The organism is Billgrantia montanilacus, from assembly GCF_003336675.1.
Taxonomy (GTDB): Bacteria; Pseudomonadota; Gammaproteobacteria; order Pseudomonadales; family Halomonadaceae; genus Halomonas; species Halomonas montanilacus.
The window spans coordinates 223930-280528 of record NZ_QPII01000004.1 but is presented as its reverse complement, the minus strand read 5'-3'; the positions used below and the strand labels follow the sequence as shown (position 1 = coordinate 280528).

The window sequence follows — 56599 nt, the reverse complement described above, 5'->3', positions numbered from 1 at the left end:
TCCTGCGGCATCTGGCGCACATCCGGGCTCATGATGATCTGAACCATTCCACGGCCACGCTCGGATACGGTCATGTAGCTGATCAGGAAGTCGTGCTGCTGCGGATTCTGCTCGAGCAGCTCGCGGCGCTCCTCCACGGTGAAATCGGCTTCGAGCTGGTGATTGAGTTCGGCCCAGACCCGATCGATATCCAGCGGTATCTGAACGACCCATTCCCCATCGCTGCGCTGCTCCAGGCTCAGGCGATCCTCTTCGGCGATCTGCTGGCCGGCCAGGGAGGCGGCACTGGCCGTGGCGCTACGCGCACTGAAGTGCTGCTCCAGGGCGTCCAGGCAGGCAGCCACCGGGCGGCCCGACTGGTCACAGCGCACCTCGCTGTCACCCGCTCGCAGCCCCTGGCGAACGCTCAAGCGCCCCTGGTCGGTCTCCAGTATTCCCCGTGCATCGTCACTACCCTGGACCTGCAGGCCGCGGGCACGGGCGAAATCCTGAAGCTGAGGCCAGACCACACCGGGGTCTGCGCCTATCACCAGCCAGCGGTCGCTGCCGATCTCGCGGCGCTCGACGTAATCCCGTTCCACCGTACTGCCGGAAACCATGCGCTCGGGGCTAGGCGCGTCAAAGCGATCGCTGGGGCGCAGCGTGCCGCTGGCCTCCGGCACCGGCATGGCGTCCCGATAGCGCTGTACGTTACGGCCTTCCGGCAAGGCCAGGGGCGCACTGCGCCGGGCCTCCACATAGTCGATGTTACGGTCATCATAGAAGCCATCGCGTGCGCAGCCAGCGGTTGCCAGGGCGATAACCGCCACCAGCGGCATCCATTTCAGCGCAGAATTCATGCGGTCCACCTTGCATCGTGTTAATCGGGGCGTCGGGTATCGGGTCCAGGCGCAAACTCAGTCGTCTGTCACCCCGGCCAGTTGCAGGGCCTCACCCACGGTCGAGTGGTACTTCTCGGAAAGCCAGGTCAACGGCAGTCGAATACCCGGCTCCATCAGCCCCATGCGGTGCAGGGCCCACTTGACGGGGATCGGGTTGGATTCGATGCCCAGATTGGTATGTAGCGGCATCAGTCGTGTGTTGATCTGGTGTGCCTTGTCGGCATCGCCAGACACGGCGGCGGAACAGAGCTCGTGCATGGCCCTGGGCGCGACATTGGCGGTCACCGAGATATCGCCATTGCCACCCATCAGCATGAAGTCGCAGGCAGTGGCATCGTCACCGGAATAGAGCATGAACCCGCTGCCCTTGAGACGACCGATCAGGTCCTCGGCGCGCTCCAGGTTCCCGGTGGCGTCCTTCAGGCCAATGATATTGTCGACTTCGGCCAGGCGCAGCACGGTCTCGTTGTAGAGATCCGAACAGGTGCGACCCGGCACGTTGTAGAGAATGACCGGCAGCTGGCTGCCTTCGGCCACCGCCTTGAAGTGCTGATAAAGCCCTTCCTGGGTCGGCTTGTTGTAGTAGGGGCACACCGACAGGCAGTAGTCGGCTCCAACCTCGCTGGCATAGCGCGACAGTTCCACGGCCTCCGAGGTGGCATTGGCTCCAGTACCGGCGATGACCGGAATACGGCCATTGACCTCTTCCACCACGGTGCGTATCACGTCGAAATGTTCGGCAAACGACATGGTAGTAGGCTCACCCGTGGTGCCGGCCGCGACAATGCCATCGGTGCCATTGTCGAGGTGGAAGTTCACCAAGCGGCGCAGCGCCTCCCAGTCGATGTCGCCATTGACCTTCATCGGCGTCGCCAGGGCGACGATACTGCCAGTGATCATCCTCTCGTTCCTCTCCGATCATGCCGCTCTCGGGTGCCGATTGTCAGCAGGCCCCTCGATGCAAAGGGTAAATGGTACTCAGGCGGTCGAAGGCTGTACAGCAGCACGCGCCGGAGACTTTGACAGACGGGACGGGGTTGCGTGTAATCAGGACCTTACCAAAACCAAGGATCCCCGTCATGACGCTTGCCCTCGGCCAACCCGCACCGGACTTCACCGCCACTGCCACCGGCGATACGACCGTCACATTATGCGACCTCAAGGGTCGACAAGTGGTCCTCTTTTTCTATCCCAAGGCCAGCACGCCCGGCTGTACCACCGAGGGCGGCGACTTTCGCGACCGCATGAGCGACTTCGAGGCCGCCAACACGGTCATCCTCGGCGTCTCCCGCGACGGCATTCGCGCTCAGGAGAACTTCAAGGCCAAGCAGGCCTTCAACTTCGACCTGATATCCGACAAGGATGAAACCGTCTGCCGGCTGTTCGATGTGATCAAGCTCAAGAAACTCTATGGCAAGGAGCACATGGGCATCGAGCGGAGCACCTTCCTGATCGATGCCGAGGGCAAGCTGGCCCAGGAGTGGCGCGGCGTCAAGGTCGCGGGCCATGTCGATGAGGTACTCCAGGCCGCCCAGGCCCTGCATGCCACCGGTTGAACGGCAGCGTCCGCCCGGCGTGCCGGGCGGTACCGCTCTTCTCTCACCTCTCATCTCACTCCTCGACCCACTCCTCAACGCCTTTTCCTTCTGCTTGATAGTGCTGGATGCCACGCGGCCAGGCATACACCAGCGCCTTGAGCAGGGTGGCGAGCGGAATGGCAAAGAAGATGCCCCAGAAACCCCAGATGCCGCCGAAGAAGAGTACCGCCACGATGATCGACACCGGATGCAGGTTGACCGCCTCTGAGAACAGGATCGGCACCAGTACATTGCCATCCAGTGCCTGGATGATGCCATAGGCAATCACAACATAGAGGAACTGATCGCTGAGTCCGAAATGAAAACCGGCCACCGCCGCCACAGGCAGCGTCGCCACAGCCGCGCCGATATAGGGCACCAGCACCGAGAACCCCACCAGCACCGCCAGCAGTGCCGAGTAAGGCAGACCGAAGAAGGCGAAGGTGAAGAACGCCACGGTTCCGACGATGATGATCTCGATGAACTTGCCGCGTACGTAATTGGCGATTTGGGCGTCCATCTCATGCCAGATACGCGTCATCAGATGACGCTTACGTGGCAGCAGCGAGAGTGAAAAAGCGACCAGTTGATCGCGATCCTTGAGCAGGAAGAATACCAGGATGGGTACCAGAACCAGGTAAATGATCAACGACAGGACATTGCCCAGCGAGGCCAACGACAGTGTCAGCATCCGCTGACCAAACTGCGTCATCTCACGCCCGGCGACGCCGATCCACTCCTGAACCTGATCCGGCGTAACCAGGTTGGGATAACGCTCCTGCAGCTCGCCAAGCCAGAGCTGGCTGCTGGCGAACATCCGTGGCGTCTCCTGGACCAGGCTCACCAGCTGATTCCATATCAGCGGCATCAGGATGAAGGCCAATGCCAGCAGTATGCCGATGAAACCCAGGAACACCACGATCACCGCCAGCAGATGCGGCACGCCTCTCCGCGTCATGGCATTGACGCCGCCCTGCAGCAGAAAGGCAATGACCAGGGCGGTGAGAAAAGGCGCCAGCATGCGACCGAACAAAATCACCACCGCGAAGCCAAGTATCAGCACCACCAGCAGGATCACTGCCTCCTCATCGGAGAAATAGTGGTCAATCCAGCCCTTGAAAACCTGCCGCAGGGTCATGAAACAGGCTCCTCGCCCTTGCGAATCCAGTAGTGAAACACCTCGCCCCGCTCTTCACGTTCCACCAGCTCGTGGATACTCTGATCGGCGAAGGTCTCGAAGTCGCGCCAGGACCCGGCATCGGTGGCGATGACCTCGAGCAGTTGTCCGGCCTCGAGCCTGGCCAGGGCCTGCTTTGCCTTCAGCAGCGGCAGCGGACACGGCAGGCCGCAGGCATCTAGCACGTCATCTGGTTGCACAGCCATGGTAACTCCCGGGAGAATACTGGTTGACGCAAAATGGGTAACGCTCTTGCAGCGAACGTCAAAACCCTTGAGATTTAAAGGCACTTTACAGGTCGAATCAATGTCGGATAGGCATTCGACTGCCCATTATGACGAGGTTGGCCATGCCGCGTAACATCCGTACCTTCCTGACCGGCAGCGCCTTGGTGCTGGCACTGGCCCTGACCGGTCCTGCTAGCGCCACGGATGACTATGGCCTTCCCAGCCTGACGACCGGCAGCCAGGCCGTGAGCGGTGAAGAGTATCGCCTGGGCCGTGCCTGGCTACGCCAGTTCCGCGCCCGCGCGCCTCAGTGGCAGGATCCCATCGCCCAGCATTATGTGGAGTCACTGCTGGCACGCCTGGTTCCCCACAGCGGTGTCGATGGCCCCCGCACGGTGGTGACCCTGGTGGATAGTCGCACCCTCAATGCCTTTGCCGTGCCGGGCGGCGTCATCGGCCTGAATGCCGGCCTGTTCGCCTTCGCCGACGAAGAGGACGCGGTTGCCTCGGTGCTGGCCCACGAGCTCGGCCACCTCTCTCAACGCCACTATGCGCGCGGCCAGGCCCGCGCCGACCAGACCCAGATTCCCGCCATGGCGGCCATGCTGGCCGGCATGCTGATCGCCGCCAGCGGCGGTGGCGATGCGGGCATCGCCGCTGCCATGGGCTCGCAGGCTGCCTTTATCCAGGATCAGTTGACCTATTCCCGGCGCTTCGAGCAGGAGGCCGACCGCATCGGCCTGCAAGCCATGTCAGAGGCCGGATTCGACCCCCAGGCCATGGTGCGCATGTTCCGCGCCATGCAACGTCAGGCCAGCCTCCAGGGCGGCAACCCACCGGAGTTCCTGCTCACCCATCCGCTGACCGAATCGCGCATCAGCGACGCCGAATCGCGGGCCGCGCAGTTGGAGGCGGCCGACCCACGCAATGAGGGGCCAACGTATCACCTGATTCGCGCCCGTGCCCTGCTGACGATCCATCAGCGCGATCCACAACAGGCCGTCACTCGACTGGCACAGGACCGCGCCCCGGATACGGCCAGACGCTACATCGACGCCCTGCTCGAAGCCCAGCGGGGCAATACCGACAGCGCGCTCACCGCCTTGGATGGACTGTCCCGCGAGCTTCCCGACCTCGCCATGATTCCCGCCAGCGCCGCGGAGGTCGCCTTCGATGCCGGACGCTACGATGATGCCATCGAACGGAGCCGACGCCAGCTGAGACTAATGCCTGGCTACATGCCTACCACCCGCATCATGGGCGAAGCGCTGCTGCAACGGGACCCCAACGAGGCGTATCGCGTCCTGCGCGACCTGGCCGAAGGGCGCCCAGAGGATCCCCAAGTCTTCACCCTGCTCGCCGAAGCCGCCGGGCGCAGCAATCGCGAGGCCTGGGGACATCTCGCCCGGGCCGAGCATATGCAGCTGACCGGCAGCATCGACCAGGCCATTCGTCAACTCGACGTAGCCAAGCAGGTTGCCGAGCGAAGCGACGATCGCAACGCCGCGGCGCGCATCGCACAGCGGCGCGAGGACTTCGTGGGCTATCGCGAGACGATGGAGAAGTTCTGACCTCCGCTTTGGCCTGTCCCCGGCACCGCAGGCTCAGAGGCAGCTGCAAGACCGTACTGGCAGCTGCAAGACCGTACTGGGAATGGGAACCCCTACTTCTGAAAGTTCAGCATGCGCTCCAGCGGCTTGAGGGCGGCGTGGCGCAGGGCGTCGTCGACGAAGATCTCGCCGCTGCCCTCGCGCAGGGCGCCAGCCAGGTTGTCCAGCGCATTCATCGCCATCCAGGGGCAGTGGGCGCAGCTCTTGCAGGTTGCACCGTTGCCGGCGGTGGGCGCCTCGAACAAAGTCTTTTCGGGAACCATCTGCTGCATCTTGAAGAAGATGCCGCGGTCGGTGGCCACGATCAGCTTGTCGTGGGGCAGCTCCTTGGCCGCCTTGATCAGCTGCGACGTCGAGCCCGCCACGTCGGCAAGCTCGACCACCGCGGCCGGCGACTCGGGGTGCACCAGAACTGCCGCTTCCGGATAGAGCGCTTTCAGGTCCTCGATCCCCTTGGCCTTGAACTCCTCGTGGACGATGCAGGCGCCGTCCCACAGCAGCATGTCGGCGCCGGTCTTCTGCTGGATATAGCCGCCCAGGTGTTTGTCAGGCGCCCACAGGATCTTCTCGCCGCGGGCCTGCAGATGCTCGATGACATCCACCGCGATGGAAGAGGTCACCACCCAGTCGGCGCGCGCCTTCACCGCCGCCGAGGTGTTGGCATAGACCACCACGGTTCGGTCGGGATGTTGGTCGCAGAAGGCACTGAACTCATCGGCTGGGCAGCCGATATCGAGCGAACAAGTCGCTTCCAGCGTCGGCATCAACACCCGTTTCTCGGGAGAAAGGATCTTGGCCGTCTCGCCCATGAAGCGCACCCCAGCCACCACCAGGGTGTCGGCCTCGTGGCGAGCGCCGAAGCGAGCCATCTCCAGGGAATCGGCGACGCAACCACCGGTCTCTTCGGCCAGCTGCTGAATGGCGTCGTCGGTGTAATAGTGGGCTACCAGCACCGCGTTGTGCAGCTCGAGCAGACGCTTGATCTCGTCGATACGAGCCTCGTCTTGAGCCGGAATGCGGGTCGGGCAGTAGGCGCGGGCGAGGTGTTCACGCACCTCGATTCGGGATGTCATGATCGTCATCGTGTCTACCACTGTGACTGGCAGGGGCTCCCCCTGCATGTATCGGGTGCATCGCGAATTGCACGATCCGTGCATACGATGCGCCTGGGGTCCAGATTGCGTCTCTCGCGACCTCGACCCATTCGCTTATTCTAGACCAGAACGGTGGGGTATTGACCAGTCCGGTCAGATAATGAGGCTTATGAGTACAATGGGGGCTACCCCCGACAAGATCAAGGGTACTCGCGGCACTTGCACGACTGCATTCAAGACAATCACGCGCCAGTTCGTCCTCAGGCAATAGCGCCAGCAGCTGGCTCCCCGGGCCACACTGTGGTGCTGACACTCAAGCCCCTTGTTCTCCAGCGGCGGGAGACTATGTGCGCCACCAAACGGATGACACTCTCGTTCTGCCTTATGTTGAGGATAGCGGTCCGTCGTAGCCGCGCCGCTCCCCAGGTAACTCCCGCTGCGAGCAAGACCTCTTAACCCGAGTGACACCATCATGAAACACATCAAACATCTCATTCTTGGCACTGCCTTTTCCTTGGCATTGCTGTCACTCGCCGCCTGCTCCGGCATGTCGACACAGGACAAGGGCACCGTAGCGGGTGCAGGCGTGGGGGCCGTTGGCGGCTCAGTGCTCACGGGCGGCTCCGCTATCGGCACCGTGGGAGGCGCGGCGGTGGGCGGCGTGATAGGCCACGAGATCAGTAAACCGTGATCTTTCGCCAGTCACTCCATCGGCGCACGAGGAGCACCGCTGGCGACAGTGCCCGACGCACCCTCATGATTCTTCGGCTGACGCGTCCTCAACGGGCGCGCCAGCCGATTTCATCGGAGTGCCTCCTACGGTAGTGACGCGATGGTAGGCCTTCGACACACAACAGGCCCCGATCAGTCACGCCAGCGGTTACGGACCGAGCCCGCCAAGCCGGACTTCAATTGTGCCATTAATCGTTCATTTATTTGACTTCTTGATGCCACTCTTGATATCGCCGTACTCTGCTTCAGCCTTGCCGCCCTGCTTTTCGGCTTTGCCCTTGTACTCCGTGCTTTTGTTACCCGTCACCTTGCCAGCAACCTCCTTGGCCTTTCCCTTCGCCTCTTTCGCATGACCCTTGACCTGATTCTTGTTCATGAGCTGACCTCCAGATGATCGCTACACTTGGGCTCTCCCTCTCACCATGGACTCATGGCGATGCAGGGTGAGGCTCTTAATATAGTTACAGCCCCAGGCATAGTCCGTGCGGCACCCAACTTAAGCGAGGTGATTTTATTCAGAAAAATCTCGGCAACAAACACCTCGGCACATCGGCACCGGGCTGAATTTTCCCCTGTTTTCAAAGCTGCGATCTAATGGGTACCAGAATTTTTTCGGAAACCTTTTCACGCCACGGACGACTCTTCCAGTCGGCAAGCGAATACGGTTCAGCCGACAACAAATCGGCCTCGAACACCTCGGTCATCTGAGTGGCGAAGTTGTTGCTGTAGATATTCAGGCTGGCTTCGTCATTGAGCCGAATCGAACGCATGTCGAAATTGGTTGAACCCACTGAAACAAACTCGGCGTCGATGACCAGCAGCTTGATGTGCAACATGGTCGGCTGATAGACGTGGATCTCGGCACCGGCGCCAAGCAGCGCGCCCCAATCCGACTTGGAAGCAATCTTTACCGTCACCGCATCGATGTGCGGTCCAGGCAACAGAATGCGAACGCGAACGTCACGTCCGAGTGCAGCGATCAGGGCGTCAATTAACATGCTGTCGGGCACAAAGTAGGCTGCCGCCAGGTCGATAGTCTCCTCGGCCGCCGCGATCGCAAGAAGATACATCAGGTGCATGCTCTCGCTCCCGCCTGATGGCGAAGCAACAAATACGTGCGCGTCCATCTCGCCCTCTTCCGTAAGGGCTGGAAAGTAGCTTGGTCCGTTCAGCACTTGGCCAGTGGTCTGGATCCAATTGTCGTTGAAGGCCGCTTGCAACTGCGCCACCACGGGCCCTTCAATCCGGAAGTGAGTGTCTCGCCAGTGATCGGGATCGCCCCCGTCGCCAGTCCACTGATCCGCGATGCCAACCCCTCCGGTGAACCCGATGCGGCCATCGACTACCAGCAGCTTGCGATGGGTGCGATTGTTCATCCTGCCTATGTTGTACCAGTTCAACGGCCGATAGCGATGCAACTGCACTCCCGCGGCCTGCATGGAGTCCAGCAGCGACTGCTCCATCTTGTTGGTGCCGACCCAGTCCATGGTGACGCTAACCGCCACGCCCGCGCGGGCACGTTCAGAAAGCGCTTGCGAGAACGCTTCACCAATGTCCCCTGACCAGTAAATGAAGGTCTCGAACGTGATCGACGTCTGTGCCGAGCGAATGGCCTGCAACATCGCTGGAAAAATCTCGTCGCCATTTTGCAGCGCTGTCACTTGATTGCCGCCCACTATCGCCGGGCCCAGCAGAACAGACATCTCGCGCCGAAACTGCAAATCGGAAACCGCGTAGCGATGCTCGACCTTGCGCTCCAGAGACTTCTCAGGTGTCTTGAAGTTCTGTAATAGCAACAATACCAGGCCGGTGGCCAGCACAGTGGCCCCGATAACCCAGAGCATAGATTTTCGACCCCTAGTCAATGGCGTTCCAACCGTGCGAAGGAGAACAGCGCAGTCAATGGGTGCCGGCGGCGCTCGATTTGCGCGCGCAGCAATTCGGCACCGAGCATGCTGTAAGTGATGCCGTTCCCACCATACGCCAGCGCAAACAGAACACGCGTACCGTATTGTGGGTGGCCACCAAACAGCGGCAGCCCGTCGCTGGTTTCAGCGAACGTACCTGCCCAGGCAAACGCCGGCTGTGCATGAAGGTGGGGAAGCAAACGGGAGACCTTGCGCCGCAGCGTCGCTGCCTTGCGGTCGACCGATCGATCACGCCGAGCCGGGATATCGCGGTCATCGTCTTCGCCGCCGACCAACAGCCGTCCATCGCCGGTGCTACGCAGATACAGATACGGTCGCGCGGACTCCCACAGCATCGTGTTTGCCAACCAGCCCAGCTCGGCAGAATCGATGGGGTCGCTGATGTAAGCGTAGCTACTGAGGTTCGTCGCGACGCGCTGACGCAACCAGCATTGCGCTTCGTAACCGCTGGCAATCACGGCGTGCTTCGCCCTGATCGACACGCCACTGGCGGTAGTGAGCTGAACCGAACGTGTCGTCGCTGTGATCGCTTTCACCTTCGTGCGATCGAACACGCGCGTGCCCTGCCGCTGCATTCTGCGCAGCAGTCGTGAGGCTAGCCGGTAGGGATCAACCCTAGCGGCTACCGAGCTGAGAATGGCAGATGGCGCCGTCAGTCCAAACTCATCCTTGAGCGCAGCACGGCTCAGCCAGCGAACCGGAAATCCGTGCTGCTTCCGCCAGGCAAATTCGTCAGCCAAGCGTGGATGATCGGCGCGATTGCTGGCGTAGTAGAGGCTTTCTGACTTGGCGAAATCGACATCGCCGACCGCACGCGCGACTGCTTCGATCATGCTGATCGCACGCAAACTGGACTGATATGCGAGCAGCGCTGAGGCTTGGTCGAAGCGCCGGGCGAGATCTATCGCATGGGTATCGATTTCATACTGCAGCAAGGCGGTGCTGGCCGATGTGCTGCCCCAGCAAACGTCGCGCTGATCGAGCACGACGACATCGTGACCATGGCCAGCAAGTTCATCAGCGATCAGCGCGCCGGTGATGCCAGCGCCCACCACCGCCACGTCGCAGCTCAGATCGGCATCAAGCTGCGGAAAGGCATACATCAGGCCATTCTTGACCGCCCAGAACGGATAGCCGCTTTTCAAGTCCACCGGCAACTCCTGCCGCTTTATTTCTGGAGTGTAGATCAGTTAGTGTCAGCCGGGACGATAGCCGCGTCGGTGCGCTGCCACACTGGGAGCAAATAGCAGAACCGGACGATTGCGTCAGCGCTAGCCCGCCTGATCGACTCAACGCAATCGTCCCAAATCGGTGTCCGCCGTAAGAACGGTTTATTCCATCCGTGCCGACTCGCGAACCTCGCCGTACTTCCTTGCGGCTTTGAACTTCGCGGCACCGACGCTGCAATCTCTCGCTTCGCGGGTGTCTTCATCAACTTGCTGTTTCGGTGACCCGTTACCGGCGGGGTCGGGCATGCTGCTCGCGCTGCAACGATTGGGACCTGGATTCGATGGTGTCATCACACACTCCTCAGCATTCAGTCGAATGCTCGCTCTCTGATGGATTTCCAATTCCCACTTGCACAGAAGGTGCACACAGGAAGCACACCATGCCCGCAGGGATGCGCAAGAGAGGGGGTGCGACGCATATGCCGCATCGTAATCAAGGTGCTTCCAACCTGAGTTTTGCCAGGTTTCGGCATAGTGTCTGTGCGCTACCAGACGCAACAGCGGCATTCCCTGCCGCGGGCATTCAGATCACGTAGCACCCAGATTTGCAGCAAGCCGTGGGAAGGCGTACATCAGGCGATTCTTGACCACCCGGAACGAATATCCGCTATGTGCGCAACTGCACCGACGCGCCAGCGCCTCTTACCTATCATTGGAATTACAGCTGGCCGGCAAAGGTTGAAACCGCGATCGGCGCCGCACGAGCGGAGAACCAGCGCGACAAGATGCTGAAGTCAAAGCACTGACGAATGCCGTGCGGTGGAGTCCAAATAGCATCCCGTCTCACTCAGGAGCGCAGCCAATGGACCTGTTACGCATTATCGTCGCGATCGTCTTGCCACCGCTAGGCGTCTTCCTGCAGGAAGGTCTCGGCAAGCATTTCTGGATCAACATTCTGCTCACGCTGCTCGGCTACATTCCCGGCATCGTTCACGCCGTGTGGATCATCGCCAAGCGATGAACGCGGCGATGCTGCCAGCTGACGCACCGCAGCGCCGGTCCGCGGACGCGCGCAAGCGCGTGCACCGGCTCGCGCGCCTGATGGACAGTTCGATCCGACTGCCCGGCGGTTACCGCATCGGCGTCGACGGGCTCATCGGGCTGGTACCGGTGGCCGGCGATTTCGCGGCGGCAGGGGTGTCCTTCTACATCATCGCGCAGACGGCGCGCGCAGGTGTACCCACCAGGGTGCTCAGGCGGATGGTGTTGAATGTCATGCTGGATACCCTGGTCGGCGTCATTCCAGTGTTCGGGGATATGTTCGACTTCGCGTTTAAGGCCAATCTGCGCAACGCCAGGCTGATGGATGCCTATCTGGCGCGAAGCGCACCGCATTGATCGAGTTCGCCAGATAGACGGCCTTTACGCTGGGCAAGTAGCACAACACCTGAAAAGGCAATCTTCGCTATTCGAAAGAATAAAACTCGAACCCACCATTTCCTCGTTCGCCAATACGTGAACCCCCGTACTTTCAAGTAACAGGAAATAGTGCACATCTGGAAGGGGAGCATCTTTTTTCTTGATCCAAGTGTCGAAATAGAGTTTCCGAAAACCCGCAATGAACTGATTTCACTAACCACGTATAACCAGTACGATCACGCTCTCACTGCCAATCGTTTAATTGCCTCGAAAAAATAAGGGAATCCTGGAAACACCTGAAATGTGCATTTTTATCCCAGCCGCGATAAGCTACAATGAAAACTGTATCCGGCGAGTAAGCTTTGGAGCCTCGTATGCCATCACATATTAATGAACCCAATGTCTATATACAGCTGCGAGACAAGGCTGAAGCGCAGCTGCAGGCAGGCACGGCATCGGCGGCGAGTCACTGGTCTGTGGGCGTTGACGCCCTGCGCCTGCTCCACCGGCTGTCCAGTAATCCCGACAACGCGGAAGATGCACTCAAGCTGCTCCATGAATTGCAGGTTCACCAGGTGGAGCTCGACTTGCAGAACGAGGAGATTGCCGCCAATGAACAGGCACTTGTCGAGGATTTGAGCCTTTACCGGGCCCTTTTCGACTCCGCACCCCTTGGCTACTTTCTCGTCGACATCGAGGGCAACGTTATTCAGGCTAATTTTGCCGCCGCGGAGCTTTTTGGCATTGAGCGAGACGAACTTGAGGGGCACCCCATCGAGACATTCCTGCTCGCCCAGAGCCGACCACAACTGCTTGGCCTGCTACAGCAGGTCACACAGAGCGGCGCCAGGGGTTCCTGCCTAGCCGAGACGGCGGGGAGCACACAGGGTTCCCGTTACCTGCAGTTGCTTGCATCACTCTCACCAGAGCGCAAGCATATTCTGTTGGTCTGCCGCGAGTGCGCCAATGCAGGGTAACCCCGATCTACCGTACTTCGCCATGGACGCTGCGGCACCTGACCAGCCACCGGCAACGCTACGATGACCACGCGCATTCTGGGTATTGGCGCCTCCGCCGGTGGCCTGGCCCCGCTGGAACAGTTTCTTGCCGGGGTGCCTCCCCACAGCCATATGGCCTATGTGGTGGTTCAGCATCTCGATCCTACCCATAAGGCGCTGCTCCCGGAATTACTCCAGCGCGTCACCCCGATGCCCGTACGGGAAGCCACCCAAGGCATGCCCATCGAGCCTGACTGCGTGTATGTGATCCCACCGAATGCAGAGCTCAGCGTTGTCCACGGCTCACTGAAGCTCGCAACGCCCATGGAACCCAGGGGACTGCGCCTGCCCATCAACGTACTGTTCTCATCCCTGGCCATCGCCCAGGGGGAGTTAGCCATCGGCGTGGTACTGTCCGGCATGGGTTCTGACGGTACCCTGGGCTTACAGGCGATCAAGGCCGTGGGTGGTATCACGGCAGCGCAACAGCTCGACACGGCTCAGTTCGATGCCATGCCCAAAAGCGCCATCGCCGTAAACTGTGCCGATATCATTGCCCCGCCCGGCGACTTGCCCACTCGGATCCTGGCCTGTGTTGCCCAGGCCTCCAACTCGGGCACCTCCAGCGTGGAGGCGGTGGAACCTGAGCTTGAATCAACGCCCTTGAAGCGCATTCTCCGCCTGCTTCAACAGCGAACCCGCCACGACTTCTCCCTCTACAAGCCGAGCACCCTGCACCGACGCATGGAACGGCGCATGGCGATCCATGAAATCGCCACCTTGGCGCTTTATGCGGACTATCTCCAGCACAACCCCCAGGAGATCGACCTGCTGTTCAAGGAAGTGCTCATCGGGGTAACCCGTTTTTTCCGCGATGCCCCGGTCTGGCAGCACCTGGCGGAGACCACCCTGCCAGAGTTGCTGACGCGACAGCCCAGGGAGCCCCACCTGCGTGCCTGGGTGGCCGGCTGCTCAACCGGCGAAGAAGCCTACACCCTGGCCATGATCTTTACTGAGGTGCTGGAGAAGCTGCCAGAAGCCCATGACGTTACCCTGCAGATCTTCGCCTCCGACCTGAGCCCGGACGCCATTGCCACCGCACGCCGCGGACACTACACCGCGGATATCGAAACCAGCGTATCGGCGGAACGTCTGGCGCGTTTTTTCAGCGCCCATGAGAACGGCTACCGGATCAATAGCGATATCCGCGACCTGGTGCTGTTCGCCCAGCAGGATGTTGTGCTTGACCCCCCCTTCACCCGCCTCGACCTCATTTCCTGCCGCAACCTGCTGATCTACTTCGATCAGAGCCTGCAACGCAAACTCATTCCCCTGTTTCACTACAGCTTGCGCGCCGGAGGTGTACTGTTACTGGGGAGCTCGGAGACGGTCGGGCGCAACTCTCAGCTTTTTACTCCCATTCAATCCAAGCTGCGGCTTTATCGGCGCCAGGATGATGTCCAGAGCGGCGACAGCCGGTTGCCGGTAAAGACGTTTCCCCCCCTGTCCTGGATAGCCAAGGAGCTTCCCGTGCCCGCCAATCCCTCATCCTTCGAGCCAAAGGATAACCTGCAAGCAGCGGCCGACCAGGTGTTGCTACAGGTCTACGCCCCCGCCGCGGTGGTGGTCAACGATGAGGGTGATATCGTCTATATCAGCGGGCGCACAGGAAAATACCTGGAGCCTGCCGCCGGCAAGGCCAACTGGAATTTTCACGCCATGGTGCGGGAAGGCCTGCGGACGCCTATCCGCAGCGCCCTGCGCCAGGCTGCGGACCAGAGCGAGCCGCTGCAATTGCAAGGCCTCCAGGTGCAACTGCCCGGCGGCGGCATGCAGAGCGTCGACATCACTGTGCAGGCGCTGCGAGAACCCACCGCCCTGCGCGGCATGAAGATGATCGTGTTCCGCGACATCGCCCAGACTCATGCCGGCCCCGCCAACAAAAGCAAGTCGACAACAGCCACGCATCGGGCCCATGCCGCCGAGCTGCAACAGTGCCAGGATGAAATCCAGACCTTGCGTGAGGAAAACCGGGCTTCCCGGGAGGAGTTGCAGTCAGCCAACGAGGAATTGCAATCGACCAATGAGGAATTGCAGTCCACCAACGAAGAGCTGACCACCTCGAAGGAGGAGATGCAGTCCATGAATGAGGAGCTGCAAACCATCAACGCGGAGATGCAGACCAAACTCGACGATCTCGCCCTCGCTCAGAGCGATATGAAGAACCTGCTCAACAGCATTGAGATAGCCATTCTGTTTCTCGACAAGAACTTGAACCTCCGCCGCTTCACCGACCGGGCATCGAAGATCATCAGCATTCGCGAAAGCGACATCGGCCGCCCCCTGAGCGATCTCACCACCACCCTGCAGTACCCGGAACTTAACGACGACGCCGTTAACACCTTGAGCACCCTGGCTTTCTCCGAGAAGCAGATCACTACCACCGACGACCGCTGGTTTACGGTACGAATCATGCCCTATCGCCGGCTGGACAATGTCATCGACGGCGTGGTGATCACCCTTTTGGATATCACCGGGACCAAGGAGTTGGAACAGTCCCTGCGCAAGGATTTGCAATCGTGATCTACACTACAGCCACCGGGGGCACATCGCCCCCAGGTGACTGAATACCACGATCTGGCCTGATGGAATCGACCGGCAGATATCAGAGAAACCATTGGCGACGATAAGCGTCATACCTGACAGGTCATCTTCACCCGTCTACACAGTGACAAGGAGAGTACGATCATGGCGATGAAAGAAAGCGGACACGAGACCATCGATCAGGTTGCGAGCAAGGCTCATGAAGCGGTGGACAGGGCCGCCGACACCGCTGGCAAGGCTGAGGAATACACTCGGGAGCAGGCATCCCGCGCCGAAGAGCGCGTTCGCGAGGTGGCCGTCCATGGGCGCCAACGGGCCGATGATGTACTCGAGCGCGTGAGTACCCACGTCCGCGAGAACCCGCTAATGTCCATTGGCATGGCCTTTGTCGCTGGCGCGCTGTACTCGTCACTGAGGCGACGCCGGTAATCCTCGGCTTGCAGGATGCCAAAACCGGTGGCGACGAAACTGCCTGGCATGCCGCCGAAGGCGACAATCGGGGCTAGGCCTGAAACTAAATGCTATCGTCACCTCATGATTTTTCGGCTGACGCCTCCCCAGAGCGCGCCAGCCGATCTCGTGCTTTGCCACCTCCGTTGATGACCCGACAGTAGAGGCTGCGATCGGAGGCATAGCAGCCGCAGGAAGCCTCGATCAGACCCGTTCGGTCCAGCACCACGATGTCTCCTCGCTGATAGCGAATCAGTCGGCGCGACTGAAGTGCCATGGCAGCCAGGGTGATGCCGGCGCGACGCACACCCAGCATCATGGCCAGGAACTCGTGGGTAAGATGCAGCTCATCCGAGTGCGCACGATCCTGGGTCATCAACAGCCAGCGCGCCAGACGGGCCTCGACCTGATGGAAGTGGGTACATGCCGCCACCCGGGAAAGCTGGTGCATGACCACATAGAGATAGCGCTTGAGTAGCGACTGAAGCGTGGGGCTCTGCGCAAGGTGGCGACCAAAGACAACCGCCGGCATGCGCAGCGCCGGGCCGGCACCCTGTACCAGTGCGAGCCAGGGTGATTCATCGACCCCCAGAATCAGGGGCGCTCCCAACATCCCTTCACTCCCGACCATCGCCACTTCCAGTTGCTCCCGGTCACTACTCAGGTTGGCAATCTGGGAGATGAAGCTGTCGAGGGGAAAATGGACATGCGAAATCCGCCCACCGTGCTCGGTAATCACTTCTCCGAACACCAGGTCGATGGCCTGGCAATCGGCAAGGAAAGATGCTCTCTCTTGTTGCGGCAACTTGTCGATAAGGTGATTGGTCATCGGGCTTGGGGGTGAAGGCTTCATGGGCGCGCTCCCGGTTGAAAACATCGGCATGGGCACATGGCAAGCAATCACTGGGCTCCGATCTCGACGGCAGCCAGCGAGGGGGGATCAGGGAATTACCAATAGTCCGACAAGAGAACACTGGCATGTCCTTCACCATGCCGTCGGTGCGCCAGGATACATACGCGGGCCGGGCACGGCGCGAGAACCCGCCCGGCCCGATAAGGAAAGGGGCCCTCATCCGCGGCGATGATGGCTCAGCAGGCGGTCATACTCCTTCTTGACGACCGTGTAGCACTCACAGACACGTTCTTCCAGGCCAGGCCTGTCCAGAATGCTGATGTGACCGCGGCGGTAGGAAATCAGTCCGGCCCGCTGCAGCTTGCCGGCTGCCTCGGTGACCCCTTCTCGGCGGACGCCAAGCATGTTGGCGATCAGCTCCTGGGTCATGACCAGCTCGTTGACCGGCAAGCGATCCAGGCTCAACAACAGCCAGCGACACAGCTGTTGATCCAGGCTGTGGTGTCGGTTGCATACCGCTGTCTGGGCCATCTGGGTGATCAGCGCCTGGGTGTAACGCAATAACAGATACTGTAACGTTGATGCACGGTCAAACTCGTCCTTCAGCAGTTGCCCATCGAGACGGTAGGCGCTGCCGGCACTCTGCACGATGGCACGGCTCGGCGTGGACTCTCCTCCCATGAAAAGCGCGATGCCGACAATACCCTCGCCAGCGACGACGGCAATTTCCGTCGAGTCACCATCATCCATGACGCATAGCAGCGATACGATGCAATCCACCGGGAAATAGACATGGCGCATCACCTTTCCCGACTCGGCCAGCGATTCCCCCAGCGTCAATTCGACCCGCTTGAGGTGGGGCGCCAGGCGCTGGTATTCATCCGTCGGCAGGGCCGCCAGCAAGTGATTCTGGCGCGGGTCTTGTCGCAGGGCCATGACTGACACTCCTGTATCGGGAAAGCTCCCCGAGCGCGGGAGAAATAGTGGTCCTGACGCATACGTTATAGCGAACAACAAGCAATTGCTATGTACGCTAGCGCACGGAGTGAAACGGGATGCACGGCTAGCCTCCCAGATATCCGTTCCAACCTGCCGGCTGGTTATCAGCTACGGGTGTTCCACTGACGTAGCACTGACGGAGTAAGTCATGGACCGACTTATGACAGCAAGTCCAGCGCCCAAACACGTGCATTACGAGCTAGACTCGCAGCTCTACGCCATAAGTGACGCACTGCCTATTGGAACCTTGATCACCGACAGACAGGGCAACGGCCGACACGGCAATGCTGCATACATCAGCATTATCGGCACAGCGGCTGCCTCGCTGCAGGGTAGCCACTGGGTGGATGCGCTACATCCTGACGATCGCACGCGAGCCAAGCGTGAGTGGCAGCAAGCCTTCGACAGCGGCACACCCTGTCATATCGAGGCGCGCATTCTGCGTCCCGACAGCAGTATTGCATGGCTCAGCATCAATGCTGCACACCTGCCCGGAGACCAAGGCCACATCCTGACCGTGGAAGACATTACCGTGCGAAAGCATGATGACGGTATGCTGCACGCTGCGGAGGAGGCCCTGTATCACGAGAAGGAGCGAGCTCAGGTCACGCTGAACTCGATCGGTGATGCCGTCATCTCTACCGATATTGAATGCCGAGTGACCTACCTGAACCGGGTAGCCGAGGAGATGACCGGCTGGACGCAGGAAAGCGCCCTGGGCCTGCCCATTTCCGATGTCTTTCGTATCATAGAGCACAAGTCACGCCAATCTGCCAGCGACCCTGCCCGGCGAGCCATCGATGAGAACCGTATTGTCGGCCTGGCAATGGGCACGATCCTGGTTGGGCGCGATCACAGCGAACTGGCGATCGAGGATTCCGCCGCTCCGATTCGCGACCGCAACGGTCAGGTCACTGGAGCGGTGATCATATTTCACCACGTCAGCAAGTCCTTCGCCATCTCCAGTCGCATGGCGCATCTGGCTCAGCACGATTCCCTGACCGATCTACCCAACCGAGTGCTGTTGGATGAGCGCCTGGAGCGCGCTATCGGCCTGGCCCGGCGACATCGTCAGCATGTGGCCCTGCTGTTCATCGACCTCGATGCCTTCAAGGCCATCAATGACCGCCTGGGCCACGCTGCCGGCGATACCCTCCTGCAGTCCGTTGCCAGACGACTGAAAGGCTGCGTGCGCGATACCGACACGGTCTGCCGCCTTGGCGGTGACGAGTTCGTGATTCTGTTGACCGAGCTGCATGACATCAATGATGCCCGCAGGGTAACCGAGGCCATCTTCGAGGCCTTGCTGCCGCCACACCCCATTGGCGAAGAAGCGGTCCACATTACGGTCAGCCTGGGCATCAGCCTGTATCCGGACAACGGTACCACCCCAGAGGAACTGATCCATTGCGCTGACACCGCGATGTACCGTATCAAGCGCGAGGGTCGCAACAACTACCGGTTTTATAACGGTGACATGCTGCTCGACCATTAGCGCCGTCCGCTCGGTAGCGCAAAGTCTAATTGATCCGTTGACGGGCCATGTGTTCGCCACCGCACAGACCGAGGTCCGCTTAAGACATATCCTTGGTGTGAGCGAGGCAAGGAACAGCCGGTACAGGGAGTTACGCTACGCGTCGCAAGGACTGCGACGCCATCAGAACACGAACCATCCCGCAGCATCCTGAAACAGGAACATGCGCCGCAGAGGTACACTTCATGAACAACATCGTTTATATCGTCGGCGCCGTCGTCATCGTGCTGGTGATTCTGTCCGTACTCGGCCTTCGTTGAGACAAGCCAGAACAAAGTGGAATGGCAAGGCAGCACGGTGAGACCCGGCGACTGCAGGTCGCAGACCCCATTCACTGGAGGCCCCCCGTGATCATCAAAGCAAGCCTGCTCCTACTCCTGCTGGTCGGCCACATCGCGCTGGCCAGTGCCGATGAGCGCTACACCGAGGCCCTGCAGACCTACGAGCGGCAGGATTACCGCCAGGCGTTGCAGATGTTCGACCGGCTTGCCACCAGCGGCGACCCCGAAGCCCAGTACATGCTGGGGCAAATGCACGAGGCCGGCCATGGGACGCTTCAGGACTTCGTGGAAGCGCACAAATGGTACAACCTCGCGGCGGCTCGCGGGCACCGCCGTGCCGCCGACGCGCGGGATGCAGTAGCGGCACGGATGACCGCGCAGCAGATCAGCGAGGCTCAACAGACAGCCCGCGCCTGGCAGCCGGAAGAGGCACCTTCCTCACAGGCGACACCCCCATCGCGGCCCGACATCGAGACCTTGTCGGGTCGGCAAGGCGTGGCCGAAATACAGCGCGAGCTCAATCGACTCGGCTATGACGCCGGCCCGGCGGATGGCGTCATGGGGCGCCGGACCCGCAACGCGATACACGAGTACCAGGCCGACATGGACATGGCGCAGGATGGCCACGCCACGGCTGACCTGCTGAGACGGCTACGCCAGACGGAGAGGACAGCGGTGACGGCAACTGCACCGCCGCCACCCACGGCCTCACCTCGTATCGCCCTGGACGACGACTTCAGCGACGGCGACTACCGTCGCAACCCTGCCTGGACGGTGCTCAGCGGTGAGTTCAGCATCGATCGCAACGGCTTGCGCAGCGTGGTCGGGATTCCGGAAGAGGGCGCCTCGACGGGACCGAGCCTGCACTCCGACCGGCCCGAGGACATCGGCCTTGCCATGTTGAAACTGTTCCTCGAACAGACGGGCAACGTTCGACCCGAAGAGGCGCCGGCAGCCGCAGAAACCGCCAGGATCTTCGTTTCCTCGCCGATCCGTAACGCCTTCGAAATGGAGCTGGAGCTGGCATCCCGCCAAAATATGGGCAGTCTCGAGATGGGGGTCTTTCAGGGCGACCGTCCAGGCGGCGGTTACCGGCTTGTCTATCGCCCCGGTTCGCGCCCCGGGCTGAGCCTGATAAGGGTCACCAGCGACGGAAGCGACGTGATCGCCAGCAGCGATGGGGCAATCAACCTCGAGGACGACAGTTTTCATATCCTGACCTGGGCCCGCGACGAGGACGGTGAAATGCGAATCAGCGTCGACGGGCGTCGTGTCATCCAGGCACGGGACACCCGTTTTCGCGAGCGCTTCCAGGGCTTCGTACTTGCCAATCATGGCGGCGACTATAGCCTTGGCCGGATACGAGTGGAGGATTGAGGAGAGCGCAGCACAGCCGTCAGCAAACAAACGTCAGCAAACAAGAAAGGGCCCATCAGGGCCCTTTCTTGTTGGGTTTCAGTGAATCACTGGAACCGATGTCTGGTGGGTCGTGTAGGATTCGAACCTACGACCAATTGGTTAAAAGCCAACTGCTCTACCAACTGAGCTAACGACCCGGTGCTCGCGTGCAAGCATACAGGTCCGGATGGTGGGTCGTGTAGGATTCGAACCTACGACCAATTGGTTAAAAGCCAACTGCTCTACCAACTGAGCTAACGACCCGTCCGAACGGGGGCAGATATTACCCATCCAGCCCACTGAAAGCAAGGGGTTTTTGGCAACCTATCCGCCGACTTCCCCCCGACCGGCTCAGCGGCTGCGAGGACTCTTCGGCTTGCGCATCGCCTGTACCGGCCGGCGCTTGTTCTTGTCGCGACTCCAGCGGTTCTTTTCGTCGGGCGTCAGCTCCGGCACCTTGCGCGAGGCCAGGCCCGCACTCTCGGCCAGGTCGTCGATCTCGGCCTGGGTGAGCTCCACCCACTCACCGGCCTTGGCCCGCTTGTCGAGGAAGATATTGCCGTAGCGCACACGCTTCAGACGGCTCACCGTCAGCCCCTGGGACTCCCAAAGACGCCGCACTTCCCGATTGCGGCCTTCGGTGATCACCACATGGAACCAGGTGTTGATACCTTCGCCGCCGAACTCCTGCACATCGGTGAAGCGTGCCGGGCCATCCTCGAGCATGACGCCCTGGACCATGGCCACGACCTGCTCCTTCTTCACCTCGCCCATGACCCGCACGGCGTACTCACGCTCCACCTGCGTGGAAGGGTGCATGAGGCGATTGGCCAGCTCACCGTCGGTGGTGAACAGCAACAAGCCGCTGGTGTTGATGTCCAGGCGCCCTATGGCGACCCAGCGCTCGCCTTTCAGGCGCGGCAGGCGCTCGAACACGGTACGCCGCCCTTCCGGGTCCTTGCGGGTGCACAGCTCGCCTTCCGGCTTGTTGTACATGATCACCCGTCGGGGAGTCTCCTCGACGCCACGCAGGGTGACGGGGCGGTCGTCGAAGCTGACCCGGTCGCGCATCTCGATGCGGTCACCCAGGGTGGCCAGCTTGCCATTGATCTTGACGCGACCCGCCGCGATGGCGGTTTCCATTTCGCGACGCGAGCCCAGCCCGGCGCGGGCCAGTACCTTCTGCAGTTTTTCCGTGGTGGTCGTCATGGTTCGTCAGATGTCTCATCAGGTGTGGATTCCGCCCCCGCTCCGCCGTCATCATCGACGCTGGTGCGGGCACGTTCGGCCAGGCGGGCTTCCAGATCGGCAAAGCTCAGCCCGGGCCTGTCGGACGCCTTCCCGGCGTGTGTCGCGTCGGCCATCCCGGCCGTCGTGTCGTGATTCTCGCCACTTTCTCGCGTGGCCGCCAGCGCTGTCTTCTCCCGGCTGTCGGGCGCTTCGTCGCTCACCTCGCCAGCACCTGCCTCGTCTCCGGCGCCCGGACGCTCCTCTGTCTCCTCAGCCGGCTCTTCGACCGGCTCGTCCGCCTGGGCCAGAATGGGGCTGGGCGGAGGCGGCGCCTCGTCCTCGAAGAAGGGCTCCGCCACCCCTTTCAATTCGTGCATGGGGGGCAGCTCGTCCAGGGTCTTGAGTCCGAAATCGTCGAGGAACGAACGGGTAGTGGCATAGACCGCCGGTCGGCCCGGTACATCCCGGTGGCCGACCACGCGAATCCAGCCCCGTTCGGCCAGCGTGCGCATGATCGAGCTGCTCACCGCCACGCCCCGCACCTCCTCGATATCGCCGCGGGTCACCGGTTGCCGATAGGCGATCAGCGCCAGGGTCTCGAGCAGCGCCCGCGAATAGCGCTGGGGCCGCTCGTCCCACAGGCGGGAGACCCAGGGTGAGAGACGCGGCCGGATACGCAGCTGGTAGCCGGAGGCGGTCTCGATCAGCTCCATGGCTCCCGTCTCGTGGCGCCCCTCGACGCGCACCAGCGCTTCACGCAGGGCACGCCGCGGCGGTCGCTCGTTATCGTCGAACAGGCTTTCGAGACGCTCCAGCGACAGCGGTTCCGCTGCCGCCAGCAGGGCCGCCTCGAGGATCTCGTCGAGGCTGTCCGGCAGCTCCATGGCGCTCATGCCTCTCCCTCCTGGGGCATGTCGATCTCCTCTTCGAAGGGGCTCTCGACATCATAGGGGCCTTCGCCATCGGCGCCCTCATCGTCGAAAGCCGCCTCACCCGCCTCCTCTCGCGGCGCTCGCGCGCGCACATGGATCGGCGAGAGCGGCGCATTCTGAACGATCTCGATCATGGCTTCCTTGGCCAGCTCCAGGATCGCCATGAAGGTGACGATCACCCCGGCCCTGCCCTCCTCCAGCGTGAACAGCGCTTCGAAGGGCGTGTAGTGCTCGTGGGTCAGCCGCTCCATGATCGCCAGCATCCGCTCCCGGGTGGAGAGCGTCTCGCGACCGATATGGTGCGCCTGGTTGAGTTCGGCACGCCGCAGGATGCCGGCCAGGGCACCGAGAAGCTCATCGAGCTCAACATCGGGATGAAGCACCCGGGCCTGCAGCGGCGGCAACGCGGCGCGGGCCGGGAACCAGTCGCGCCCCACCCGCGGCAGCTCGGCCAGCGCCTCGGCGGCACTCTTGAGCTGCTCGTACTCCTGCAGGCGACGGATCAGCTCGGCCCGCGGGTCGTCCTCCTCGTCATCGCCGTTCGCCTTGGCCGGGCGCGGCAACAGGGTGCGCGACTTGATCTCGGCCAGCATCGCTGCCATCAGCAGGTACTCCCCGGCCAGCTCGATCTCCATGGCCTTCATCAGCTCCACGTACTCGATGTACTGATGGGTGATGGCGGCCACATTGATGGCCAGGATATCCAGGTTCTGGCGGCGGATCAGGTAGAGCAGCAGGTCCAGCGGGCCTTCGAAGGCCTCGAGGAATATCCGCAGCGCCTCCGGCGGAATATAGAGATCGTCCGGCAGCTCGGTGATCGGCTCGTCGAACAACCGCGCCAGGGCCTCCGCTGGAACGGCGGCATCCGGCATGTCACGCTGTTCAGGCGCGTCCGTCTGGGGCGTCTCGCTCACGCGGGGCTGGCCTCTCGGGGGAAGAGTCGATCAACGGGGCAGTCTAGCAAGATGGCGGTACGAGAAACAGCGCCTCCTCTTCAGCCTGCCCCCGGCGCCCCTGGCGTCAATGTAGAGGCTCCCCTCTATTCCGCCGACTCAGCCTTGCGATAGCGCCCAGTGTAGTCGAACAGCTTTTCACGCACCTGCCAGTGGCGGCCCATCTTGCGCCCCACCACGAAGTCCGGTGCCCGCAGGCGACGCTGCTCGGCCACCACCTCATCCGGGGACGTCGGACGCCAGGGCACCCCCGGGGCGCGCAGGTGATCGCGCAGGAACACGGCGCCGAAGGCGGCACGCTGAGCAAGCGTCTCCAGGGCAAACCATTCACTCAGGCTCGCCCCGTCCTCGTCGTGGTAGGTCACCTTGAGCCGCGGCAGGCCACGGCCGTTCACGGTCGCCTCGAGCTGCATCCCGCTAACGCGAAGCACCCGGGCGTCCTTCAGGCGAAGCGCCTCCTTCAGCTTGTCGTCGGCGTCCACCAGCAGGGTGCCACAGCCATGGCAGCGCCGGGCCGCGATATCGTTCTCCGCGCCGCAGTCGCCACACACCTTGAAGCGAAAGCGAAAGTCACACTGATACTGTTTGCAGGCGCCCGCGCCTTGCTCTTTATTGGCGCCCGAAGTCGCGCCACGACCCACGTCTTCCGCTGTCGATGTTGTTGTTTCGCTGTTCGCGCGGCTTCGAGCGCTATCAATAAGCCCCTGGCAGCGGCGGCCGAAGTGCTCGATGACCAGCTCGCCGTCGCGCCGCCCCCAGTAGAGGTTGGCGTGGCCGCAGGCGGGGCATTCGACCTGTACCGGTTCGGTATCCGAGGCCGGGCGGGGGCTCCCCACCTCGGGTGCATAGAGGTCCCAGGGATTGCCGGCATAGTCGAGAATGAGACAGTCGCGCTTGCCCGGCGAAGGACGCAGGCCGCGACCGACGATCTGCTGGTAAAGGCTCACCGACTCAGTGGGCCGCAGAATGGCGATCAGGTCGACGTGGGGGGCATCGAAACCGGTGGTCAGCACCGCGACGTTGACCAGGAACTTGAGTCGGCGGGCCTTGAACGCGGCGATGATCGCCTCGCGCTGCTGCGATGCCGTCTCGCCGGTAATCAGCGCCGCCTCACCGGCCGGCAGGTAGCCGAGAATCTCCTCGGCGTGGGCCACCGTGGCGGCGAACAGCATCACGCCTTGCCGGCCCCGGGCACGCTCGATGACCTCGGCGACGATGCCCGGGGTCGCGCGGCTGGCCGCCACCACTCGATTCAGCTCATCTTCCCGATACAGCCCGCCGTCGGCAGGCCGAAGCGCCGAGAAATCATAACGCTCCACCGCAGCATCGATGCGTGTCGGTGGAGCCAGATAGCCCTGCTTGACCATCAGCCGCAGGGGTTGCTCGAAGACGCAATCGCGAAAGAAACAGTGCTCGTCACCACGCACCATGCCGTGATGGTGACGGTGGTAGATGAATCCCTGTCCCAGCCGGTAGGGCGTCGCCGTGAGGCCCAGGATCTTGAGGCGCGGATTGTGCTGGCGCAGCCGGTCTATCACCCGGCGGTAGCTCGAATCCTCGTCCGCGGAGACACGATGACACTCGTCGATCACCAGCAGGGTGAAGGCGCCACGGGGGTGATCACCGGCGGCGAAACGGTCGAGGTTGCGCACCACCGACTGCACCGAGCCGAACACCACCTGGCGGGCGCTCTCCTTGAGTCCGAGGCCCGCGCTGAAGATATCGGCTTCGAGCCCGTAGTCCAGGTACTTGGCATGGTTCTGCTCGACGAGTTCGCGCACGTGAGCGAGCACCAGCACCCGCCCCCGGGCCAGCCTCGCCAGCTCGGCGATCACCAGCGACTTGCCGCTGCCGGTGGGCAGCACCACCACGGCCGGCTCGTGGCCGGCACGAAAGTGCTCGACGACCCGCTTCACCGCCTCCTGCTGGTAGGGGCGCAACGCAGGTTGACGGGCAGGCAGCGAATCAGTGGGGGACAACGTCATTGGCAGATCAGACATGGGCAAATCAGGCATGGCGGCACGAAGCCGCCATCTTACCCGGTCAACGCAGCCATCGTCAGGCTTGACGGGGTCTCAGGGGAAATGGGGCTCCCTGCGTCCCATGCGGGCGGCCACGGCCTCCACCTGCTCCTCGCCGCCCAGCAGGCCACCCTGCAGGCGCGCCTCCAGGGCCAGCCGCTCGCGTTGAGACAGTTCCGGGGCCAGCGTGAAAAGCTCGCGGGCGGCAGCCACCGCCCTCGGCGAGCGCGCCGCAATCGATGCCGCAATAGTCCGGGCGGTTTCCTGCGGGTCGTCGGCCAATCGGGTCACGATGCCGAGCGACAGGCTCTCAGCCCCATCCAGCTTGCGCCCCGTCCAGGCCAGCTCACGCAGGACATCATGGCGGATGTCACTCGCCGTCACACTGATAGCCATGTCCGGAATAATGCCCCAGACGATTTCCAACAGCGCCAGGCTGGCGTCGGGGTGCGTCACCCGGATGTCCGCCCCCAGCGCAATCTGCAGGCCACCGCCGTAGACATGGCCATGCAGGGCGGCGATGACTGGCACCCCTGCATCACGCCAGCCCAGCGCCAGGCGCTGAACCGGATTGATCCCCCGCTCATCGGCTGTCAGTAGCGAAGGCAATCGCTGCGGCTGCGTCATGATGGCCGCCATATCGAGTCCGGCGCAGAAGCTCTTGCCCTCTCCAGCCAGCACCACGGCACGTAGGCCGTCGAGTTCGGTCAGGCGCTGCTGCGCCGCCAGCAGGCCATCGATCATCGCCCAGTCGAGCCCATTGTGCTCTCTCGGGCGCGTCAGGGTCACCTCGGCCACGTGCTTCGCTAAAGTGAGCGACACTCTGTCACAAAAAATTTCCTTTTCCATACCGCCTTCCCATTCAAGCGCTTTTTTGCAGTTTGGCGTCTTTCAGGCCGATATTCAAACGGATGTTTTATTTCTCGACAGGCGACTTGCACACTGCTCGTCTATAGTGATCATTCAGAGCCGTATCAGACGAAAGCCGTAATCCATATATCGGGCATTTGGGGATCGGGTTAATGGTTTTTGTCATACCCAGCGAATGGAATCGTTGCCACAACGCCTAAAAGCGTCGTGATACTTGATGAAGATCATGTAAAACGGGTGATGAGTCCGCCAGCCTCCTTCTCTGGGGGAGGTTTTCGCTTCGACCCCGTTTAGAGGACACTGCCATGCCTGAAACTAAAACAAAGATCGCCAGGCTCGTGTTGGTGCTGGACGAACTGTTGACGCTGGCCGAGGCTCATGAAAAGACCGAGCTAGCCCGTTACCGTCAGCTTGCCTTCAGCTTCCTGACCTTCGATACGTCAGTGAGCCGACTGATGGCATCGCTGGGCATCCAGTGCGAGATGCGCATCGAGGTGCTACAGCGTGTTTTCCGCCAGCTAGGACTGACCGACCTCCCCACCAGCAGCGAGAAGACCGAGGCCGCCCAGCCCTATTTCATCTGTAGCCCGGAAATGGCGAATGACGTACTGGCCCAGGCCATTACCGATGCCGAGTACTCGCTTCGATTCCACCAGCACCTGCGTGAGGCCAGCATCATACCGGCGCTCTATCCCGCCCTTTCGGTCATCATCAAGCAGAAGCAGGCGGAGCACACCGTTCTCGAGGGGTTCATGACGTCCCTCAGCTGTCTGGACCTGACTAAGCAGGCGTCCTAGCAGGCAAGCGCCGATATCTTGCCACTCAAGCGACGCTACCCAAGCCCAGCTACGTAGGCCCAGCCACGCGAAATGAATGAGGCGACCTTGGGGTCGCCTCGTTGCGTTCAGGAATGAGGCTTCTCAGCCAAGCCAGACCCGAGCATTGCGGAACAGCCGCATCCAGGCCCCATCGTGCCCCCACTCCGGCGGACGCCAGGAGTTGGTGAGGGCCCGCACCACCCGCTCCGGATGCGGCATCATGATCGTTACCCGGCCATCCGGCGTCGTCAGCCCGGTAATGCCGGAGGGTGAGCCGTTGGGGTTGGCCGGATAGTGGCTGGTCACCTGGCCGTAGTTGTCCACGTAGCGCATCGCCACCTGGGCACTGACCTGCATGCTGCGCAGGTGCGCGCTGTCGCGGAATTCGGCACGACCCTCGCCGTGAGCCACGGCGATCGGCAGGCGTGAGCCCTCCATGCCGGCCAACAGGATTGAGGGGCTATTCTCCACCTGAACCATGGCCACGCGCGCCTCGAACTGCTCGGATTCGTTGCGCACGAAGCGCGGCCAGTTCTCGGTGCCAGGAATCAGCTCCCGCAGCTGGGCGAACATCTGGCAGCCGTTGCAGACGCCCAGGCCGAAGCTGTCGTCCCGGGCGAAGAAGCCGGCAAACTGCTCCCGTGCCAGTTCGTTGAACAGGACCGACTTGGCCCAGCCACCACCGGCGCCCAGCACGTCGCCATAGGAGAAACCGCCGCAAGCGACCAGGCCCTTGAACGACTCGAGGCCGACGCGCCCTTCGAGGATATCGCTCATATGCACGTCAACGGCCTCGAAGCCGGCACGGTCGAAGGCCCAGGCCATCTCCAGTTGGCCGTTCACGCCCTGTTCGCGCAAGACTGCCACCGCCGGCCGAGCCGTGTTGACATACGGCGCGGCGATATCCTCGTCCACGTCGAAGGTGGTGCTGGCGGAAAGGCCAGGGTCGCGGCTGTCGAGCAGGCCATCGAACTCGCTCTTGGCGCACTCCGGGTTGTCACGCAGCGCCTGCAGCCGGTAGCTGGTCTCGGCCCAGGTGCGCTGGGTCAGTAGCCGCGTGGTCTCCAGCAGCGGCTCCTCGAAGAGGGTCACGCGGACCTGATCGTCGTAGCGAGGGCGGGCAATGACGCCGCAGGTCTCTATGCCCGCGCCGGCGAACTGGGCCAGCACTTCCTCGGTGTGCTGACGATTGACCTGGATCACCGCACCAAGCTCCTCGGCGAAGAGCGCATCCACGGCGTCGGCCGGCTCGTCGATCAGCCAGTCAAGCTTGATCTCGAGACCCGCGTGGGCGGCAAAGGCCATCTCCAGCAGGGTTACCAGAAGCCCGCCGTCGCTGCGGTCGTGATAGGCCAGTAGCTTGCCGTCGCGGTTGAGGCCCTGGATCACCGCAAAGAACGCCTTGAGATCCTCCGGGTCGTCCAGATCGGGGCAAGCGTCACCCACCTGGCCATAGACCTGGGCCAGAGCCGAGCCGCCCAGGCGGTTCTTGCCCGCTCCCAGGTCGATCAGGATCAGGTCGGATTCGTCCTGTTCCAGGTTGATCTGTGGTGTCAGGGTGGCCATGGCATCGGTGACCGGGGCAAAGCCGGTAACGACCAGTGAGAGCGGCGAGGTGACGCTTCTCTCTTCCGGTTCGCCCTTGTCGCCCTGCGTCGTCCAGGCAGTACGCATCGACATGGAGTCCTTTCCCACCGGAATCGCAATGCCCAGCGCCGGGCAGAGCTCCATACCCACGGCATGGACAGCGTCGTACAACGCCTGGTTTTCGCCGACGTGGTCGGCGGCGCTCATCCAGTTGGCGGAAAGCTTGATATCCCCCAACTTGGCGATGGGCGCCGCCGCCAGGTTGGTGATCGCCTCGGCGACCGCCAGTCGTGCGCTGGCGGCGGGGTCGATCAACGCCACCGGCGGCCGCTCGCCCATGGCCATGGCCTCACCGGCATGGGTATCGTAGCTGGCGGTGGTCACCGCCACGTCGGCCACGGGCACCTGCCAGGGGCCAACCATCTGGTCGCGGGCCACCATACCGGTGATAGTGCGGTCGCCGATGGTAATCAGGAAGCCCTTGGAAGCGACAGTGGGCAAGCGCAAGACGCGCTCCATCGCCTCGCGCAGGTCCAGGTTGTCGAGCATCACACCCGACAGATCCCGGCTTTCCCGCTCGAATTCGCGCTGCATCTTCGGTGGCTTGCCGAACAGCACGCTCATGGGCAGGTCGACCGGCTGGCTTTCGAAATGGCCGTCGCGCACTTCCAGGTGATGGGCCTCGATGGCCTCGCCGACCACGGCATAGGGGCAGCGCTCCCGGGCACAGAGCGCATCGAAGGTCTCAAGATCCTCCGGCGCCACCGCCAGCACATAGCGTTCCTGTGCCTCGTTGCACCAGATCTCCAGCGGGCTCATGCCCGGCTCGGCATTGGGTACGGCACGCAGATCGAAGCGACCGCCACGGTTGCCGTCCTTGACCAGCTCCGGCAAGGCATTGGAGAGGCCGCCTGCGCCCACGTCGTGGAAGAAGCAAATGGGATTGGCCTCGCCCAGGGCCCAGCAGCGATCGATCACCTCCTGGGCGCGACGCTCGATCTCGGGATTCTCGCGCTGTACCGAGGCGAAGTCGAGATCGGCACTCGACGTGCCGGAGGCCATGGAGGAAGCGGCGCCGCCGCCCAGGCCGATCAGCATGGCCGGGCCACCCATGACGATGAGCTTGCCACCCACGGGAATCTCGCCCTTCTGGACATGGCCATCGCGAATGTTGCCGTAGCCGCCGGCGATCATGATCGGCTTGTGGTAGCCACGCCGCTCGATGCCCCCGGCGCCCATGGCATCCTGCTCGAACGTGCGGAAGTAGCCGGTCAGGTTGGGGCGCCCGAATTCGTTGTTGAAGGAAGCGCCGCCGATGGGGCCCTCGAGCATGATCGAGAGCGCCGACTGCATCCGGTCCGGCTTGCCGTAATCGAAGGCTTCCCAGGGCTGCACGAACTCGGGGATGCGCAGGTTGGAAACGGTGAAGCCGGTGAGGCCCGCCTTGGGCTTGCCGCCGATGCCGGTAGCGCCTTCGTCACGGATCTCGCCACCGGCACCGGTAGCGGCCCCGGGATAGGGCGCGATGGCCGTGGGATGGTTGTGCGTTTCCACCTTCATCAGGATATGGATCGGCTCGTGCTGCGCACCGTAGACAGCACGCTCGTCGGCCTTACCGGTCAGCGGCGCCGGAAAGAACCGCCCCGCCTCGCTACCCCGGATCACGGCGGCATTGTCACTGTAGGCTGAAAGGATATCGTCCGGCGAGGCATTGAAGGTATTCTTGATCATCTTGAACAGCGAGTGCGACTGGGCCTCGCCGCCCACCACCCAGTCGGCATTGAATATCTTGTGGCGGCAGTGTTCCGAGTTCGCCTGGGCAAACATCATCAGTTCGACGTCGGTGGGATTGCGAGCCAGCTCCTGGAAAGCGGCCAGCAGGTAGTCGATCTCGTCGTCGGCCAGGGCCAGGCCCAGCTCGCCATTGGCCGCTTCCAGGGCGCCACGCCCGCCCTCGAGGATATTCACCTGGCCCAGCGGTGCCGGCTCATGATGGGCAAATAGCTTGGCGGCATCGGATGCATCGGCCAGCACGTTCTCGGTCATGCGGTCGTGCAGAGTCTCCACGATGGCGGTAAAGGCGGTCTCGGACATCAGCGCCTTGAGCACGACACGGTAGGCGATGCCCCGCTCCAGGCGCCGGATCTTGGTGAGGCCACAGTTATGCACGATATCGGTGGCCTTGGAGGACCAGGGCGACTGGGTGCCGATTCTCGGCACCACCAGAAACAGCTGCCCCTCGGCGCCAAGATCACTCGCGCCCTCACTCTGGATGCCATAGTCGAGCAAGCGGTCGAGCACCTGTCGCTCATCGTCGGACAGCTCACCGTCATGATCGACGAAATGCACGTAGGTAGCGTGCAGGGACTCGACCTCGGGAACCCGCGCGCGCAGGGCAGCCAGCAGCTTGTCGTGACGGAAAGCGGAAAGGGCAGGCGCGCCTCGAAGTTCGAGCATGTCTTTGGAGCCTCTGAAGCAAGCGTAGGAAGGGGTCGCATACACGACGTAGAAAGGCGACATGATACTGGAAAGCGGGGGCGGGACGAAATGCGGCGGATGACACATGCCCCTTGTAACGTTATCGTAAAGCCCTCATCGCCGATCGTGGCCTAAATGCCTGCACCCATGAGTCGACTCGCGCAGCGCCGTCTGCGCCTTTCCGCCCTGCTGCTGCTGGGGGTCGTGCTGTCCCTGCTTCCCTACCGGCATTTCACCCCGCCAGCCGACCTTCTCAAGGCAGTGCGCGAGCGTGACTTTCTCAGCGTGCACACGCGTAACACGCCCACCACCTACTATGAAGGGCGCCATGGTCCAACCGGCTTCGAGTATGAGCTGATGTGGCGCTTCGCTGACCACCTCGGCGTCAGCCTGACCCTGGACGCCAGCCACCACGTCATGAGCGTGGTCGAAGCCGTGCGCCGGGAGGGGGACCTGGGCGCCGCCACTCTGCCCCTGGACCCGGGACAGGAAGGCCTGATCTTCAGCCGGGCAATTTTCGATCTGCAGCCGGTATTGGTCTATCGGCGCGGCTTGCCGCCGATCAACGACCCCACGGGGCTAGCCGGCCTGGAGGTCGGCACCATCCGCGGCTCGGGCGCCGACCAGGCCCTGCGCGGGCTGCAGGCCGACTATCCCGAGCTTGGCTGGCGCGAGTCGCCCGAGGTCGAGGTCCCCGAACTGCTCAGCCGGGTGGAGAGCGGCAATCTCGATGCGGCAGTGGTGTATGACCACCAATTCCGAACCAACCGGATCTTCTTTCCCGGCGTAGAGCGCGGCTTCGCCATTGGCCAGCCGCTCTCCCTGGCCTGGGCCTTTCCCGCCCAGGGCGGCCTGCGCCTGCAACAGGAGGCCAACCGTTTTCTCCAGCAGTTGCAACACGAAGGCGCTCTGACGGATCTGGTCAACCGCCACTTCGGTCACGACGACTATCTTGAATACGTGGGCGCCCGGGTCTTCATCGCGCATCTGCATGAGCGTCTGCACGACTACACGGCATTGTTTCGCGAGGCCGCCCGCAGCACCGGCTTCGACTGGAAGTTACTGGCGGCGCTGGGCTACCAGGAGTCGCACTGGGACCCTGAGGCCACCTCCCCCACCGGCGTGCGTGGACTGATGATGCTGACCCTGCCCACCGCTGGCGAGATGGGCGTCGATGACCGTCTGGATCCGGTCCAGAGCATCGATGGCGGCGCCCGCTACCTGCGACACATCAAGGATCGCCTGCCCGACTCGATCCAGGGCGATGACCGGTTGTTCATGGCCATGGCCGCCTACAATGTCGGTCTGGGCCACCTCTACGATGCCCGCCGGATTGTCGAGCAGCTCGATGGAGACCCCGACAGCTGGGAAGATGTCCGCGACGCCCTGCCGCTGCTGCAAAAACGTGAATGGCACAGCCAGACCCGTCACGGCTATGCCCGTGGTGGCGAACCGGTCATCTATGTGCGCAATATTCGTCGCTACTACGAGATACTCTCCTACGTCGATCGCAGCCAGCAGCAGTATCTCCAGCTCAACGAGTCGAATGGTGAAGAGGCCGACGACGGCCCGCTGTTCGAGATCGTGCCGCCAATCCTATGAGAGCCTCCCCACTCCCCGCCTGCCTGATGACCGGCATGGCGCTGGCGCTGACCGCTCTGGTTGGAGGCCTGCATGTGATCGGTGGAACAGGCCCCGTCTACGCTGTCAGCGAACGGGTATTGATCGGGATGGTTGCCTTGGCGCAGCTGATGATGCTGGCGGGATGGCGGCAATCGGCCCGAGTCGTCCTGTCAATGGCACTGATACCGCTCACGGTAACGCTGCTCAGCTATATACTGCCGGAGTACTGGGTCTCGCTGGCCGCCTGGGACCGCTGGAGCCGGCGACTCACCCAGGGCCTCGAGTTAGATGCATGGCGGCCATCCTTGCTGCTGGCGCTCTCCCTGACGCTCCTTGCCACGGCCTGCGCCACTCGAGCGAGGATTCAACTGGGCGGCCCCCTGCTGATGGGCATCACGGTGCTGCTCTTGCTGAGCCAGCTGAGGTTCGGCGTGGCAAGCACCTCAACACCCCATGTGTTGCGCTATGCCGCCGGTCCATTGGAACAACTTGCCCTCTGGGGCTTGCTGGGAGGTCAGATTCTCGCCGCCCTGCCTGGCTGGAAGGCAAGGGCCACCATCGTACATCGCGCCCTGTGGCCGTCACTGATCCTGGTGCTTCTTGCCCTGCTGCTCTGGCATCAGCAGAAGAACTTCACAGAGCGGGAACTCAATGCCCAAGTCAGGTCAGAGGCGCAACGGTTGGCGGATCGCCTGACATCGGAAATCAATGAACATCAGGCCGCCATGAGTCGCTTTGCCAACGTCTGGTCCCTCTTCGACCAGGTTCCCAGCCAGGAGGCCTGGTCCCGGCAGGCAGCGCTCTATCATGACGACTTCCGCTATTTCCTCAACATCGCCTTCATCGACCGTGACAGTCACATCGTGCACGTCCATCCACAGAGCAACGTCAACCGCGGGGTAATCGGCACACGCCTGTTCGATGCACAGCCCGCCGGGCGCGACGCGGTACGCCAGGCGCTGCTGGAACAACAGGTTGGTCGCACCGATGTCATCGAGTTACTGCAAGGCGTGCCCGGCATCATCCACTATCTACCGATACCACGCGATGCCACACATACGCTTGGCGCCGTGGCAATGGTGGTCAGCCTGCCGATCCTGGCAGAGACGCTGTTCAACGAGGTCGACACGAGACGCACGGCTCTGGTCCTTGCCGAGGGGGAGCAGGTTCTTGCCAGCCAGGTGCCAACCACACCGCTGGGCCCCTGGCGGTTCGATACCCTGCTGGACGTGGCAGGCCAGCCACTCAGACTCGGTGTTCAGCCCGACCGTGCCAGCCTGCTGGAACGTCATGATCGCTATCCCATAGCCAGTCTCTCCATCGGCATTGCACTCGCCTACCTGCTGTACCTGGTGCTCTATGCCTATGGCAGCCTGGCCAGGCAACACCGGACGCTGCATGCCTCCAATGCCGAACTTCATCGCGAAATACGAACCCGAACCGAGCTACAGCAAGAAATTGAGTGGCTGGCACGCCATGACGAACTGACCCAGCTACCCAACAGGCGACTGTTCCTGGAAACGCTGAAGGCGAAAGGGGAAGCGCGGCCGCTGAGCATCCTGATCTGCGACATCGATCATTTCAAGCGCATCAATGACCACTATGGTCACCTGGTGGGTGATCGATACCTCAACCAGCTGGGGGAGCTCGGGCGTGGCGTGACCGAAGCCCATGGCGGGCTCTTCGCCCGTTACGGCGGCGAGGAATTCGTGGCCTACCTGCCGGAAACGACTGCCGACCAAGCCTTCCTCATCGCCGAAACCATACGCCTGCGGGTAAAGGATGCCGATCTTCACCACCATGATGGCAGCGTGCTGACAGTGAGTATCGGAACGGTCACGCTGGTGACAGGCCCTCTCGAGCTTGATGCGCTCATGCAGGCCGCCGACGATGCGCTCTATCGCGCCAAGGCGCAGGGACGCAACCGGGTCATGGCCGCACCTGAGCTAGCCACCTCCCTATCTTGATTCGTCACTCTTTGCTGCCTCACGGCGTGTCTCGAAGAACGCCTTGAGCAGTTGCGACGCACGCACGGCGAGCACGCCCCCTTCCACCTGCACCCGGTGGTTGTGCCAGGGCTGGGCGAAGAGGTTGGCCTTGGATTCCACCATGCCGGTACGCGGTTCCGCAGCGCCATAGACCACCCGGGCCAGGCGCGCGTGGATGATCGCGCCGGTGCACATCAGGCAGGGCTCCAGGGTGACATACAACGTACAGCCGTCGAGCCGATAGTTGCCCAGCCGGGCTCCCGCGTCACGCAGTGCGCGAATCTCGGCATGGGCGCTGGGATCGTGTCCCGACACCGGCGCATTGTAGCCGGCTCCCACGATCTCGCCGGCCGCATCCACCACCACCGCGCCCACCGGCACCTCGCCGGCAGCCAGCCCTTCCCGTGCCTGGTCCAGCGCCCGATGCATGTAGAATTCGTCACTGCGCATCGGCTCGCACTCCGTGTATGCTGATACTATTAAACAATCGTATGATACACCCCTGAGGATGCCCATGAGCGACGCCCTGAATGCTCTCGTTGCCTTGCTCGGCCTTGAAGAGATAGAGGAAAACCTGTTTCGCGGCCACAGCCAGGACCTTGGCCTGCCCCAGCTGTTCGGTGGCCAGGTACTTGGCCAGGCGCTCTCGGCTGCCACGCAAACGGTGAAGGAAGCGCGACAGGTGCATTCCCTGCACGGTTACTTCCTGCGACCCGGCGACCCCCATCGACCGGTAGTCTATCAGGTCGATGCCGTACGCGATGGCGCCAGCTTCACCACCCGACGCGTCACCGCCATCCAGAAGGGACGCCCCATCTTCTTCTGCAGCGCCTCCTTCCATGGCAGCGAGCAGAGCATGGCCCACCAGATGGCCATGGCGGATGTCGCCCAGCCCGAGGGTCTGCTCGATGACCCCAAGGCTCGCCTGGAGCGCTTTCCGGGCCACCCCATCGAGTTCCTGCATCTAGGCGACGAGACCGAATCGAGCCAGCCCGCGCGCAAGCGGCTGTGGTTTCGCCTCACCGGCGACCTGTCCGACAATCCGGCATTGCACCGCAACCTGCTGGCCTACAGCTCGGATTTCAACCTGCTGACCACGGCCCTGGTGCCCCACGGCATCACCTTCCGCGACCCCCAGCTGCAGATCGCCAGCCTCGACCACGCCATCTGGTTTCACCACGACGTGAAGATCAACGACTGGCTGCTTTATGACATGGAGAGCCCCTGGGCGGGCGGCGCCCGTGGCCTGGCCCGCGGCAGCATCTTTGACCGAAGCGGGCGGCTGGTCGCCTCTACCGCCCAGGAGGGCCTCACGCGTCTCCGCTCATGACCGACTGTAAAACGGCTGCTCCAGGCGCCATTGGTCTAGGGGGGGTAAAGTCGACACACCCACGGCCGTAAATAGTAGTGCTTGCATTTCGCCAGGCTCGCTTAACGTCCCGTGAGGTCCCAAATGAGTTCGCCCCCCCGCAAGACCACCTTTGCCTCGAGCCTCCAGGCCCGACTTCTGGCTCTGGTTCTGCTCCCTCTGCTCCTTACCGCCGCTACGCTCGTGGCAGTCGATGCCTTTAGCCGTATTCAGGACAGCCAATCCAGCCTTGAATACCAGCGTCAGCTGCTCATCGAAACACGCCAGGCTGGGGTGCGTGATGTGGTGGAGAGCGCACACTCCGCAATCCAGCCCATCCTGCAGGACTCCAGCCTGAGCGATGCCCGGAAGCGCGAGCACGCCGCTGAAATCCTGCGTGCGATCCGCTTCGAAGGCAGCAACTATATCTTTGCCTACCAATACGACGGGCTCAATGTCGTCACCGCCCCCATGCCGGAGCGCGAGGGTACCAACATGATCGGCACCCAGGCGCCGGATGGTGCCTATATCATCAGCGACTTGATCGACGTGGCCCGTCAAGGCGGCGGCTACTATTCCTATCCCTGGGAATACCCAGGCACCGATAGCATTGAGCCGAAGTACTCGTATGCCGTCAACGTGCCCGAGTTCGACTGGATGCTGGGCGCTGGCGTCTATGTGACCGATATCGAAGCCGCCATGGCAGGCGCGGAAGCCAGAGCCGCTGAGGAATTGAGGCATTCCATTTTCACCTCCATCATGCTCGGCATCCTCATCTTTGCCGCGGTGGCAGGAGTTTCTATATGGCTGGTGCGTCGAACCGTTAATCCCATCCGCCGTACTGCTGACGCCATGCGTGAAATCGCCCTTGGCCGCGGCGACCTGACTCGCCGTTTGAGCGTGGAAAGTCGAGACGAAATAGGCGAGCTCGCCAACCAATTCAATGCCTTTGCCTCACGCATGCAGGACACCCTGCGAGATGTTCGCAGCCGGACACGTAGTGTCTATCAAGCGGCTGACGACATCGCCCAGGGAAGCGATGAGCTGGCCACACGTACCGAGCAGGCTGCAGCCAACCTTCAAGAAACGTCTGCTTCCATGGAAGAGATCACGGCGACGGTCAACCACAGCACGGAGTCAGCCGAGCAGGCAAACCAACTGGTTCAATCCACGGCATCGGTAGCCCGGGAAGGGGAAACCGCCATGAAGAGTGTCGAGCGCACCATGAGCGATATCGACACTTCTGCCAGCCGCATCAGTGAGATCATCACGCTGATTGATGGCATCGCCTTCCAGACCAACATATTGGCGCTCAACGCCTCGGTTGAGGCCGCCCGTGCCGGTGAACATGGCCGCGGTTTCGCCGTGGTCGCCCAGGAAGTGCGCACCCTCGCCAGTCGAAGCGGCGATGCAGCGCGGGAAATACGAACGTTGATCGACGCTTCCGTTTCGCATACACGGGAGGGTACTACCATTGTCAAACAAGCTGGTGCCACCATGCAGGAGATCGTCAACAGCGTTGCACGAGTGACCGATGTGATTGCGGAGATCAGTGCCGGCGCTCGGGAGCAAAATACTGGTATAGGTCAGATCAATACGGCCGTGGCCGAAATGGACACCATGACCCAACAGAATGCGGCAATGGTGCAGCAAACCTCCTCGGCCGCCACTGAAATGCGCCATCATGCCGAGCGCCTTGATTCCTTGATCGGCACCTTCGTGCTGGGTGAAGACGGACCAGCCCAAACGGAAACGCGGAGGCATAGCACACCGTCAGGCCAACACGCTGCACTCCCACGGCCTGCCACGGACCCAAAGCCGCGCCAGGCTCGCTCCGCCGAAGAAGAGTGGGAAACCTTCTAAGGAGACAGCGCCAGCCAGGGAGGGCTGGCGCCCGCAGCTACCGAGCGCAGACAAACCACTTGGTTCGATTCCCACATGCAGCCGCGGCATCAAGCCACACCCTTGGGGCGGTCTGACATCTACAGATTTTTCTTTCTCAGTCGAAGTTAAGCATGGGTATCCCGCCCAGTCCCGCTTCCCTTTATATGAGAAGGAATCCCAGAATGACCGAACCCCCAAGCAAGACCTCATTCATATTCAGTCTTCAGACTCGTATCCTCGCGCTGGTACTCATTCCGTTGCTGCTGACCACTGCAGCCCTGGTTATCGCCGATGCCTTCGGACGGATCCAGGACAGCCACACCAATCTTGCCCAGCAGCGCGAGCTCCTCATTGAGACCCGTCAGGCTGGCGTGCGCGATGTCGTCGAGAGCGCCCGTACGGCCATACAGCCAGTCCTGCAGGATCGCGGAATGAATGAGAGCGAGAGACGAGATCGCGCTGCCGAGATCCTCCGCGCCATTCGCTTTGAGGGTGACAATTACATCTTTGCTTACGAATATAACGGCACGAACATCGTGCTGCCTTATAGCCGCGAACGCGAAGGCACCGATATGAGCGGTGTGCAGACACCTGATGGGGCTTACTTGATACGCGATTTAATCGATGTCGCCCGCCAAGGCGGTGGCTATTATGAGTATCCGTGGGAATACCCGGGTACTGATACAATAGAGCCGAAGTACTCCTACGCCGCTCAGGTTCCAGAGTTCGACTGGATGATCGGCGCCGGTGTCTATGTTACCGATATCGATGCCGCCATGGAGGGAGCCGAGGCGAGAGCCGCTAACGAGCTACGCAGCTCCATCGGCACCTCGGCATTACTCGGCACTCTCATCTTTCTGATTGTCGCTGCTATGACCACCTGGTTGGTGCGTAAAACCGTGCAGCCCATCCGTCGCACTGCCGAGGCTATGCGCAACATTGCCAAGGGAGAAGGCGACTTGACTCGTCGCCTGAAAGTGGAGAGTCGCAACGAGATAGGCGAACTGGCATCCCAGTTCAATGCCTTCGTTTCACGGATGCAAGAGACCCTGCTCGATGTACGCCGCCGCACCACCAGTGTACACCTGGCCGCAGAGGAAATTGCTCAAGGCAGCGATGAACTGGCCACACGTACCGAGCAGGCCGCAGCCAACCTGCAGGAAACGTCAGCCTCCATGGAAGAGATCACAGCGACCGTCAATCACAGCACGGAGTCAGCCGAGCAGGCTAATCAGCTGGTTCAATCTACGGCATCGGTGGCCCGCGAAGGGGAAACCGCGATGAAGAGTGTCGAGCGCACCATGACTGATATCGACACTTCTGCCAGTCGCATCAGTGAGATTATTACACTGATCGATGGTATTGCTTTCCAGACCAATATCTTGGCGCTCAACGCCTCGGTTGAAGCAGCCCGGGCTGGCGAACACGGTCGCGGTTTTGCCGTGGTCGCCCAGGAAGTGCGCACCCTCGCCAGTCGAAGCGGCGATGCAGCGCGGGAAATCCGGACGTTGATCGACGCATCCGTTTCGCATACGCGGGAGGGAAGCAACATCGTCAAGCAGGCGGGCACCACTATGCAGGAGATCGTCAACAGCGTCGCGCGGGTTACCGATGTCATCGCCGACATCAGTGCCGGTGCTCGGGAGCAAAATACTGGTATAGGTCAGATCAATACGGCCGTGGCTGAAATGGACACCATGACTCAGCAGAATGCGGCGATGGTTCAACAAACCTCGTCCGCCGCAACTCAAATGCGTCATCATGCAGAGAGCCTCAATGCCCTGATCGGGACCTTCGTGCTGGGTGAAGACGGACCAGCCCAAACGGAAACGCGGAGGCATAGCACACCGTCAGGCCAACACGCTGCACTCCCACGGCCTGCCAGGGACCCAAAGCCGCGCCAGGCTCGCTCCACCGAAGAAGAGTGGGAAACCTTCTAAACCCTCCATTCAACCGATAGCCGACCACCACCAGACGGTTCGTCTGGTGGTGGAGTGCTACAAGCCTCCAGCACTCACGCCTGGATGCCGGGCGCCTCACGACGATCGCGCGGCAGCGTGCGCGGTGGCGGCACCTCGGTGGAGAGCTCCAGCTCGTGCTCTTCCCCCTCCTGCCAGTAGCGCAGCAGGGCATCTTCGCCACGGGGGGTATCGCGCACCAGGTCGAGGAACTGCATGGGTGTGGTCGGTATTTCGCCATTCACCTCGAGTATCAAGGCACCGGGTTCCATGCCGGCCTCAGCCGCTGGCCCGCGGGTATCGCTGACGAGCACGCCCTCCCGATCGGGCAGGCCGAGCGCCTCGCGCAGGTCGTCGTCCGCCGGGGTCACGGAGATACCCAGCGCGGCCACCACCTGGTCGTCCAGCCCTTCGTACTCGATCTGCCGCGCCGCCTCCAGCACCTGGGGCGCGACATAAATGCTCGCTCCCGCATACAGCGCCAGAGCGATGGCATCGCTGGGGCGGCTGTCGATTCGCACCGTCTCCTCCCGGCCCTGGACACGCAGCTCCAGCATGCCGAGGAAGGTATTGTCGACGATGGCATCGACATAGATGCGCTCCAGCGTCACCTCGACGCCCGAGAGGACATCACCGAGCAGCTCATGGGTCATGGGCCGCGGGGCTCGCTCCCCGCCCAGGCCACGCAGAATGGCACCCGCCTCGTTGGGGCCGATGAAGATCGGTATGACATCCTGTGTACCCGGCTCGCGCAAGAGCACCACCGGCGGGCCGCCGAATCCGGCCATGCCCACGGTCGCGATCTCGACCTCGACCATGTCATCAGGCTCGGCGGCGAGCTCACGGGCACCGGCAGCGTGCACACCAAGCAGCAGACCAGCCAGACACAATATGGCCAGGTAGCGCCAGAACAGTGGCAGTCTCATAAGCCTCCTCGATGACCGGGGTCCGGCTATAGGGGGTGTTCACTCAGGATGGCACCCGGGAGCGGACTCCGCCATGCGGCGCATCAAATGGCCCAGGCACTCATTCTGTGCGGCAGGTGGCGCCTCTTATCGACGAAAACGCTGGAGAGCACGTCGCCACCCAAAAACAGGCGCGCCCTGCCAGGCGCATGAAAACCTTGAGTTTGAATAGTGAAGAACAACCCTCCATGCTGAGGAGGCAGGTTTTTCCACGGAAGGAAACGCCATGGACGATATCGCCTACGATTTTCTCTTTGAAAATTATTTGCTAGTAGAGCTAGCAGTAGCACTGTTGCTGGGTACCTTGATCGGCATCGAGCGGGGCTGGGTTGCACGCGAGCGTGACGCCGGTGAGCGAGTGGCCGGCGTTCGCACCCATGCCTTGGTAGGGTTGTTCGGTGGCGTGGCGGCCCTCCTGTCAGAAGTGCTTACACGCTGGGCCTTTCCATTGATTTTCCTGGCCGTGGCGATCATCGCCCTGGTCGGCTACCGGGCCCGCATGGAGCAGAGCCAGGACTACAGCATTACCGGCCTGATCGGGCTGCTTCTGACGTTCTGCTTCGGTGCCCTGGCGGTAGCGGTGGACATCATCCTGGCCACGGCCTGTGCAGTCGTCACGGCACTGATTCTCGACAACAAGCGCGAGATTCATGGCCTACTCAACAAGCTGCAAGCCAACGAGCTCGACGCCGGCCTCAAGCTGCTGCTGATCAGCGTTGTAATGCTACCGCTGCTGCCCAACGAGGATATGGGCCCCGGCGGCGTACTCAATCCCCAGGAGATCTGGTGGCTGGTGGTACTGATCGCGTCGATCTCGTTCATCGGCTATTTCGCCGTACGAATCGGCGGCACCGAGAAGGGCATCCTGTTTACCGGACTGTTCGCCGGCTTGAGTTCCTCAACTGCCCTGACACTGCAATATGCCCGCCAGTCTCAGCGTGAGCCCCAGCTCGCCCCGATGCTCGCCGCTGGTATTCTTCTGGCCTGTGGCACCATGCTGCCGCGTATCTTGCTCTATGCCGCCTTGCTAGGCCCCGCGCTGCTGCCGCAACTGGCGGCGCCACTCGCTGCCATGGGCGCGACTCTCTACCTGCCGGCATGGTGGCTATGGCGCCGACACCGCCGCAACCTCAAGGCCGATCGGCCGATGACCCAGAACCCCCTGGAACTACGTGCCGCGCTGCTACTCGGTGCCCTGCTAGCGGTGGTCATGGTGGTGGGCGAGTGGCTGCACGCATGGCTCGGCGACGCCGGCGTCTACCTGCTGGCCGTGGTCTCCGGCATCGCCGATGTGCATGCCGTTACCCTGTCTCTGAGCCGCATGGCCACGTACATCATCGAGCCTTCCACCGCCGTACTGGGCATCGTGCTTGCGGTATCGATGAACAACCTGTTCAAGGTGGTGCTGACCCTGACCAGGGGTACCGGCAGCCTGACCCGTAGTATCGTCGGCCCCATGGTCGCATCGGCAGTCGCGGGCATGTCCGTGGCATGGCTGGTCTAGGGCAACCTCAGCACCTCTCGAAATCCGCCCCAGATCATGCGCTTGCCATCGAACGGGTGGTTGGCAGGATCCATCATGTCGGCCATGCGCGGGTCCTCCATCACCTTGGCATTGATGCGATCGCGCTCTTCGCGCGAGGGGTAGAGGATCCAGGAGAAGATGACCGTCTCTCCCGGCTCAAGCTTGACGCTCTGGGGAAAGGAAGTGTGCTCCCCCGGTTTGACGTCGTCGGCCACACACTCCACGTACTCCAGCGCGCCGTGCTCGCGCCAGACCTCGCCGGCCCGCCGGGCCATGTCCAGATACGCCTCGAGGTTCTCTTCGGGAACCGGCAATACGAAACCATCGACGTAGCTCATGGGAATGTCTCCTGAATGATGTCTGGGGTAGGCCGGAGGCCTCATCCCCCTTTCGAGCCAGCCAGCGGCAAATCGACATCGGCGGCGTTCGCCAGCACCTCTTTCAGACGGCGTTCGAGAAAACGCCGCTCGGCCCCCTGGGTCGCCAGGTTCAGCGCCTGGCGGTAATACTCGGCGGCCTCGCCATGGCGGCCCAGCCGACGCAGCAGATCGGCGCGTGTCGCCGGCAACAGGTGATAGTCGGGCAGGTGGATTTTCTCGAGTAGCTCGAGGCCTGCTTCCAGCCCATCGGCCATGGCGATTGCCACGGCCCGGTTGAGTGCCACTACCGGTGTGGGCTGGATGGCATAAAGCAGGCTGTAGAGCGAGGCGATGCGACGCCAGTCGGTCTCTGCCGGCGTCAGCGCCTGAGCGTGCAGCGCGGCAATGGCGGCCTGCACCGCGTAGCCGCCGGGCACACCACCACGCAGCGCTACCTGGACATGGGCACTCCCCTCCTCGATCGCTTCCCGGTCCCAGCGCGAGCGGTCCTGGTCCTCCAGCAGGACGATATCGCCGCTATCGTCGGTACGGGCGTCGCGCCGGGCATGGTGTAGCAGCATCAGCGCCAACAGGCCACGCGCCTCGCGCTCTGCCGGCAGCAGCCGCACCAGCATGCGTCCCAGGCGAATCGCCTCGGCGCAGAGGTCGCCACGCACCCAGTCGTCGCCGAAGCTTGCCGCATAGCCTTCGTTGAAGATCAGGTAGATCACCGCCAGCACCGACTCCAGGCGCTCGCCCAGGGCCGTGTCGTCGGGCACCTCGAAGGGAATGCCTGCGTCGCGAATCTTGGCCTTGGCCCGCACCAGCCGCTGGGCCAGGGTCGGCACTGGCACCATGAAGGCACGGGCGATCTCCTCGGTACGCAGCCCGCCCAGGGTGTGTAGCGTCAGCGCCACCTGGGCGGGTCGCGCCAGGGCCGGGTGGCAGCAAGCGAAGACAAGGCGCAGGCTGTCGAGCGGCTCGGCTTCGAGGTCGCGCTCGAGCAACAGCGCCAGGTGCTGGCGCAGTTCGTCGCTCTTGCGCTCGCGCATCTGCTGATGACGCAACTGGTCGACCACCTTGTGGCGGGCCGTGGAGATCAGCCACGAGGTCGGGTTCGGTGGCCAGCCCTGGGCCGGCCACTGCACCATCGCCGCCTCGAAGGCCGCCTGCACGGCGTCCTCGGCCAGCTCGAAGTGACCGAACCGGCGAATCAGGCTGGCCAGCACACGGCCATATTCGCGGCGATAGAGATCGTCCAGGTTCACCCAGGTCCCTCACAGCCGATAGGCGGGGTCCACCGGTCGCACCTCGACCGAGCCGCCGACCCGTAGCGGCGGGATGCGTCGGGCTAGCGCCAGCGCCTCGTCCAGATCGCTACACTCCACCACATGGAAACCGCCCAGCTGTTCGCGGCTCTCGGCGAAGGGGCCGTCCAGTGTCACCACCTTGCCGTTCTGCTCGCGCAACGTGGTGGCACTGTCCACCGACTGCAGTCGGGCGCCGCCACGGTAGTGGCCGCTGGTGACCATCTCCTGGATCAGGGCGTGGTAATCGTTCATGACCGAGTCGCGCTCGGCATCGGGCAGGCCGCTCCAAAGCGCCTCGTCGATACAGCACATCAGCATGTATTGCATGGCAATGTCTCCTGGTAAGCGCAGCCTCATGGCTGCCTGATGAGAGATCGAACGGCGGCACGATGAATCGACAGGCCATACGACTCGTTGGTGATGACTTCAGGCCGTCTCGACCATCCGCGCCGGAGCCAGCTCGGTGACCAGGGCATCCGTCAATACCGCCAGCAACCCCTGCTCATCGGCGCTATCCTCAGTGATCAACCTGACCTCGGCATCCGGCAGCGATGGCAGCCCATGCTCGGATGAAAGAGCGACCAGCCCCGGCCCCAGCTGGCTGACCGGCATGGGAGCAATGGCAAAACCGCTGGCGGCGGCGGCGCGCATGCCAGCACCACTCATGCACAGCACGACGGTGTGCTGAACGATTCCCGCCATCGCCAATTGCGCCAGGGCGATTTCCCGATACGGGCATGGCTCGGGGAAAAGTGCCAGGGGCAGCGGCGAAGGAAGCTCCCAGGGTTCGTCCTCGGCCCAGGCCCAGACCAGCGGCTCCCGCCAAAGACAGATGCCAGTGTCCTGCTCTCCGCACTGCGCCCCCAATACCATATCGAGGTGCCCTTGGCGCATGGAGGCCAGCAAGTCCGATGGAATGCCAACGCGCACCTCGATGCTTGCCAGAGAGTGACGCTTCGTAAAGCGCTTTAGTGTCTTCATTAGCCGCTCATGGGCAAGATCCTCAGCTACTCCCAGACGCAGGCAGCCATGAAAGGACGAACTCGCAAGCTGCGCTATGGCATCTCGATTGAGAGTCAGCATTGCTCGGGCATAGCTCAGCAGACTCTCTCCGTCCGGGGTCAATTGGAAACTTCGCGTCGTTCGCTGCAGCAGCGGCTTGCCCAGCTGTGATTCCAGGCGGCGCAGATGCCCACTGATCGCAGGCTGGGTAAGATGCAATCGGTTGGCCGCGGCAGTGAAACTGCCCTCCTCGACGATCGTTACGAAACTACGGAGCAGCAATAGATCAAGCATTATAATAATCCGCTATAAATAAGGGACTGTGTTTATTATGTATCAACGAAACACGCATCCCGACTGGAAATGAAAGATAGCAGATAAATAAAGAAGCACCGTGCTTCGTCAGCAACCGTTCGCTTCAGAGAGCGTGTTCACTGGATGGGTTTCCTCGCCATATACGCGCCTGGCCGCCTGAACCTGAAGCTGCGTGAAACTTCCAAAACAAGAGCTTCATCGGTGAAGCTCACGTACGGTTGGTCGAGAAGGAAGGCAGCGTATAGACGCATCAGCCATCAATGAGACCAGCTCATCCACGTGCCGACCATCCACCTCGGTCCAGGCGGCGAAGATCAGCAGTTGAGAGCATTCACTGACCTGGGGCTGGTCGCATGCAGCGCGTCGGATTCGCTCACGCACCGTTGAGTCTTCCACCACCAGCACGCTGTAGGGCTGGAGGCCGTAGGACGACGGCGCCAGACGTGCGGCTTCGAGGATGGTATCGAGCGTATCCCGGGGCACCTTCTTTCCATTCATGCGCTTGGCAGCATAGCGCCAATGCAGGGCTTCCATGAGTGACATAGTTTTCTCCAGGGGTCAGGCTTCCGCCGTGGCAGGCGGAGTGGTGTCGCGGCGCGAGGCGCCACGGTGAAACAGAAAGGCACCGAGGACCACCAGCGCCGCCGTCAGGCCCAGGTAAGGCGGTACCGCCTCCCCCAGCAGCGTGACGGCGATCAGCGTACCGACCAGGGCAGCCACCATGCCGATCTGGCTGAGGTAAACAGGCCCGGCAATCTTCTGCAGCACGAAGTAGAAGACGTAGAGCACGGTGAAAACAATGGCTTCCGCCAGCAGCAGACGAATCACTTCCCAGCCAAGCAACTGCCGTACTTGCCCTAGTTCGAACGCCAGCACAAAGGGGGCGAGCGTCAGCGCTCCGCCCAGCAGCATCAGCGCCGCCAGGTACACCGCCCCTGTCTCACCGGGCCAGCGCAGGGTGCGATAGATATTGCCCAGCGCAAGGATCAAGGGAATCGCCAGAACCAGGGCGGCCCAACCCTGGGCGCCCTGCATACCGCCGGCCTTGGCCCATGCCAGCAGCACTCCGCCAGTCAGACCCAACATGACACCCAGCAACCGCAGCGCATTGACGCGCTCCATGCCCAGTCCTACCGCCAGCATCCAGGTCAGGAGAATCGGAAAGGCAAAGCTGAGCGAGATGAAGCCGGCACCCACGTGACGTACCGCCAGGAAGACCAACGCATTGGGCAGGGCGAACAGCGCTCCCGAGACCACCCCGTACTCCAGGATGCGTCGGTTAAGCTTCATCGGCTGGCGCTGTACGGCAGCCAGCGCCAGTAGCAGTAGACCGGCACCGGCCACCGCCACCATCAGGAAGCTCAATCGCGGCGCGCCGGCATTGTCAGCGAGCTTGGCCACGACCAGCGAGAGAGCCAACAGGCTGCCGACCAGCAGCAGGCAGCCCAGCGCGTACCAGCCAGTACGGTTGCTTGGTGTCGTGGAGTTCGCCATGATGGGCTCCTATAGAACGGCAAAAAGAATCTTGTCAAAAAGTATCTTGATGGAAAGATAAACACACCTATGAACCGTGTCAAGCAAGCCATTGCTCAATGGCAACAGGAAATGCCCGATCTCGACCTGCTGCCGATGGAGGTGGTGGGGTATTTGAAAACCATGCAGTCGCTCACCCAGGAGCGGCTGCAGGCTTTCTTCAAGGAGTACGGCCTACAGGCGGGGGAGTTCGACGTGCTGGCGACGCTGCGCCGCTCGGGAGCCCCCTATCGCCTGGGACCGACGCAGCTGTTCGAGACGCTGATGATCTCGTCCGGGGGCATGACCAGCCGGCTGGATAGGCTGGAGAAGGCGGGTCTGATCCGGCGCGCGCCGAACCCCGAGGATCGGCGCGGCACCTTGGTCTCTCTGACCGAGGAAGGGCTCGAGCTGATGAACCGAATGGTCCCACGTCACGTGGAGAACGAAGCCAGGATGCTCGCCGCGCTGAGCCACGAGGAGCAGCGGGCACTGAGCAAGCTGCTAGGCAAGCTGCTGGAGGGACTGGCCGACGAGCCCTGAGCCGGCCGAGCTAGACGAGTGCCAGCTCCCCCTGCACCAGCCCCCGCTCATGCTCCACCAGCCAGCGCTTGCGCGGCAACCCGCCGCCATAGCCGGTCAGGGTACCGTTGGCGCCGATCACTCGATGGCACGGCACCACGATGGCCACCGGGTTGGCGCCGTTGGCCAGGCCCACGGCGCGGCTGGCACCGGGGCGACCAATTCGTGCGGCCAGCTCGCCATAGCTGATCGTGGAGCCGGCCGGAATGCCGCGCAACGCCTGCCATACCTGGCGCTGGAACTCGGTGCCGCCGGTGGCCACCGGCAGCGCATCGAGGTGGGACGGGTCGCCGGCAAAGTAGGCCTCCAGCGCCTGTCGGATGGCTTCAGGCGCCGTGCCCTCGACAAGCTCGTAGTGGCGGTAGTGGCGCCCCAGCAGGCGGTGCAGTCGCTCATCGTGGCTATCGAATTCCAGCGCCCGCAGCGCTCCCTGGTCGTCGCCGACCAGCCGCAGCTCGCCCACGGGGGACGCCATTAGATCAAGCCAGAGTTGCATCGCCTCTCTCCTGTTGCGGATTCGCTACCGTGGTCGCCGCATCGGCATGCCACAGGTGCATCACGGCGTAGGCGCGCCACGGTCGCCAAGCCTCGGCCCGTGCAAGCAGTTCGCGTGGAGTGGGGCGCTGGCCCTGTTCCGCCAGCGCCCGCTGCAGCGCCACGTCCGAAGGCAGGAAGGCGTCACTCTCCTGCAGACCGCGCATGGCAATGTAGTGCGCCGTCCACTCCCCGATACCGGGCAGGGCGCATAGGTGATCCACGGTTTCGTCAAGGTCCTGGCGCCGGTCGAACAGCCTTGGCCGCTCACGGTAGGCCGACGCCAACCCCACCAGGGCATTGGCTCGCGCGCCGGGCATGCCGAGCGCCCTGATCTCATCGAAGGTGAAGCGTTCGGGCAATGGGAACAGTCGGTCGAGGCCTGGCACCTCCTGCCCTGCGACCCGTTCGCCGAGGCGTTCGACCAGTCGCCCAGCCAGCCGTGTGGCCGCATCGACGCTGACCTGCTGGCCGAGGATCGCCCGCACGGCGACCTCGAAAGGGTCCCATCCGCCCGGCACACGCAGTCCGGGGCGACGGTCTAGCAGTGGCGCCAGCGCTGGATCGCGACCGATCCCCAGGCGTATCGCCTCGGGATCTGCCTGCAGGTCGAAGAGTCGCCGCAATCGAGCAATGACACTTGGCAATGCGGCAAGCTCGGGCAGCCGGATCGAGGCGTGCAGCGCGTTGTCGGCAGGAAGATGCATCACGCTCACACTACCGATCGCCTCCCCCACCCGGATGACCCGGTGATAGCACTCGCCGTCGATGCACTCGAGCCCCGGGATGGTCCGTCGGGCCAGGAAGGCCAGCATCGCCTGCCAGTCATAGGGTGGTCGGTACGGCAATCGGAGCGTCAATTCAGCCGCCTGATAAAGCTCGGCTCGGCGACCGCGCAGGGTGCCCGGCCCCCTGCCGTAGAGGTGCTGAAACACCTCGTTGAAGCGACGCACGCTGCCGAAACCGCTGGCCAGCGCAACGTCCGCAAGTGGCAGTTCTGTCTCGTGCAGCAGCTGCTTGGCCAATAGCACGCGCCGGGTCTGGGCCACGGCCAACGGAGAGGCCCCGACGTGACGATGAAACAACCGCCGGAGCTGGCGCGAGCCCAGACCCAGGCGGTCGGCCAACGCCTCTATTCCGTCATTATCCAGCGCGCCCTCATCGATCAGCCGAAGCGCCCGCTTCACTGTCGTCGAAGTGCCTGCCCAGGCCGGAGATGCCGGCGCGCTCTCCGGCCGACAGCGCAGGCACGGCCGGAAGCCCGCCTCCTGTGCCGCTGCCGCAGAGGCGACGAAGCGACAATTTTCAAGCTTCGGCGCAAGCGCCGGGCAGATAGGGCGACAGTAGATACCGGTGCTGGTCACGCAGGTGAAGAAACGCCCGTCGTAACGAGCGTCGCGCGCCAGCAGCGCCTGATAGCAGATATCGGTCGAAAGAGTCATGGCTCCATTGTAGCCTGGCTGCAGCCGGCGTCTGGCGGTTTTCGGACCTCAATGTCAACGCCAAGTGGCTCCTGCAAACTTCACAGAACTGGCTCTTAGCAAGGAGCCAGCTTCGCCTCACACTGGATGGCACCCTTCAGCAAGCTAGAGGAGCCATTCATGTCCATCCGCCATGCCACCCTAGACGATCTAGAACCGCTCAGCGCACTGCTCGACGGCTACCGCCAGTTCTATCGCCAGGAACCGGACCTCGCGGGCGCACGGCGCTTCCTGCAGGCTCGCCTGGAGCTCGGCGACTCGCACATCCTGGTGCATGAGGGGCCAACGGGGGGGCTGCTGGGCTTCGTTCAGCTCTACCCACTGCTCTCGACCGTTCGCCTGGCCCCGCTGTGGCTGCTCAACGACCTGTTCGTCGCACCCCAGGCACGCCGCAGCGGTGTCGGCCGAGCCTTGATGCTGGCCGCCAGGGAGCTTGCGAGTTCTCATGGCGTTGGCCATCTCAAGCTTGCCACCGAGATCGACAATCGAACCGCCCAGGCGCTTTACGAATCGTCGGGCTGGCACCGCGATACCACCTTCTACCACTACGGCCTGCTGTTCGATACGCAAACAGTCCGGGACTGAGCGGAGGCGCCATGTATATTCCCCCATCGATGCGTATCGACCGCGAACAGGCCTGGGAGCTGATCGACCGGCACGGCTTCGCCGCTATCGTCGATGCCGAGCTGTCGGCCACTCACCTGCCCCTGATACTGGAACGCAGCGAAGGCGAACTCGGCACGCTTTACGGCCACTTCGCCCGTGCCAATCCCCAGTGGCGTACGCTGGATGGCAACCGGGTGCTGGCGATCTTCAGCGGCCCCCACGCCTACATCTCACCGTCCTGGTACGCCAGCCAGCCCGCCGTGCCCACCTGGAATTACCTGGCCGTGCATGCCACGGGCAGCATCGAGCTGTTGAATGACGAGGACACACGGACACTGCTCGACCGCAGCCTGGCGCACTACGAACCCGCGCTGCTCGATTCGCTGGGCCGCGAGCACGAGTATCTGAGCAAGATGCAGGCCGGCGTGGTCGGCTTTCGCCTGCCCATCGAATCGCTCGAGGGCAAGGCCAAGCTCGGCCTGCAGCGCTCCCGGGCCGACCAGGAAGGCGTCGAAGCAGCCCTGGCCGAAAGCCTCGACCCGCAGGCACGCCAGCTATGGCGCCATATGCAAAAGCTGGCGAAAGAGGAGCAAGATACATGAGCCCAAGCGATGCACAGCGCAACGAGCATGGCCAACCGGTCGGCGCCGCCCTGCCTGGCTGGGAGCCGGCACGCCGACCCGATCGTATGACGCTTCAAGGCTGCCGGGTTCGCCTCGAGCCGCTGGCGCCGGAACGTCATGCCGATTCGCTGCATGCCGCCTTCCTGGCCCCCGGCGAAGGCCCGCACGACGCCCCCGAGGCGCGCTGGACCTACTCCGGCGGCATGCCGTTCGCCGATGCCGGGCAGTACCGCACCTGGCTGGAGGCCAGGTCGGAAAGCGACGACCCGCTGTTCTATGCCATTGTCGAGACGACTGAGGCCATCGTCGAGACGGCTGACGAGCAGACACCCGGCCGGGCGCTGGGCCTGGCCAGCTATCTCAATATCGTGCCGGAGCACGGCAGCATCGAGGTCGGCCACATTCACTTCACGCCAGCCCTACGACGCACGCCGGCGGCCACCGAAGCCATGCTGCTGATGATGCGCCACGCCTTCGAACTGGGCTACCGGCGCTACGAATGGAAGTGCAATGCGCACAACGCCGCCTCGCGACGTGCCGCCGAGCGCCTGGGCTTTCACTTCGAGGGTATCTTCCGCCAGCATCGGGTGGAGAACGGGCATAGCCGCGATACCGCCTGGTTCTCCCTGCTCGACAGTGAATGGCCAGCCGTCGAGGCGCGACTGGAACACTGGCTTGCGCCGGGGAACTTCGATGCGGAGGGAAGGCAGCTGAACTCGCTGTCAAAGCTGATGGCAGGCTAGGTATTATCCGTCAGCTTCAGCCATGCTCGGGCCAGCCACTGCCCCGCCCGTTCGATCTCGGCCTCCACGGTGCCGGCATAGCCCAACACCAGCCCAGGCCTGCCGGGTGCGATCAGGTAGTAGCTCGACAGCGGCGACAGTGAAATGCCCTCGCCCGCCGCCCGGTCGACCAGGTTGCGCTCATGTTCGGCATCGTCGAGCCAGGCAACCAGATGCATGCCGGCCTGCCCTTCGGATAATCGCAAGCCACGCGCGACCGCCGGTGCCAAGGCCTCGCGCAGCAGGGTCTGGCGGCTCCGGTAACAGTCGCGCATACGACGCACATGGCGAGAAAAATGGCCTCGTGCAATGAACTCAGCCAGGGCGGCCTGCACGGCGTACTGCCCCTCACGATAAAGCCGGGCATTGGCCCGCCGAAATGGCTCGACCAGCGGCTCGGGCAGCACCAGGTAGCCCAGCCGCAGGCCGGGGTACATCACCTTGCTGAAGGTGCCCACGTAGATGACCCGCGCGCCTTCCACCAACCCCTGCAGGGCGGCAACAGGCCGCTGGCCATAGCGAAATTCACTGTCGTAGTCGTCCTCCACGATCCAGGCCCCGTGCCGCTCGGCAGCCTCCAGCAGGGCCAGCCGCCGGGCGAGACTCATGGTCACGCCACTGGGATACTGGTGTGAGGGTGTCACGTAGATCAGCCGCGGATGCCCCGGGTCGTTGAGAGCATCGACGTGCATGCCCTCGCCGTCTACCGGTACCGGCTGCATATCGAGCTCCGCCGCCGCGAAACAGGCCTGGGCGCCATGGTAGCCCGGCTCCTCGAGCCATACTTCATCGCCGCTGTCGCTCAACAGTCGCACGATCAGTTCGAAGCCCTGCTGGGCCCCCTGCACGATCAGGATCTGCTCGGGGCGACAGCGCACCGAGCGTGACAGCTGCAGATAGTCGGCCAGCGCCTCGCGCAGCGCCGGAACGCCGCCCTGAACCTGATAGGCGAGCCAATCCATGGGCATGTGTTGCAGGTGACGGCGCATCAAGCGCTGCCACTGGGCACGGGGAAAGCGGTCCAGCGCCGGCACGCCGGGCACGAAGGCAGGGTGGCGCCCTTGCTGGGTAGGACAGTAGGCAAGCAACGCCGTGCCACGCGCGGAGAGGTACATGTCGCCATCCACTGCCGATGGCGATGACGCAGTGTCAGCCGTCGTCTCATGCTGGAACGGCAGGTCGGCAACGAATGTGCCCGAGCCATGACGGGTAACCAGGAAGCCTTCGGCCAGCAACTGGTCGAAGGCGGCCAGTACCGTATTGCGCCCAAGTCCCAGTTCGCCAGCAAGCTGCCGAGAAGAGGGCAACCGCTGGCCGCTGCCCAGTCGCCCCATTTGAATCCACTCGCGCAGGGCGTGATAGAGGCGCGTGGTCAAGGGCTGGTCAGACTGTCCCCCCAGTACCAGACCCAACGCATCAGCCAGCCAACCGGCTCGTTCCAGGCCATCTGCTCCTCGCGGCGGAGCATCCTCAGCTATCGGGCTCATCCGCCACGACTCTATTGCGCCCTGCATGCTTGCCCTGGTAGAGATTCTGATCGGCACGATGGAGAATGGCTTCCACCGTCTCTTCGGTGCCGTGGAATGCCGACACGCCACAGGTAATCGATACACCGAAACAGTGCCCTTCCTCCGAGGTGAACGCTTGCGCAAGCACCAGTTGGCGTACTTTTTCCGCCACACCGACGGCTTCCTCGAGGCCGGTTTCGGGCAGCAGGAGGGCAAACTCTTCTCCGCCAAGCCGTGCCGGGATATCGTTCGTGCGCAGCTTTTCGCGCAGCAGCTTGCCCACGCTCACCAGCACCTGATCGCCGGCGGGATGGCCATGGGTGTCGTTGATATGCTTGAAGTGGTCGAAGTCGAACAGCACCACCGCTGTCGGTCTGTCGTATCGGCGGTAGCGGGCCAGCTCCTGCACCAGCCGCTGCATGAAATAGCGTCGGTTGAACAGCCCGGTGAGCTCGTCGGCGCGTGACAGCTGGCGCAGGCGCAGCTCCAGCCTTTTCTGTTCGGTGATGTCACGCACGGTGCCGATCAGGATCTGATCGTCCCCTTCCGGCACGTTATCAGCCAGCTCATGGACCCAGCGGATCTCGCCATCAGGCCGAATGATTCGATGCACGACATCATGCTGTCCCTGTTGATGCGCACGCACGATGGCGCCTTCGACACTCTCCAGGTCCTCAGGGTGAACCATGGCTTTGAAGCCGAGAAGGCTAGGCGTGAAGCTCTTGGGGTCGACGCCAAAGATGTCGTAAATCACATCGGACCAGAAGAGGTCGCCGGTCTTGAGACTCAGGCGCCAGTAACCCAACCGGGCGATGCGCTGAACCCGATTCAGGGTGTACTTGAGATGAGCGATCTCCTCGTGCGCCTCCTCGAGTTCGCGCCGGACCCGCTCACAGGAGACAGCGGGAGAGCCGCCACCCCGGGCCTCTCCTATCGGGCGCTCATGCTTGCTATTGTTATGCGAGGCCTTCATGACATCTCTATCGCCACTTCGATGAGTGGAACGCAGCATACCTTCTTGCCTTGATGGCTACCAACCCTCCCTCGATGGCAAGCTCCCGCCTTCCCCGTCCGGGTGCGGCGGAAACCTGGCCAGATGTCGCACCAACCCAGCATGGCCTTCGCGCATCATGGCCTGATGATTCCAGACGACCAACGGCCGCGCCACCCGAGCCAGCAGCCCCATCCAGGGCCGCACCGTGCGCACCCGCCAGATATAGCGAACCCGGGTACCCGATTTTTCCTCATGCAGCTGCCAACTGCCCACACCAGCCACATCGCCACTCGCCATGCCCTCGATCAAGCAGGGCTCGCATACACGGGTGATGCGGATATCGAAGCGCAGGCGATAGCCCAGTCGGCTCTTCCAGACGAAGCGCTGGGTGCGCCCAATACCGTACTTGTTGCCGGCCACGAGCGGCTGCACGTCGACCAGACCAGGCCACCAGTCGGGCCAGTGCAGCGAATCGGTCAGGGCGTCGAACACCTCGCCGATCGGCGCCTCGATGTGCCAGGTGGTGTCGAAGTCGAAACTTGCCATGGGCGGTATTAGCACGAACGTCAGGGCGAGAAATGGTCAGGGGGGAAGGCAGGATCGAGCTCGACGTCTTCCAGATGCACGCTTTCCAGGCGCTCGCCGCGCCGGTCGTAGCTGACCACCCTGAGCGGGAACAGCGTATTCTCGTCGAGCCACAGGTCGTAGCGCGCCACCTCGTTCACCGTTCGGCCGGGTTCGGCCTCTACCACCACATGCTTGACCAAGTGTCCGTCAAGCGTCGTCGGCTCGAGCAAGCGTGCGTTACCGCGCAGTTGCAACTGCTGCACGTTGCGCAGCAGTGTGCCCACGTCCGACTGGTCCACACGATGCCCTCGCGAGCTGCGTACCATGCGGTTGGTAGGCCGCAGGGACAGTCCCGGCCGCCTGCCCGGCGAGCCGAAGGGCCACAGCTGCACCTTGCCCGTATCGGGGCGGTAGATCAGCACCGCCCCAGCGTAGGGCGTCTCCATGTCCATGCGTACATAGCCGGGGCTCTGATAGCTGTAGCGGATGACCTCTTCGCCGCTACCGCCCTGGCTGCGCAGCGTGAGGCGATACCCCTGCAGGGCATCGATGCGAGACAGCGCCGCTGCGATCAGGTCCTCCTCGATGGGGATGCTCATGGCGACCAGTACGAGTAGCAACATAAGGCATATCCTCGGCTTCCTCCCTTTGAGATTAGCAGGGCCATGGCGGGTGCATGCTATCGTATTGGCGTTGCCCAACCCACGGAGAGGTCAGATGAAATACCTCGGCGCCCATGTCAGTGCCGCAGGCGGGCCCGATCAGGCCGTGTTACGCGCCGTCGAGATCGGCGCCGACGCCTTCGCCCTGTTCACCAAGAATCAGCGCCAGTGGCGCGCCAAGCCCCTCGAGGACACCACCATCGAGGCCTTTCGCAGCGCCTGCAAGCAGCACGGCTTCGGTCCCGGGCAGATCCTTCCCCACGACAGCTACCTGATCAATCTCGGCCATCCGGACAAGGCGGGGCTCGAGAAATCCCGCGACGCCTTTCTCGACGAGATGCAGCGCTGCGAGCAGCTCGGCCTGACCCTGCTCAACTTCCATCCCGGCAGCCATCTGAAGAAGATCAGCGAGAGTGAATGCCTGGCCCGCATCGCCGACTCGATCAATCACGCCCTGGCCGAGACCCAGGGCGTCATCGCAGTGATTGAGAACACCGCCGGCCAGGGCACCAACCTGGGTTGGCGCTTCGAGCACCTGGCCGAGATCATCGAGCAGGTCGACGACAAGTCGCGGGTCGGCGTGTGCATCGACACCTGCCACGCCTTCGCCGCCGGCTACGACCTGCGCACCCCCGAGGCCTGCACCGCCAC

The 56599-nt window shown here is 62.7% G+C and carries 52 protein-coding genes and 2 tRNA genes (2 of these 54 running past the window's edge); 22 read left to right on the top strand and 32 right to left on the bottom strand.

Going from position 1 to position 56599, the window contains the following annotated elements; genetic code table 11:
* Both DU505_RS08365 and dapA read right to left on the bottom strand, forming a co-directional pair.
* Positions 1–839, bottom strand: partial view of an outer membrane protein assembly factor BamC gene (locus DU505_RS08365; RefSeq protein WP_245947835.1) — the 5' portion only. It extends 130 nt beyond the left edge of the window; only the first 839 of its 969 coding nucleotides appear in the window; its start codon is at positions 837–839; the stop codon falls past the left edge of the window.
* Between the two features lie 57 nt (positions 840–896).
* Entirely contained in the window at positions 897–1781 is an 885-nt protein-coding gene (dapA, locus tag DU505_RS08360; RefSeq protein ID WP_114478533.1) for a 4-hydroxy-tetrahydrodipicolinate synthase, read from the bottom strand.
* Positions 1782–1960: 179 nt separating this feature from the next.
* On the opposite strand from dapA, the gene DU505_RS08355 reads away from it, so the two are divergent.
* Complete coding sequence (locus DU505_RS08355) at positions 1961–2437, top strand: peroxiredoxin (RefSeq protein ID WP_114478532.1); 477 nt, start codon at positions 1961–1963, stop codon at positions 2435–2437.
* Between the two features lie 55 nt (positions 2438–2492).
* Here the strand turns inward: DU505_RS08355 and DU505_RS08350 are convergent, their stop codons facing one another.
* Together DU505_RS08350 and DU505_RS08345 are read right to left on the bottom strand one after the other, a co-directional pair.
* Positions 2493–3596 carry an AI-2E family transporter gene (locus DU505_RS08350; protein ID WP_114478531.1) on the bottom strand — a complete coding sequence of 368 codons (1104 nt, stop codon included), beginning with the start codon at positions 3594–3596 and terminating at the stop codon, positions 2493–2495.
* A complete protein-coding gene (locus DU505_RS08345; protein WP_114478530.1) occupies positions 3593–3841 on the bottom strand; it encodes a sulfurtransferase TusA family protein in 249 nt (82 codons plus the stop codon). Before DU505_RS08345 ends, DU505_RS08350 begins: the two co-directional genes overlap by 4 nt.
* Before the next feature lie 143 nt (positions 3842–3984).
* Here DU505_RS08345 and DU505_RS08340 point away from each other — a divergent pair, with 143 nt between their 5' ends.
* Positions 3985–5433: a M48 family metalloprotease gene (locus tag DU505_RS08340; RefSeq protein ID WP_114478529.1), complete on the top strand. Its 1449-nt coding sequence runs from the start codon at positions 3985–3987 to the stop codon at positions 5431–5433.
* A gap of 92 nt (positions 5434–5525) precedes the next feature.
* On the opposite strand, the gene nadA is transcribed toward DU505_RS08340, so the two are convergent.
* Positions 5526–6554 carry a quinolinate synthase NadA gene (gene nadA, locus DU505_RS08335; RefSeq protein ID WP_114478528.1) on the bottom strand — a complete coding sequence of 343 codons (1029 nt, stop codon included), beginning with the start codon at positions 6552–6554 and terminating at the stop codon, positions 5526–5528.
* A gap of 484 nt (positions 6555–7038) precedes the next feature.
* Here nadA and DU505_RS08330 point away from each other — a divergent pair, with 484 nt between their 5' ends.
* On the top strand, positions 7039–7257 hold the full coding sequence (locus DU505_RS08330) for a glycine zipper 2TM domain-containing protein (protein WP_114478527.1): 219 nt from the start codon (positions 7039–7041) through the stop codon (positions 7255–7257).
* A 237-nt stretch (positions 7258–7494) separates the two neighbouring features.
* Here the strand turns inward: DU505_RS08330 and DU505_RS08325 are convergent, their stop codons facing one another.
* From DU505_RS08325 to DU505_RS08315, 3 genes are all read right to left on the bottom strand, one after another.
* The gene (locus DU505_RS08325; protein ID WP_114478526.1) at positions 7495–7674 is read right to left on the bottom strand and encodes a CsbD family protein; all 180 of its coding nucleotides are present in this window, start codon (positions 7672–7674) and stop codon (positions 7495–7497) included.
* A 202-nt stretch (positions 7675–7876) separates the two neighbouring features.
* A complete protein-coding gene (locus DU505_RS08320) occupies positions 7877–9142 on the bottom strand; it encodes a phospholipase D-like domain-containing protein (RefSeq protein ID WP_114478525.1) in 1266 nt (421 codons plus the stop codon).
* Positions 9143–9159: 17 nt separating this feature from the next.
* A complete protein-coding gene (locus DU505_RS08315; RefSeq protein ID WP_114478524.1) occupies positions 9160–10377 on the bottom strand; it encodes an NAD(P)/FAD-dependent oxidoreductase in 1218 nt (405 codons plus the stop codon).
* A gap of 880 nt (positions 10378–11257) precedes the next feature.
* Between DU505_RS08315 and DU505_RS08310 the strand changes: the two genes are divergently transcribed.
* The 5 genes from DU505_RS08310 to DU505_RS08290 all read left to right on the top strand — a co-directional run bounded on the left by DU505_RS08310 (position 11258) and on the right by DU505_RS08290 (position 15845).
* On the top strand, positions 11258–11416 hold the full coding sequence (locus tag DU505_RS08310) for a YqaE/Pmp3 family membrane protein (RefSeq protein WP_114478523.1): 159 nt from the start codon (positions 11258–11260) through the stop codon (positions 11414–11416).
* Positions 11413–11793: a DUF4112 domain-containing protein gene (locus DU505_RS08305; protein ID WP_220250499.1), complete on the top strand. Its 381-nt coding sequence runs from the start codon at positions 11413–11415 to the stop codon at positions 11791–11793. The genes DU505_RS08310 and DU505_RS08305 overlap by 4 nt, the downstream gene beginning before the upstream one ends.
* Positions 11794–12188: 395 nt before the next feature.
* Positions 12189–12791, top strand: a complete 603-nt coding sequence (locus DU505_RS08300) for a PAS domain S-box protein (protein WP_114478521.1) — start codon at positions 12189–12191, stop codon at positions 12789–12791.
* Between the two features lie 63 nt (positions 12792–12854).
* The gene (locus DU505_RS08295) at positions 12855–15395 is read left to right on the top strand and encodes a chemotaxis protein CheB (RefSeq protein ID WP_114478520.1); all 2541 of its coding nucleotides are present in this window, start codon (positions 12855–12857) and stop codon (positions 15393–15395) included.
* Positions 15396–15560: 165 nt separating this feature from the next.
* Complete coding sequence (locus DU505_RS08290) at positions 15561–15845, top strand: ElaB/YgaM/YqjD family protein (protein ID WP_114478519.1); 285 nt, start codon at positions 15561–15563, stop codon at positions 15843–15845.
* Positions 15846–15948: 103 nt separating this feature from the next.
* Here DU505_RS08290 and DU505_RS08285 read toward each other — a convergent pair whose 3' ends face one another.
* Together DU505_RS08285 and DU505_RS08280 are read right to left on the bottom strand one after the other, a co-directional pair.
* Positions 15949–16719 carry a Crp/Fnr family transcriptional regulator gene (locus tag DU505_RS08285; protein WP_220250486.1) on the bottom strand — a complete coding sequence of 257 codons (771 nt, stop codon included), beginning with the start codon at positions 16717–16719 and terminating at the stop codon, positions 15949–15951.
* Positions 16720–16935: 216 nt separating this feature from the next.
* Positions 16936–17655, bottom strand: a complete 720-nt coding sequence (locus tag DU505_RS08280) for a Crp/Fnr family transcriptional regulator (RefSeq protein ID WP_114478517.1) — start codon at positions 17653–17655, stop codon at positions 16936–16938.
* A gap of 223 nt (positions 17656–17878) precedes the next feature.
* Here DU505_RS08280 and DU505_RS08275 point away from each other — a divergent pair, with 223 nt between their 5' ends.
* Together DU505_RS08275 and DU505_RS08270 are read left to right on the top strand one after the other, a co-directional pair.
* Positions 17879–19213, top strand: a complete 1335-nt coding sequence (locus tag DU505_RS08275) for a diguanylate cyclase domain-containing protein (RefSeq protein WP_181872766.1) — start codon at positions 17879–17881, stop codon at positions 19211–19213.
* 386 nt (positions 19214–19599) lie between these two features.
* Positions 19600–20910, top strand: a complete 1311-nt coding sequence (locus tag DU505_RS08270; RefSeq protein WP_181872765.1) for a peptidoglycan-binding domain-containing protein — start codon at positions 19600–19602, stop codon at positions 20908–20910.
* 103 nt (positions 20911–21013) lie between these two features.
* On the opposite strand, the gene DU505_RS08265 is transcribed toward DU505_RS08270, so the two are convergent.
* The 7 genes from DU505_RS08265 to DU505_RS08235 all read right to left on the bottom strand — a co-directional run bounded on the left by DU505_RS08265 (position 21014) and on the right by DU505_RS08235 (position 26916).
* A tRNA-Lys gene (locus DU505_RS08265) sits at positions 21014–21089 on the bottom strand.
* Positions 21090–21119: 30 nt separating this feature from the next.
* Positions 21120–21195, bottom strand: a tRNA-Lys gene (locus DU505_RS08260).
* Positions 21196–21282: 87 nt separating this feature from the next.
* Positions 21283–22140 (bottom strand): 23S rRNA pseudouridine(2605) synthase RluB, encoded by an 858-nt coding sequence (rluB, locus tag DU505_RS08255; protein ID WP_114478514.1) that lies wholly within the window; start codon positions 22138–22140, stop codon positions 21283–21285.
* Complete coding sequence (scpB, locus tag DU505_RS08250; protein WP_114478513.1) at positions 22137–23054, bottom strand: SMC-Scp complex subunit ScpB; 918 nt, start codon at positions 23052–23054, stop codon at positions 22137–22139. Before scpB ends, rluB begins: the two co-directional genes overlap by 4 nt.
* Entirely contained in the window at positions 23051–24007 is a 957-nt protein-coding gene (locus DU505_RS08245; protein WP_422667004.1) for a segregation and condensation protein A, read from the bottom strand. Before DU505_RS08245 ends, scpB begins: the two co-directional genes overlap by 4 nt.
* A 125-nt stretch (positions 24008–24132) precedes the next feature.
* On the bottom strand, positions 24133–26046 hold the full coding sequence (locus DU505_RS08240; protein WP_245947833.1) for a DEAD/DEAH box helicase: 1914 nt from the start codon (positions 26044–26046) through the stop codon (positions 24133–24135).
* Between the two features lie 75 nt (positions 26047–26121).
* Positions 26122–26916, bottom strand: coding sequence for a crotonase/enoyl-CoA hydratase family protein (locus DU505_RS08235; protein WP_114478510.1), 795 nt, complete (start codon positions 26914–26916; stop codon positions 26122–26124).
* A gap of 326 nt (positions 26917–27242) precedes the next feature.
* On the opposite strand from DU505_RS08235, the gene DU505_RS08230 reads away from it, so the two are divergent.
* On the top strand, positions 27243–27734 hold the full coding sequence (locus tag DU505_RS08230; protein ID WP_114478509.1) for a hypothetical protein: 492 nt from the start codon (positions 27243–27245) through the stop codon (positions 27732–27734).
* 123 nt (positions 27735–27857) lie between these two features.
* On the opposite strand, the gene purL is transcribed toward DU505_RS08230, so the two are convergent.
* Positions 27858–31799: a phosphoribosylformylglycinamidine synthase gene (gene purL / locus DU505_RS08225; protein ID WP_114478508.1), complete on the bottom strand. Its 3942-nt coding sequence runs from the start codon at positions 31797–31799 to the stop codon at positions 27858–27860.
* A 168-nt stretch (positions 31800–31967) separates the two neighbouring features.
* On the opposite strand from purL, the gene mltF reads away from it, so the two are divergent.
* Positions 31968–33422, top strand: a complete 1455-nt coding sequence (gene mltF / locus DU505_RS08220; RefSeq protein ID WP_245947830.1) for a membrane-bound lytic murein transglycosylase MltF — start codon at positions 31968–31970, stop codon at positions 33420–33422.
* Positions 33419–35410: a sensor domain-containing diguanylate cyclase gene (locus DU505_RS08215; RefSeq protein WP_114478506.1), complete on the top strand. Its 1992-nt coding sequence runs from the start codon at positions 33419–33421 to the stop codon at positions 35408–35410. Before mltF ends, DU505_RS08215 begins: the two co-directional genes overlap by 4 nt.
* Here DU505_RS08215 and tadA read toward each other — a convergent pair.
* On the bottom strand, positions 35402–35881 hold the full coding sequence (tadA, locus tag DU505_RS08210) for a tRNA adenosine(34) deaminase TadA (RefSeq protein ID WP_114478505.1): 480 nt from the start codon (positions 35879–35881) through the stop codon (positions 35402–35404). The two genes, DU505_RS08215 and tadA, sit on opposite strands and share 9 nt — an antisense overlap.
* Before the next feature lie 64 nt (positions 35882–35945).
* On the opposite strand from tadA, the gene DU505_RS08205 reads away from it, so the two are divergent.
* The 3 genes from DU505_RS08205 (at position 35946) to DU505_RS08195 (ending at position 40603) form a co-directional block, all read left to right on the top strand.
* Positions 35946–36761, top strand: coding sequence for an acyl-CoA thioesterase (locus tag DU505_RS08205; RefSeq protein ID WP_114478504.1), 816 nt, complete (start codon positions 35946–35948; stop codon positions 36759–36761).
* 222 nt (positions 36762–36983) lie between these two features.
* On the top strand, positions 36984–38642 hold the full coding sequence (locus DU505_RS08200; RefSeq protein WP_340148262.1) for a methyl-accepting chemotaxis protein: 1659 nt from the start codon (positions 36984–36986) through the stop codon (positions 38640–38642).
* A gap of 203 nt (positions 38643–38845) precedes the next feature.
* Positions 38846–40603 carry a methyl-accepting chemotaxis protein gene (locus DU505_RS08195; RefSeq protein WP_114478502.1) on the top strand — a complete coding sequence of 586 codons (1758 nt, stop codon included), beginning with the start codon at positions 38846–38848 and terminating at the stop codon, positions 40601–40603.
* A 74-nt stretch (positions 40604–40677) separates the two neighbouring features.
* On the opposite strand, the gene DU505_RS08190 is transcribed toward DU505_RS08195, so the two are convergent.
* Positions 40678–41547, bottom strand: a complete 870-nt coding sequence (locus DU505_RS08190; protein WP_114478501.1) for a bifunctional nuclease domain-containing protein — start codon at positions 41545–41547, stop codon at positions 40678–40680.
* Between the two features lie 265 nt (positions 41548–41812).
* On the opposite strand from DU505_RS08190, the gene DU505_RS08185 reads away from it, so the two are divergent.
* Entirely contained in the window at positions 41813–43090 is a 1278-nt protein-coding gene (locus DU505_RS08185) for an MgtC/SapB family protein (protein WP_114478500.1), read from the top strand.
* Here the strand turns inward: DU505_RS08185 and DU505_RS08180 are convergent.
* From DU505_RS08180 to DU505_RS08155, 6 genes are all read right to left on the bottom strand, one after another.
* Positions 43087–43449, bottom strand: a complete 363-nt coding sequence (locus DU505_RS08180; RefSeq protein WP_114478499.1) for a DUF1428 domain-containing protein — start codon at positions 43447–43449, stop codon at positions 43087–43089. The genes DU505_RS08185 and DU505_RS08180 overlap by 4 nt on opposite strands.
* A 41-nt stretch (positions 43450–43490) precedes the next feature.
* Positions 43491–44738, bottom strand: a complete 1248-nt coding sequence (locus tag DU505_RS08175) for an RNA polymerase sigma factor (RefSeq protein ID WP_114478498.1) — start codon at positions 44736–44738, stop codon at positions 43491–43493.
* 9 nt (positions 44739–44747) lie between these two features.
* Complete coding sequence (locus DU505_RS08170) at positions 44748–45107, bottom strand: YciI family protein (RefSeq protein WP_181872764.1); 360 nt, start codon at positions 45105–45107, stop codon at positions 44748–44750.
* Positions 45108–45206: 99 nt separating this feature from the next.
* Positions 45207–46076 (bottom strand): LysR family transcriptional regulator, encoded by an 870-nt coding sequence (locus tag DU505_RS08165; RefSeq protein ID WP_114478496.1) that lies wholly within the window; start codon positions 46074–46076, stop codon positions 45207–45209.
* A 216-nt stretch (positions 46077–46292) separates the two neighbouring features.
* Entirely contained in the window at positions 46293–46640 is a 348-nt protein-coding gene (locus tag DU505_RS08160) for a nitroreductase family protein (RefSeq protein WP_245947828.1), read from the bottom strand.
* Between the two features lie 15 nt (positions 46641–46655).
* Entirely contained in the window at positions 46656–47591 is a 936-nt protein-coding gene (locus DU505_RS08155) for a DMT family transporter (RefSeq protein ID WP_114478495.1), read from the bottom strand.
* A 69-nt stretch (positions 47592–47660) separates the two neighbouring features.
* Between DU505_RS08155 and DU505_RS08150 the strand changes: the two genes are divergently transcribed.
* Positions 47661–48152 (top strand): MarR family winged helix-turn-helix transcriptional regulator, encoded by a 492-nt coding sequence (locus DU505_RS08150; protein ID WP_114478494.1) that lies wholly within the window; start codon positions 47661–47663, stop codon positions 48150–48152.
* 10 nt (positions 48153–48162) lie between these two features.
* Here DU505_RS08150 and ogt read toward each other — a convergent pair whose 3' ends face one another.
* Together ogt and DU505_RS08140 are read right to left on the bottom strand one after the other, a co-directional pair.
* Positions 48163–48687 carry a methylated-DNA--[protein]-cysteine S-methyltransferase gene (gene ogt / locus DU505_RS08145; RefSeq protein WP_114478493.1) on the bottom strand — a complete coding sequence of 175 codons (525 nt, stop codon included), beginning with the start codon at positions 48685–48687 and terminating at the stop codon, positions 48163–48165.
* Positions 48671–50167 carry an AlkA N-terminal domain-containing protein gene (locus DU505_RS08140; protein WP_114478492.1) on the bottom strand — a complete coding sequence of 499 codons (1497 nt, stop codon included), beginning with the start codon at positions 50165–50167 and terminating at the stop codon, positions 48671–48673. The genes ogt and DU505_RS08140 overlap by 17 nt, the downstream gene beginning before the upstream one ends.
* Before the next feature lie 159 nt (positions 50168–50326).
* Between DU505_RS08140 and DU505_RS08135 the strand changes: the two genes are divergently transcribed.
* The 3 genes from DU505_RS08135 to DU505_RS08125 are packed head-to-tail and all read left to right on the top strand — an operon-like array spanning position 50327 to position 52178.
* Positions 50327–50791 carry a GNAT family N-acetyltransferase gene (locus DU505_RS08135; RefSeq protein ID WP_114478566.1) on the top strand — a complete coding sequence of 155 codons (465 nt, stop codon included), beginning with the start codon at positions 50327–50329 and terminating at the stop codon, positions 50789–50791.
* An 11-nt stretch (positions 50792–50802) separates the two neighbouring features.
* Positions 50803–51414, top strand: coding sequence for an FMN-binding negative transcriptional regulator (locus DU505_RS08130; protein WP_114478491.1), 612 nt, complete (start codon positions 50803–50805; stop codon positions 51412–51414).
* Complete coding sequence (locus DU505_RS08125) at positions 51411–52178, top strand: GNAT family N-acetyltransferase (RefSeq protein WP_114478490.1); 768 nt, start codon at positions 51411–51413, stop codon at positions 52176–52178. Before DU505_RS08130 ends, DU505_RS08125 begins: the two co-directional genes overlap by 4 nt.
* Here the strand turns inward: DU505_RS08125 and pdxR are convergent.
* From pdxR to DU505_RS08105, 4 genes are read right to left on the bottom strand one after another with little or no spacing between them, the layout of a single operon-like run.
* Positions 52175–53704, bottom strand: a complete 1530-nt coding sequence (pdxR, locus tag DU505_RS08120) for a MocR-like pyridoxine biosynthesis transcription factor PdxR (RefSeq protein ID WP_245947826.1) — start codon at positions 53702–53704, stop codon at positions 52175–52177. The genes DU505_RS08125 and pdxR overlap by 4 nt on opposite strands.
* Positions 53688–54698: a GGDEF domain-containing protein gene (locus tag DU505_RS08115; protein ID WP_114478488.1), complete on the bottom strand. Its 1011-nt coding sequence runs from the start codon at positions 54696–54698 to the stop codon at positions 53688–53690. Before DU505_RS08115 ends, pdxR begins: the two co-directional genes overlap by 17 nt.
* Positions 54699–54755: 57 nt before the next feature.
* On the bottom strand, positions 54756–55265 hold the full coding sequence (locus DU505_RS08110) for an SRPBCC family protein (protein WP_114478487.1): 510 nt from the start codon (positions 55263–55265) through the stop codon (positions 54756–54758).
* Positions 55266–55285: 20 nt separating this feature from the next.
* Positions 55286–55909 (bottom strand): LolA family protein, encoded by a 624-nt coding sequence (locus DU505_RS08105; protein WP_220250473.1) that lies wholly within the window; start codon positions 55907–55909, stop codon positions 55286–55288.
* Positions 55910–56003: 94 nt separating this feature from the next.
* Here DU505_RS08105 and nfo point away from each other — a divergent pair, with 94 nt between their 5' ends.
* On the top strand, positions 56004–56599 hold the 5' portion of the coding sequence (gene nfo, locus DU505_RS08100; protein WP_114478486.1) for a deoxyribonuclease IV. It continues 253 nt past the right edge of the window; 596 of the gene's 849 nt are visible here — the first part of the coding sequence; its start codon is at positions 56004–56006; its stop codon lies beyond the right edge, outside the window.

Excerpts from the sequence above, each read along its gene's own strand:
- dapA (WP_114478533.1), bottom strand. The coding sequence starts at position 1,781 with ATGATCACTGGCAGTATCGTCGCCCTGGCGACGCCGATGAAGGTCAAT.
- DU505_RS08355 (WP_114478532.1), top strand. The coding sequence starts at position 1,961 with ATGACGCTTGCCCTCGGCCAACCCGCACCGGACTTCACCGCCACTGCC.
- DU505_RS08350 (WP_114478531.1), bottom strand. The coding sequence starts at position 3,596 with ATGACCCTGCGGCAGGTTTTCAAGGGCTGGATTGACCACTATTTCTCC.
- DU505_RS08345 (WP_114478530.1), bottom strand. The coding sequence starts at position 3,841 with ATGGCTGTGCAACCAGATGACGTGCTAGATGCCTGCGGCCTGCCGTGT.
- DU505_RS08340 (WP_114478529.1), top strand. The coding sequence starts at position 3,985 with ATGCCGCGTAACATCCGTACCTTCCTGACCGGCAGCGCCTTGGTGCTG.
- nadA (WP_114478528.1), bottom strand. The coding sequence starts at position 6,554 with ATGACGATCATGACATCCCGAATCGAGGTGCGTGAACACCTCGCCCGC.
- DU505_RS08330 (WP_114478527.1), top strand. The coding sequence starts at position 7,039 with ATGAAACACATCAAACATCTCATTCTTGGCACTGCCTTTTCCTTGGCA.
- DU505_RS08325 (WP_114478526.1), bottom strand. The coding sequence starts at position 7,674 with ATGAACAAGAATCAGGTCAAGGGTCATGCGAAAGAGGCGAAGGGAAAG.
- DU505_RS08320 (WP_114478525.1), bottom strand. The coding sequence starts at position 9,142 with ATGCTCTGGGTTATCGGGGCCACTGTGCTGGCCACCGGCCTGGTATTG.
- DU505_RS08310 (WP_114478523.1), top strand. The coding sequence starts at position 11,258 with ATGGACCTGTTACGCATTATCGTCGCGATCGTCTTGCCACCGCTAGGC.
- DU505_RS08305 (WP_220250499.1), top strand. The coding sequence starts at position 11,413 with ATGAACGCGGCGATGCTGCCAGCTGACGCACCGCAGCGCCGGTCCGCG.
- DU505_RS08300 (WP_114478521.1), top strand. The coding sequence starts at position 12,189 with ATGCCATCACATATTAATGAACCCAATGTCTATATACAGCTGCGAGAC.
- DU505_RS08295 (WP_114478520.1), top strand. The coding sequence starts at position 12,855 with ATGACCACGCGCATTCTGGGTATTGGCGCCTCCGCCGGTGGCCTGGCC.
- DU505_RS08290 (WP_114478519.1), top strand. The coding sequence starts at position 15,561 with ATGGCGATGAAAGAAAGCGGACACGAGACCATCGATCAGGTTGCGAGC.
- DU505_RS08285 (WP_220250486.1), bottom strand. The coding sequence starts at position 16,719 with ATGAAGCCTTCACCCCCAAGCCCGATGACCAATCACCTTATCGACAAG.
- DU505_RS08280 (WP_114478517.1), bottom strand. The coding sequence starts at position 17,655 with ATGGCCCTGCGACAAGACCCGCGCCAGAATCACTTGCTGGCGGCCCTG.
- DU505_RS08275 (WP_181872766.1), top strand. The coding sequence starts at position 17,879 with ATGACAGCAAGTCCAGCGCCCAAACACGTGCATTACGAGCTAGACTCG.
- rluB (WP_114478514.1), bottom strand. The coding sequence starts at position 22,140 with ATGACGACCACCACGGAAAAACTGCAGAAGGTACTGGCCCGCGCCGGG.
- scpB (WP_114478513.1), bottom strand. The coding sequence starts at position 23,054 with ATGAGCGCCATGGAGCTGCCGGACAGCCTCGACGAGATCCTCGAGGCG.
- DU505_RS08240 (WP_245947833.1), bottom strand. The coding sequence starts at position 26,046 with ATGTCTGATCTGCCAATGACGTTGTCCCCCACTGATTCGCTGCCTGCC.
- DU505_RS08235 (WP_114478510.1), bottom strand. The coding sequence starts at position 26,916 with ATGGAAAAGGAAATTTTTTGTGACAGAGTGTCGCTCACTTTAGCGAAG.
- DU505_RS08230 (WP_114478509.1), top strand. The coding sequence starts at position 27,243 with ATGCCTGAAACTAAAACAAAGATCGCCAGGCTCGTGTTGGTGCTGGAC.
- purL (WP_114478508.1), bottom strand. The coding sequence starts at position 31,799 with ATGCTCGAACTTCGAGGCGCGCCTGCCCTTTCCGCTTTCCGTCACGAC.
- mltF (WP_245947830.1), top strand. The coding sequence starts at position 31,968 with ATGAGTCGACTCGCGCAGCGCCGTCTGCGCCTTTCCGCCCTGCTGCTG.
- DU505_RS08215 (WP_114478506.1), top strand. The coding sequence starts at position 33,419 with ATGAGAGCCTCCCCACTCCCCGCCTGCCTGATGACCGGCATGGCGCTG.
- tadA (WP_114478505.1), bottom strand. The coding sequence starts at position 35,881 with ATGCGCAGTGACGAATTCTACATGCATCGGGCGCTGGACCAGGCACGG.
- DU505_RS08205 (WP_114478504.1), top strand. The coding sequence starts at position 35,946 with ATGAGCGACGCCCTGAATGCTCTCGTTGCCTTGCTCGGCCTTGAAGAG.
- DU505_RS08195 (WP_114478502.1), top strand. The coding sequence starts at position 38,846 with ATGACCGAACCCCCAAGCAAGACCTCATTCATATTCAGTCTTCAGACT.
- DU505_RS08190 (WP_114478501.1), bottom strand. The coding sequence starts at position 41,547 with ATGAGACTGCCACTGTTCTGGCGCTACCTGGCCATATTGTGTCTGGCT.
- DU505_RS08185 (WP_114478500.1), top strand. The coding sequence starts at position 41,813 with ATGGACGATATCGCCTACGATTTTCTCTTTGAAAATTATTTGCTAGTA.
- DU505_RS08180 (WP_114478499.1), bottom strand. The coding sequence starts at position 43,449 with ATGAGCTACGTCGATGGTTTCGTATTGCCGGTTCCCGAAGAGAACCTC.
- DU505_RS08170 (WP_181872764.1), bottom strand. The coding sequence starts at position 45,107 with ATGCAATACATGCTGATGTGCTGTATCGACGAGGCGCTTTGGAGCGGC.
- DU505_RS08165 (WP_114478496.1), bottom strand. The coding sequence starts at position 46,076 with ATGCTTGATCTATTGCTGCTCCGTAGTTTCGTAACGATCGTCGAGGAG.
- DU505_RS08160 (WP_245947828.1), bottom strand. The coding sequence starts at position 46,640 with ATGTCACTCATGGAAGCCCTGCATTGGCGCTATGCTGCCAAGCGCATG.
- DU505_RS08155 (WP_114478495.1), bottom strand. The coding sequence starts at position 47,591 with ATGGCGAACTCCACGACACCAAGCAACCGTACTGGCTGGTACGCGCTG.
- DU505_RS08150 (WP_114478494.1), top strand. The coding sequence starts at position 47,661 with ATGAACCGTGTCAAGCAAGCCATTGCTCAATGGCAACAGGAAATGCCC.
- ogt (WP_114478493.1), bottom strand. The coding sequence starts at position 48,687 with ATGCAACTCTGGCTTGATCTAATGGCGTCCCCCGTGGGCGAGCTGCGG.
- DU505_RS08140 (WP_114478492.1), bottom strand. The coding sequence starts at position 50,167 with ATGACTCTTTCGACCGATATCTGCTATCAGGCGCTGCTGGCGCGCGAC.
- DU505_RS08135 (WP_114478566.1), top strand. The coding sequence starts at position 50,327 with ATGTCCATCCGCCATGCCACCCTAGACGATCTAGAACCGCTCAGCGCA.
- DU505_RS08130 (WP_114478491.1), top strand. The coding sequence starts at position 50,803 with ATGTATATTCCCCCATCGATGCGTATCGACCGCGAACAGGCCTGGGAG.
- DU505_RS08125 (WP_114478490.1), top strand. The coding sequence starts at position 51,411 with ATGAGCCCAAGCGATGCACAGCGCAACGAGCATGGCCAACCGGTCGGC.
- pdxR (WP_245947826.1), bottom strand. The coding sequence starts at position 53,704 with ATGAGCCCGATAGCTGAGGATGCTCCGCCGCGAGGAGCAGATGGCCTG.
- DU505_RS08115 (WP_114478488.1), bottom strand. The coding sequence starts at position 54,698 with ATGAAGGCCTCGCATAACAATAGCAAGCATGAGCGCCCGATAGGAGAG.
- DU505_RS08110 (WP_114478487.1), bottom strand. The coding sequence starts at position 55,265 with ATGGCAAGTTTCGACTTCGACACCACCTGGCACATCGAGGCGCCGATC.
- DU505_RS08105 (WP_220250473.1), bottom strand. The coding sequence starts at position 55,909 with ATGTTGCTACTCGTACTGGTCGCCATGAGCATCCCCATCGAGGAGGAC.